This is a genomic window from Ligilactobacillus salitolerans (genome assembly GCF_003864415.1).
Taxonomy (GTDB): Bacteria; Bacillota; Bacilli; order Lactobacillales; family Lactobacillaceae; genus Ligilactobacillus; species Ligilactobacillus salitolerans.
Genome location: NZ_BFFP01000015.1, coordinates 1 through 49709, shown reverse-complemented (window position 1 = coordinate 49709; position 49709 = coordinate 1). Strand labels below are relative to the sequence as shown.

General features: G+C 41.7%; 68 protein-coding genes. 5 read left to right on the top strand and 63 right to left on the bottom strand.

The window, feature by feature from the left end; all coding sequences use genetic code 11:
• Window positions 1-485: 485 nt before the first annotated feature.
• A complete protein-coding gene (locus LFYK43_RS05700) occupies window positions 486-878 on the bottom strand; it encodes a CvfD/Ygs/GSP13 family RNA-binding post-transcriptional regulator (RefSeq protein ID WP_124976297.1) in 393 nt (130 codons plus the stop codon).
• Between the two features lie 36 nt (window positions 879-914).
• Entirely contained in the window at window positions 915-1496 is a 582-nt protein-coding gene (locus tag LFYK43_RS05695) for a peptidylprolyl isomerase (RefSeq protein WP_124976295.1), read from the bottom strand.
• 277 nt (window positions 1497-1773) lie between these two features.
• On the opposite strand from LFYK43_RS05695, the gene LFYK43_RS05690 reads away from it, so the two are divergent.
• Window positions 1774-2778, top strand: a complete 1005-nt coding sequence (locus tag LFYK43_RS05690; protein WP_124976293.1) for an NAD(P)/FAD-dependent oxidoreductase — start codon at window positions 1774-1776, stop codon at window positions 2776-2778.
• Window positions 2779-2866: 88 nt separating this feature from the next.
• Window positions 2867-3520 (top strand): VTT domain-containing protein, encoded by a 654-nt coding sequence (locus LFYK43_RS05685; protein WP_124976291.1) that lies wholly within the window; start codon window positions 2867-2869, stop codon window positions 3518-3520.
• Between the two features lie 50 nt (window positions 3521-3570).
• Here LFYK43_RS05685 and LFYK43_RS05680 read toward each other — a convergent pair whose 3' ends face one another.
• From LFYK43_RS05680 to LFYK43_RS05405, 59 genes are all read right to left on the bottom strand, one after another.
• A complete protein-coding gene (locus LFYK43_RS05680; protein ID WP_124976289.1) occupies window positions 3571-4200 on the bottom strand; it encodes a TIGR01906 family membrane protein in 630 nt (209 codons plus the stop codon).
• 2 nt (window positions 4201-4202) lie between these two features.
• On the bottom strand, window positions 4203-4973 hold the full coding sequence (locus LFYK43_RS05675; RefSeq protein ID WP_124976287.1) for a TIGR01457 family HAD-type hydrolase: 771 nt from the start codon (window positions 4971-4973) through the stop codon (window positions 4203-4205).
• A 55-nt stretch (window positions 4974-5028) separates the two neighbouring features.
• On the bottom strand, window positions 5029-5649 hold the full coding sequence (locus LFYK43_RS05670; protein WP_124976285.1) for a YutD family protein: 621 nt from the start codon (window positions 5647-5649) through the stop codon (window positions 5029-5031).
• Window positions 5650-5685: 36 nt separating this feature from the next.
• Window positions 5686-7068, bottom strand: a complete 1383-nt coding sequence (locus LFYK43_RS05665; RefSeq protein ID WP_124976283.1) for a bifunctional metallophosphatase/5'-nucleotidase — start codon at window positions 7066-7068, stop codon at window positions 5686-5688.
• Window positions 7069-7075: 7 nt separating this feature from the next.
• Complete coding sequence (locus LFYK43_RS05660; RefSeq protein WP_124976281.1) at window positions 7076-7684, bottom strand: metallophosphoesterase; 609 nt, start codon at window positions 7682-7684, stop codon at window positions 7076-7078.
• Between the two features lie 140 nt (window positions 7685-7824).
• The gene (locus LFYK43_RS05655) at window positions 7825-8850 is read right to left on the bottom strand and encodes a class I SAM-dependent methyltransferase (RefSeq protein ID WP_174713968.1); all 1026 of its coding nucleotides are present in this window, start codon (window positions 8848-8850) and stop codon (window positions 7825-7827) included.
• 85 nt (window positions 8851-8935) lie between these two features.
• Window positions 8936-9229, bottom strand: a complete 294-nt coding sequence (locus LFYK43_RS05650) for a hypothetical protein (RefSeq protein WP_124976277.1) — start codon at window positions 9227-9229, stop codon at window positions 8936-8938.
• On the bottom strand, window positions 9219-9674 hold the full coding sequence (locus tag LFYK43_RS05645; protein WP_124976275.1) for a prepilin-type N-terminal cleavage/methylation domain-containing protein: 456 nt from the start codon (window positions 9672-9674) through the stop codon (window positions 9219-9221). The genes LFYK43_RS05650 and LFYK43_RS05645 overlap by 11 nt, the downstream gene beginning before the upstream one ends.
• Complete coding sequence (locus LFYK43_RS05640; RefSeq protein ID WP_124976273.1) at window positions 9658-9930, bottom strand: hypothetical protein; 273 nt, start codon at window positions 9928-9930, stop codon at window positions 9658-9660. Before LFYK43_RS05640 ends, LFYK43_RS05645 begins: the two co-directional genes overlap by 17 nt.
• Window positions 9911-10363, bottom strand: coding sequence for a hypothetical protein (locus LFYK43_RS05635; RefSeq protein ID WP_124976271.1), 453 nt, complete (start codon window positions 10361-10363; stop codon window positions 9911-9913). Before LFYK43_RS05635 ends, LFYK43_RS05640 begins: the two co-directional genes overlap by 20 nt.
• A complete protein-coding gene (locus LFYK43_RS05630; RefSeq protein ID WP_124976269.1) occupies window positions 10353-10622 on the bottom strand; it encodes a competence protein ComGC in 270 nt (89 codons plus the stop codon). Before LFYK43_RS05630 ends, LFYK43_RS05635 begins: the two co-directional genes overlap by 11 nt.
• A 76-nt stretch (window positions 10623-10698) precedes the next feature.
• A complete protein-coding gene (locus LFYK43_RS05625; RefSeq protein WP_229717975.1) occupies window positions 10699-11946 on the bottom strand; it encodes a DNA/RNA non-specific endonuclease in 1248 nt (415 codons plus the stop codon).
• Between the two features lie 217 nt (window positions 11947-12163).
• Window positions 12164-12637 (bottom strand): hypothetical protein, encoded by a 474-nt coding sequence (locus tag LFYK43_RS05620; RefSeq protein ID WP_124976267.1) that lies wholly within the window; start codon window positions 12635-12637, stop codon window positions 12164-12166.
• A 47-nt stretch (window positions 12638-12684) separates the two neighbouring features.
• The gene (locus tag LFYK43_RS05615; protein WP_124976265.1) at window positions 12685-13014 is read right to left on the bottom strand and encodes a hypothetical protein; all 330 of its coding nucleotides are present in this window, start codon (window positions 13012-13014) and stop codon (window positions 12685-12687) included.
• 149 nt (window positions 13015-13163) lie between these two features.
• Complete coding sequence (locus LFYK43_RS13040) at window positions 13164-14204, bottom strand: GH25 family lysozyme (protein ID WP_124976263.1); 1041 nt, start codon at window positions 14202-14204, stop codon at window positions 13164-13166.
• A complete protein-coding gene (locus tag LFYK43_RS05605; RefSeq protein WP_124976261.1) occupies window positions 14194-14424 on the bottom strand; it encodes a phage holin family protein in 231 nt (76 codons plus the stop codon). Before LFYK43_RS05605 ends, LFYK43_RS13040 begins: the two co-directional genes overlap by 11 nt.
• Window positions 14421-14645 (bottom strand): hypothetical protein, encoded by a 225-nt coding sequence (locus tag LFYK43_RS05600; RefSeq protein WP_124976259.1) that lies wholly within the window; start codon window positions 14643-14645, stop codon window positions 14421-14423. The genes LFYK43_RS05605 and LFYK43_RS05600 overlap by 4 nt, the downstream gene beginning before the upstream one ends.
• Window positions 14645-14818, bottom strand: a complete 174-nt coding sequence (locus LFYK43_RS05595; RefSeq protein ID WP_229717973.1) for a hypothetical protein — start codon at window positions 14816-14818, stop codon at window positions 14645-14647. Before LFYK43_RS05595 ends, LFYK43_RS05600 begins: the two co-directional genes overlap by 1 nt.
• A gap of 315 nt (window positions 14819-15133) precedes the next feature.
• Window positions 15134-15376, bottom strand: a complete 243-nt coding sequence (locus LFYK43_RS05590; protein ID WP_124976255.1) for a hypothetical protein — start codon at window positions 15374-15376, stop codon at window positions 15134-15136.
• The gene (locus tag LFYK43_RS12960; RefSeq protein ID WP_268226921.1) at window positions 15376-15504 is read right to left on the bottom strand and encodes a hypothetical protein; all 129 of its coding nucleotides are present in this window, start codon (window positions 15502-15504) and stop codon (window positions 15376-15378) included. The genes LFYK43_RS05590 and LFYK43_RS12960 overlap by 1 nt, the downstream gene beginning before the upstream one ends.
• Before the next feature lie 2 nt (window positions 15505-15506).
• Window positions 15507-19760, bottom strand: a complete 4254-nt coding sequence (locus LFYK43_RS05585) for a phage tail spike protein (RefSeq protein ID WP_229717977.1) — start codon at window positions 19758-19760, stop codon at window positions 15507-15509.
• Between the two features lie 2 nt (window positions 19761-19762).
• Window positions 19763-20542, bottom strand: a complete 780-nt coding sequence (locus tag LFYK43_RS05580) for a distal tail protein Dit (RefSeq protein ID WP_124976251.1) — start codon at window positions 20540-20542, stop codon at window positions 19763-19765.
• Window positions 20543-20554: 12 nt separating this feature from the next.
• The gene (locus LFYK43_RS05575) at window positions 20555-23167 is read right to left on the bottom strand and encodes a phage tail protein (RefSeq protein ID WP_124976249.1); all 2613 of its coding nucleotides are present in this window, start codon (window positions 23165-23167) and stop codon (window positions 20555-20557) included.
• On the bottom strand, window positions 23167-23535 hold the full coding sequence (locus LFYK43_RS05570) for a hypothetical protein (protein ID WP_229717972.1): 369 nt from the start codon (window positions 23533-23535) through the stop codon (window positions 23167-23169). Before LFYK43_RS05570 ends, LFYK43_RS05575 begins: the two co-directional genes overlap by 1 nt.
• A gap of 47 nt (window positions 23536-23582) precedes the next feature.
• Complete coding sequence (locus LFYK43_RS05565) at window positions 23583-23921, bottom strand: tail assembly chaperone (protein WP_124976247.1); 339 nt, start codon at window positions 23919-23921, stop codon at window positions 23583-23585.
• Between the two features lie 116 nt (window positions 23922-24037).
• Window positions 24038-24613: a phage major tail protein, TP901-1 family gene (locus tag LFYK43_RS05560; RefSeq protein WP_124976245.1), complete on the bottom strand. Its 576-nt coding sequence runs from the start codon at window positions 24611-24613 to the stop codon at window positions 24038-24040.
• Window positions 24614-24629: 16 nt separating this feature from the next.
• The gene (locus LFYK43_RS05555) at window positions 24630-25025 is read right to left on the bottom strand and encodes a gp17 family tail completion protein (RefSeq protein WP_124976243.1); all 396 of its coding nucleotides are present in this window, start codon (window positions 25023-25025) and stop codon (window positions 24630-24632) included.
• On the bottom strand, window positions 25022-25381 hold the full coding sequence (locus tag LFYK43_RS05550; RefSeq protein WP_124976241.1) for an HK97-gp10 family putative phage morphogenesis protein: 360 nt from the start codon (window positions 25379-25381) through the stop codon (window positions 25022-25024). The genes LFYK43_RS05555 and LFYK43_RS05550 overlap by 4 nt, the downstream gene beginning before the upstream one ends.
• Window positions 25381-25689: a hypothetical protein gene (locus LFYK43_RS05545; protein WP_124976302.1), complete on the bottom strand. Its 309-nt coding sequence runs from the start codon at window positions 25687-25689 to the stop codon at window positions 25381-25383. Before LFYK43_RS05545 ends, LFYK43_RS05550 begins: the two co-directional genes overlap by 1 nt.
• Window positions 25690-25699: 10 nt before the next feature.
• On the bottom strand, window positions 25700-26029 hold the full coding sequence (locus tag LFYK43_RS05540) for a phage head-tail connector protein (RefSeq protein WP_124976239.1): 330 nt from the start codon (window positions 26027-26029) through the stop codon (window positions 25700-25702).
• Window positions 26030-26077: 48 nt separating this feature from the next.
• Window positions 26078-26548 carry an Ig-like domain-containing protein gene (locus LFYK43_RS05535; RefSeq protein WP_124976237.1) on the bottom strand — a complete coding sequence of 157 codons (471 nt, stop codon included), beginning with the start codon at window positions 26546-26548 and terminating at the stop codon, window positions 26078-26080.
• Window positions 26549-26624: 76 nt separating this feature from the next.
• The gene (locus tag LFYK43_RS05530) at window positions 26625-27491 is read right to left on the bottom strand and encodes a phage capsid protein (RefSeq protein ID WP_124976229.1); all 867 of its coding nucleotides are present in this window, start codon (window positions 27489-27491) and stop codon (window positions 26625-26627) included.
• Window positions 27492-27505: 14 nt separating this feature from the next.
• Window positions 27506-28045: a capsid assembly scaffolding protein Gp46 family protein gene (locus LFYK43_RS05525; protein ID WP_124976227.1), complete on the bottom strand. Its 540-nt coding sequence runs from the start codon at window positions 28043-28045 to the stop codon at window positions 27506-27508.
• A 170-nt stretch (window positions 28046-28215) separates the two neighbouring features.
• Entirely contained in the window at window positions 28216-29151 is a 936-nt protein-coding gene (locus tag LFYK43_RS05520) for a minor capsid protein (protein WP_229717971.1), read from the bottom strand.
• Window positions 29135-30550: a phage portal protein gene (locus LFYK43_RS05515; protein ID WP_124976299.1), complete on the bottom strand. Its 1416-nt coding sequence runs from the start codon at window positions 30548-30550 to the stop codon at window positions 29135-29137. Before LFYK43_RS05515 ends, LFYK43_RS05520 begins: the two co-directional genes overlap by 17 nt.
• 98 nt (window positions 30551-30648) lie before the next feature.
• The gene (locus LFYK43_RS05510; protein ID WP_124976225.1) at window positions 30649-31938 is read right to left on the bottom strand and encodes a PBSX family phage terminase large subunit; all 1290 of its coding nucleotides are present in this window, start codon (window positions 31936-31938) and stop codon (window positions 30649-30651) included.
• On the bottom strand, window positions 31925-32401 hold the full coding sequence (locus tag LFYK43_RS05505) for a phBC6A51 family helix-turn-helix protein (protein WP_124976223.1): 477 nt from the start codon (window positions 32399-32401) through the stop codon (window positions 31925-31927). The genes LFYK43_RS05510 and LFYK43_RS05505 overlap by 14 nt, the downstream gene beginning before the upstream one ends.
• 50 nt (window positions 32402-32451) lie before the next feature.
• A complete protein-coding gene (locus LFYK43_RS05500; RefSeq protein WP_124976221.1) occupies window positions 32452-33381 on the bottom strand; it encodes a DNA-methyltransferase in 930 nt (309 codons plus the stop codon).
• Window positions 33382-33736: 355 nt separating this feature from the next.
• Window positions 33737-34153 (bottom strand): DUF722 domain-containing protein, encoded by a 417-nt coding sequence (locus LFYK43_RS05495; RefSeq protein WP_124976219.1) that lies wholly within the window; start codon window positions 34151-34153, stop codon window positions 33737-33739.
• 16 nt (window positions 34154-34169) lie between these two features.
• Window positions 34170-34895, bottom strand: a complete 726-nt coding sequence (pnuC, locus tag LFYK43_RS05490) for a nicotinamide riboside transporter PnuC (protein ID WP_124976217.1) — start codon at window positions 34893-34895, stop codon at window positions 34170-34172.
• A 1-nt stretch (window position 34896) separates the two neighbouring features.
• Window positions 34897-35082 carry a hypothetical protein gene (locus LFYK43_RS05485; protein ID WP_124976215.1) on the bottom strand — a complete coding sequence of 62 codons (186 nt, stop codon included), beginning with the start codon at window positions 35080-35082 and terminating at the stop codon, window positions 34897-34899.
• A complete protein-coding gene (locus LFYK43_RS05480) occupies window positions 35079-35300 on the bottom strand; it encodes a hypothetical protein (RefSeq protein WP_124976213.1) in 222 nt (73 codons plus the stop codon). The genes LFYK43_RS05485 and LFYK43_RS05480 overlap by 4 nt, the downstream gene beginning before the upstream one ends.
• Complete coding sequence (locus tag LFYK43_RS05475; RefSeq protein WP_124976211.1) at window positions 35293-35682, bottom strand: hypothetical protein; 390 nt, start codon at window positions 35680-35682, stop codon at window positions 35293-35295. The genes LFYK43_RS05480 and LFYK43_RS05475 overlap by 8 nt, the downstream gene beginning before the upstream one ends.
• Window positions 35679-36101 (bottom strand): hypothetical protein, encoded by a 423-nt coding sequence (locus LFYK43_RS13085; RefSeq protein WP_174713967.1) that lies wholly within the window; start codon window positions 36099-36101, stop codon window positions 35679-35681. Before LFYK43_RS13085 ends, LFYK43_RS05475 begins: the two co-directional genes overlap by 4 nt.
• A gap of 11 nt (window positions 36102-36112) precedes the next feature.
• A complete protein-coding gene (locus tag LFYK43_RS05465) occupies window positions 36113-36436 on the bottom strand; it encodes a hypothetical protein (RefSeq protein ID WP_124976209.1) in 324 nt (107 codons plus the stop codon).
• A gap of 94 nt (window positions 36437-36530) precedes the next feature.
• A complete protein-coding gene (locus tag LFYK43_RS05460) occupies window positions 36531-37283 on the bottom strand; it encodes a DNA cytosine methyltransferase (protein ID WP_124976207.1) in 753 nt (250 codons plus the stop codon).
• Between the two features lie 13 nt (window positions 37284-37296).
• A complete protein-coding gene (locus tag LFYK43_RS05455; RefSeq protein ID WP_124976205.1) occupies window positions 37297-37536 on the bottom strand; it encodes a hypothetical protein in 240 nt (79 codons plus the stop codon).
• A gap of 88 nt (window positions 37537-37624) precedes the next feature.
• Complete coding sequence (locus tag LFYK43_RS05450) at window positions 37625-38563, bottom strand: P-loop NTPase family protein (protein WP_148095605.1); 939 nt, start codon at window positions 38561-38563, stop codon at window positions 37625-37627.
• Between the two features lie 8 nt (window positions 38564-38571).
• The gene (locus LFYK43_RS05445) at window positions 38572-39468 is read right to left on the bottom strand and encodes a DnaD domain-containing protein (protein WP_124976201.1); all 897 of its coding nucleotides are present in this window, start codon (window positions 39466-39468) and stop codon (window positions 38572-38574) included.
• Entirely contained in the window at window positions 39437-40162 is a 726-nt protein-coding gene (locus tag LFYK43_RS05440; RefSeq protein ID WP_124976199.1) for a putative HNHc nuclease, read from the bottom strand. The genes LFYK43_RS05445 and LFYK43_RS05440 overlap by 32 nt, the downstream gene beginning before the upstream one ends.
• Window positions 40163-40164: 2 nt before the next feature.
• Window positions 40165-40983 (bottom strand): PD-(D/E)XK nuclease-like domain-containing protein, encoded by an 819-nt coding sequence (locus LFYK43_RS05435; protein WP_124976197.1) that lies wholly within the window; start codon window positions 40981-40983, stop codon window positions 40165-40167.
• Window positions 40983-41849, bottom strand: a complete 867-nt coding sequence (gene bet, locus LFYK43_RS05430; RefSeq protein ID WP_124976195.1) for a phage recombination protein Bet — start codon at window positions 41847-41849, stop codon at window positions 40983-40985. The genes LFYK43_RS05435 and bet overlap by 1 nt, the downstream gene beginning before the upstream one ends.
• A complete protein-coding gene (locus tag LFYK43_RS05425; protein WP_124976193.1) occupies window positions 41836-42129 on the bottom strand; it encodes a hypothetical protein in 294 nt (97 codons plus the stop codon). The genes bet and LFYK43_RS05425 overlap by 14 nt, the downstream gene beginning before the upstream one ends.
• Window positions 42126-42428 carry a hypothetical protein gene (locus tag LFYK43_RS05420; protein WP_124976191.1) on the bottom strand — a complete coding sequence of 101 codons (303 nt, stop codon included), beginning with the start codon at window positions 42426-42428 and terminating at the stop codon, window positions 42126-42128. Before LFYK43_RS05420 ends, LFYK43_RS05425 begins: the two co-directional genes overlap by 4 nt.
• A gap of 130 nt (window positions 42429-42558) precedes the next feature.
• Entirely contained in the window at window positions 42559-42717 is a 159-nt protein-coding gene (locus tag LFYK43_RS12525) for a hypothetical protein (protein ID WP_158609193.1), read from the bottom strand.
• A gap of 107 nt (window positions 42718-42824) precedes the next feature.
• Entirely contained in the window at window positions 42825-43070 is a 246-nt protein-coding gene (locus tag LFYK43_RS05415) for a hypothetical protein (RefSeq protein ID WP_124976189.1), read from the bottom strand.
• 85 nt (window positions 43071-43155) lie between these two features.
• Window positions 43156-43308 (bottom strand): hypothetical protein, encoded by a 153-nt coding sequence (locus LFYK43_RS12520; protein WP_158609192.1) that lies wholly within the window; start codon window positions 43306-43308, stop codon window positions 43156-43158.
• Between the two features lie 5 nt (window positions 43309-43313).
• Window positions 43314-44069: a phage regulatory protein/antirepressor Ant gene (locus LFYK43_RS05410; protein WP_124976187.1), complete on the bottom strand. Its 756-nt coding sequence runs from the start codon at window positions 44067-44069 to the stop codon at window positions 43314-43316.
• Window positions 44070-44083: 14 nt separating this feature from the next.
• Window positions 44084-44308 (bottom strand): helix-turn-helix transcriptional regulator, encoded by a 225-nt coding sequence (locus LFYK43_RS05405; protein WP_124976185.1) that lies wholly within the window; start codon window positions 44306-44308, stop codon window positions 44084-44086.
• Between the two features lie 153 nt (window positions 44309-44461).
• Between LFYK43_RS05405 and LFYK43_RS05400 the strand changes: the two genes are divergently transcribed.
• The 3 genes from LFYK43_RS05400 to LFYK43_RS05390 all read left to right on the top strand — a co-directional run bounded on the left by LFYK43_RS05400 (window position 44462) and on the right by LFYK43_RS05390 (window position 47482).
• Window positions 44462-45088 carry a LexA family protein gene (locus tag LFYK43_RS05400; protein ID WP_124976183.1) on the top strand — a complete coding sequence of 209 codons (627 nt, stop codon included), beginning with the start codon at window positions 44462-44464 and terminating at the stop codon, window positions 45086-45088.
• Window positions 45089-45265: 177 nt separating this feature from the next.
• Window positions 45266-45952, top strand: coding sequence for a hypothetical protein (locus LFYK43_RS05395; protein ID WP_124976181.1), 687 nt, complete (start codon window positions 45266-45268; stop codon window positions 45950-45952).
• Window positions 45953-46066: 114 nt separating this feature from the next.
• A complete protein-coding gene (locus LFYK43_RS05390; protein WP_439957207.1) occupies window positions 46067-47482 on the top strand; it encodes a recombinase family protein in 1416 nt (471 codons plus the stop codon).
• A 55-nt stretch (window positions 47483-47537) separates the two neighbouring features.
• Here the strand turns inward: LFYK43_RS05390 and LFYK43_RS05385 are convergent, their stop codons facing one another.
• On the bottom strand, window positions 47538-48548 hold the full coding sequence (locus LFYK43_RS05385; RefSeq protein WP_229717967.1) for a type II secretion system F family protein: 1011 nt from the start codon (window positions 48546-48548) through the stop codon (window positions 47538-47540).
• Window positions 48549-48555: 7 nt separating this feature from the next.
• A complete protein-coding gene (comGA, locus tag LFYK43_RS05380) occupies window positions 48556-49533 on the bottom strand; it encodes a competence type IV pilus ATPase ComGA (protein ID WP_124976175.1) in 978 nt (325 codons plus the stop codon).
• Window positions 49534-49709 lie beyond the last annotated feature (176 nt).

The following is a 49709-nucleotide window of genomic DNA, read 5'->3' as shown; positions in this document are numbered from 1 at the left end:
ATCGCTGAGTGCAAGCACTCATTGTTAACAGATTGCGTTCGACTTGCATGTATTAGGAACGCCGCCAGCGTTCGTCCTGAGCCAGGATCAAACTCTCATTTTAAAAGTTTGTGACTCATAAATTTTACTAGCGAATTGACTTCGCAAATGTTGTTTGCACTTACCATTCGGTAAGCGACCTCACACATTTGATTTATCGAAACTTTGTTCAGTTTTCAAAGATCTACTATGCAAGCAAAGTTGAAGATCAGCTTTGTCGCAACAACGATTATTATATCAATAACATCATTGCTTGTAAAGAACTTTTTTATAATCAGCGAAAATATTTAAAAACAAGTTTTAAAAAACGCCAACTACAAAAGTATATCATTGAAATAATTGAATGTCAAAACAATTTTAAAATTTATTTATTCAAAATTTCGTGACCGTCGTTGACGGCAAGAACTATCATACCAGCTTTAAGCCAGTACGGTCAAGCACTTTTTTTATTTTCCGTGCTCGATGTCATTTAATGCTGCCAAAACCCAGCCGTCTAAGCGTTCTCTGATCGGTTTGAATCCCGTGGTGACGTTCCGATCTGTCCAATACCTCTTATGCTGAAACCGAGCACGTTTGCGCGGTTGCGAGAAATCGAACGGTTTTTCTAGGCAGCGGATGGAAAGTGAGATTTTCTGTGTATAAAGATCGATATCGATCACCATCACATTAACTTCCTGTCCCAGATGCAAAATGCTGTTAACATCGTCGACATAGCCATTATGGCACTCTGAGATATGAACTAGCCCTTGGTTGTGCTCGTCTAGAGAAACGAACGCTCCATAAGGCTGGATCCCTGTTACCTTGCCTTGGACAACTTGTCCAATTCGATAATCGCTCATCAAATCCACCTTTCTATTAAAAAAATAATAAGTAAGCTATTTGATAACAATGCTTTCAATCTTAATTTCTTTGACCGGCTTGTCCTGTGCACCCGTTTGAACTGCAGCGATCGCATCGACCACATCTAAGCCATCCAGCACCTGGCCAAAAACAGTATGCCGATGATCTAACCACGGAGTACCGCCGTTTTGATACATATCAATAACTTGATCAGGATATTGGGCTGCCTTCATTTGGTTTAACATATCTGCTGGTACCGTTGAACTTTGGACAATGAAAAACTGACTGCCATTTGTATTCGGACCAGCATTCGCCATAGATAATGCTCCGCGAACGTTAAAGAGTTCTACTGAAAATTCATCTTCAAAAGGTGCACCATAAAGGCTCTGACCGCCCATTCCTGTCCTAGTCGGGTCACCGCCCTGAATCATAAATTCTGGGATCACGCGGTGAAAAATCGTCCCATCGTAATAGTGTTTTTCAGCGAGGCCAACAAAATTTTCAACTGTTTTAGGAGTTTGTTCAGGAAATAACTGCACTGTGATCTGTCCTAAGGTTGTTTCAATTACTGCTTGTGGTCCATCTACATTTGCTAAATCTGCTTGTGGGTATGTCATAACTAATCTCCTTAATGTTTTTCCTTACTTATGATACAAGAAAACACCTGCTTTTGCCAATTTATTTAGTGCTCTTTACAAGATCTTGCTACCTAAGCTGATTTTCATCCTGCCCTTTCTGTCTATTCCTGCCGATTCACTCTTTTTATCAGGTAATTATTCAATTTAGTTTTCATTAATGCTAGTCTATTAGTTGGATGTTTTTAGAGGCAAACCACAAATCCTGGATGACAGCGATCTGCTTTGCCTCAATTTTGAAAGGAGCTCGTTTTAAGCGATGCAAGACGAACAAAAATACTATGATCTAACTATTATTGGCGGTGGACCGGTGGGTCTTTTTGCGGCGACTTATGCTCGAATGCATATGGCCAAGACTCAAGTCATCGAGAGTTTAGCTACGGTGGGAGGTCAAGTTGCTGCCCTCTTTCCTGCTAAAACACTTTATGACATTCCTGCCTATGCAAAAGTAACCGGCCAAAAATTAATTGAAAACCTAACGGAACAAACACAAGCTTTTAAACCAGAGATCCACACTAATGAAACCGTCAATTCGTTTACTAAAGAAGAGGACGGTTTTCGGATCGAAACTACCAAACGCACAACCTTTAGTAAAGCAATTATCATCGCTGCAGGGATCGGTTCGTTTACCCCTCGCAAGTTGCGCGTTGAAAATGCGAGCCGGTTTGAAGACAAGCAGCTGCATTATTTTGTCTCGGATCCCTCAGTTTTCAAAGGGCACGATGTTGCTATTGCTGGCGGAGGAGATTCTGCGATCGACTGGGCCTTAGAATTAGCTCCTATTGCTAAATCATTGACCATCGTTCACCGACGAGACCAATTTCGAGCCTTAGAAAGCAGTCTGGCTAAACTTCACAATTACGAAAATACAACTTTCAAGACCCCGTATACGATCAAGGATCTCACGGAAACAGCAACCCGCCAATTAACGATTGCGTTGCAAAAAGCGCGAACCAGCGAGCAAACGCAGTTAACTGTCGACGATTTGATCGTCAACTACGGTTTCACTTCCAGCAACCGTCTGATCGAATCTTGGGGGCTTGAAATGCAACGGCATGAGATCAAAGTCAATGACCAGCAGGAAACTTCCATGCCTGGTGTCTACGCAATTGGCGACGTCGCCTACAAAGCAGGCCGCCCTGCTTTAATTGCTGCTGGCGCTGGTGAAGCACCTATTGCTGTCAATAATGCCTTACTGGCAATTTATCCGGAACGGCGGCAACCCGCTCACAGCACCGAGCTGATGCTGAAGTACAAGGAATAAGATTTGCTTAAATCACCAGTCACCGCCTTTACAGCACTGCAGCATGAAGTATAATACTGACAATACATTTCTAAAGGAGAAAAACCTCTTGGCCAATCTAATCGATTTCGTTTTGCACGTTGACGAACACTTAGTTAATATCGTTAATACATTTGGAACTTCAACTTACTGGATCTTATTTCTGATCATCTTTATAGAAACAGGAGCAGTCATTTTACCTTTCTTACCTGGGGATTCTCTCCTCTTCGCTGCAGCGGCACTTGCAGCTAATCCTGACTATGGTTTAAATATCTGGGTCTTTGGCGCACTATTCTTATTGGCTCCAGTCCTAGGAGATACCTGCAACTTCTTTATTGGCCATTTTCTTGGCAACAAATTAAGGTCAGCGGCTTGGTTCCAAAAAGCCGTCAAGCCGGAATATCTTGCTCGAACCGAATCGTTTTTTGAAAAACACGGTTCCATGTCGATCACATTGGCACGTTTCATGCCGATCATTAGAACCTTTGCACCTTTCATTGCAGCCGGCAGCGGCCTCAAATACAGCAATTTCATCAAACATAACTTAATTGGTGCAATTGCTTGGGTCACTTTATGCTGCGGGTCTGGTTTCTTCTTTGGCAACACTGCCTTCGTCAAAGCTCATTTCTCAATGATCGTGCTCGCTATCATCGTGGTTTCCTTGATCCCAGCGATCGTCGGCTTGATCAAAGGCAGCAAGGCCGAAACAAGTTCCAAAGACTGAAAAATAAATATAGTACGTAAAAACCTCAGGGCGAGCTTGCCCTGAGGTTTTTATTTTTTCAAACTGCGTTTACCGATCCAGATCATACCTAGCAGCCCACCGACAAATAAGACGAAAAACAGCCCAAAACAGGCGAAAAAGAATTCATCTGGCAAGGCATTAATGATGGGGTCTTTTAACGGATCAAAGAGCCAGTCATTGTTGCGAAACAAGAGTTTATGGAAGTAAACAAAAAACTGTTGGAAAGACAAAGTCATCATGACTGCTAAGACAGCTGTGCCGGCTAAAATGATCTGTGCTGGCACGATCAAAGTCCACAGCAGCCCTTGCTTGACTAATTTTCTCAGATACCAAATACTGATCGGCATTCCACACAACAGGACTGCATAATCAAGTAAAAATAGTTTTTTTACATCTGCGAAATGCTGTAATCCGCTTGGGGAACTCGGCAAGGTCAACTGCAGTTCCTTGATCCAAGGAAAATTCAGGTAATTCAGCAAATGCTGATAATTGGACCGTAATCCCTCTTTGGTCAAACTAACACTTTGCGCGAGGTGCTGATGGTCAGCAAAATAATAATAAAGCGGCTGAAAGTTGATCACGAATGCAATGCAGAAAGCAAGCACGGTCAAAAAAAGGACGACTTGGTAAAGTGCTTGAAAACGCAGAGTTTTTGGCATGGCTAAATCTCCCATTCATCAAGGGAACTAATTTCATGTGTCGGTTTAATTGCTTGTTTTGCCACTAGTTCAGGAGTTGAAACACCAGTATAAACTAAAATCGTGTCGATCCCAAAGTTGATCCCAGCCTTAATGTCAGTCATATAGTTATCCCCGACCATCGCCACGTCACTTTTTTGCAAGCCCATCTGAGCTAAAGCTTTTTCCATAATGATCGTTGCCGGCTTGCCGATCATGACAGCATTTTGCTGAGTTGCGCGTTCAACCAAAGCGATCAACGAGCCGGCACCCGGTACTAATCCACGTTCATTTGGGAGATTCGTATCAGCATTGGTCCCAATAAATTTAGCACCGCGTTTAATAGCCAACGTAGCTAATTCAAATTTATGGTACGTTGCGTCATAGTCCAGTCCGACAACGGCATAATCTGGACGCTGTTCTTCAAACACAAAGCCGCGACTAAGCAGCGCTTTTTTTAAGCCAATTTCTCCGATCGCATACACTGTCCGTTTTTCCGGATCCAAGTCTGCCAGATAGTCAGCCGTTGCTAAAGCCGATGTAAAAACATTCTCCACCGTGACGTGGATATCAAAATTCTGGGCTAGATTAGCCACAACTTTTTCCGGTTCCTGCGTGCTGTTATTGGTCACAAATAAAAAAGGCAGTCCTTGCGCTTGCAAGCGTTCAATAAAGCCCTTTGCCGCTGGGATCTTTTCCTTGCCCCGATACATTGTGCCATCCAGATCTATCATATAACCTCGGTAACTTTTCATCAAAACTCTCTCTTTCTCTTCAAATCCGCCTTAAACTACTCTCTGGTTGTAACGTTTATTTCTGCCGGATGACAAAACGCCGTTTCTTCGTACGCTTTTCTGCCGGCGTCGTTTGCCGAGGCTCATTTTTAGTACGCCGTTTGTGAACCGAATAGTTATTATTAGTTGACTGACTGCTGTTACGTTGCGGCTTGTTGCGTCGCTGCCGCTTACGCCCTCGCGGCTTATTGCCCGCATGATTTTTTTGACCCGATTCTTTTCCGTATAATTCCTTGTCCATAGCCGAACTAGACTTCGGGTGGGTCACTGCCAGGTTTTTCAAAACAAAATACGGACAGCCAAAATTACAATACTCATTTAGATAATCTTGCAAGCGATCAATACTTTGAGCAGGTAAGCCCTTCTTACTGCCGCTCTCATAAAAACCGTGCAGCCGCAGCTGATCAAAGCCAATATCTCCGACAATATAATCATATTTAGTCAAAATGTCGCTAAAGCGTTCCTCTAGCTTCTCAACGTCAAAGCCGGAATGAAAATTGACCAGCAATTCATATGGTCTGCCGTCAACAGTCAAATGCTGTTCATCGGTCAGTTTGACTTCACTCGCAGCTGCTTTAATTGCTTCCGCTTTTTTAGCCAATTGAGCTTCTCTGCGCTCTTTTTTCTCACTATTCACTACTTACTTCCTCCAAAATTAATTCCACTCATTATACTATACTGGAAATTTCTGCGCAAAATACGTCCCCAGCGCATCACGCAGAAAACGATCACCAATGTAGGAAATCTCCCCTGCAATTTCCAGCGTTGGGAAAAATGGCCCATAGATAAAATTATCTACTGTGCCGATAGTGTAGATTTTCTCTGGGTCAAGGGCATGTCCATGCAACAGAACTGTTTTTTCTGTTTGATCATAACTGATCCCATCGTAGACTAGTTCCCCGAAGACCGTGCCGCGAAAACCATTTCCTTTCACAATCGAACGACGCAGGTGCCGCCGATTTTTTTCCATCTCCCGAATCAAGCGCCATAAATTGTAGCCAGTTAGTCGCACCTTGACCATCCGCATTGGGTGCGGCAACAATTGATGCAGCTCATTTTTCGTGAGGATCCCCTTTTTTAAATCGCCTAAAAATAAGCCGGCGTTCAAAATAGCCGTTTTTGTCTGAGTGGCTTCTTCCACCGCTGCCAAGCTTTCCTGCATTAAAGGATAATCTTGCACCAACGAGCTGGAATAATCTTCCGGCAAGCAGGCGACTTTTTGGCTGCGCAAGATCTGTTGGCCCTGTTTAACGTAACTTTCGATCTCATTTTGGTCTCCCACGACTTCAGGCAGCTCCAAGGTGGATATGGTTTGGGCAATCTTTTCACTGATTTTTTTATCTTCACCCAGCGTCAAATCAACTCGGCCAACATACTGCCCCCATTTGCCCGCTGCACACACTAAAGTTTTGCCATCCAGCTCCCCATTTTCCAGGAGATGATGCGTATGGCTTCCCAAAATTATATCAAATTGCGGATATTTGCGCGCAATATACCGGTCCATATCAATACCTAAGTGTGACATTAAAACCAACACATCGACACGCGGTCGCAGCCTTTGAACCAAATCAGGCAAAACGGAGTCAATATCTAAAGCCTGCCAGTCATTCATAGCATAGGTCGGTCCAAAAGGAGCGGTACATGCTAATAACCCAACTCTTGTATTGTTGGCTGTTTGAATTATCTTTGCTCTTTGGGTCCAAGAAGGCCGCTCATCAGTCCTTAAATCAATGAAATTATCCAAGATCACTGGGGCATTACTGTTTGTATAGAGATCTTCCAGCTCCTCATGGGAATTCCCGATCCCTTCATTATTGCCAATAGTTAAAGCATCATACTCCACAGTATTCAGCAGATCTATGTTTGCTTTGCCATTGGTAGCTTCCGTTAACGGATGAACACGATCCATCGCATCCCCAAGATCAACCGTGACCACTGTTTGCCCTTGACTTTCCAGCCGTCTTTTAGTTTTTTGCAGATAGCGCCTGATTTTAGGCCAATTTTCAAAGTGGGAGTGAATATCATTAGTATGCAGGATCGTAATTTTTTCGTTCATTATCTACCTATTTCCTTTTCTGAAAATCAATTTTCTTGCTTTGCACCATTGCAACTACTTCTTTTTGAGAGAAAGGTTGTCCGAACGGCCGCTTCGCTAAACCAAGATAGTCCGCTTCCGGGCTATCGACTCCAACATTCAGGTTGGAAACTGAATTGATCGCATAATGATGAATGTGTCCATGCAAGTTAATACTGTTAACTGAGATCCCCAACATCAAAGGATAATGTGTCAGGAAAAATTGATAATGGTCGAATTTTAAAATTAGGCCAACGTCATGAAAGATAAATTTATCCTGCCCACTTTCTGTTTTCACCTGGTGTTTGGCGAGATGTTTTAATAATGCACGCGGATCATGGTTTCCCTTTACAAAAACGATCTGACCGTTGAGCTGGACTAATAAGTCTAAAACGGCCGAATATCCCTTTCGATTAGAATCGATCTTGGCGATATCCCCAAGATGGTAAACTGTATCCTGCGGGGTGACAACACGATTCCAATTTTCGATAATTGTTTGATCCATTTCTGCTGTCGTCAAGAAATCACGATGTGCAAAATGCAGATCATGCTTCAAGTGCGCATCTAAAAAATGCGTATCCGCTGTAAAATAAATCATCTTCTCGCCCCTCAGTCCTAATATACTTTAATTTTACACTGGTTTGGGATACAAAAAAAGAATCTGATTCAAAAGAAAACTCTGCGTTAAAAGCAAATCACGGTTAAACTCGGCAAAAAACGCCTGCTTAACCGTGATCCTTATTCTTTATTGAATGTGATCTGTTCGTTTTTGATCCAAGTATCAATTTCATTCAGGAAGCTGCCAAACTCGGCTTGCTGCTTAAAAGATGGGAAATCACCAAGCAAAACCTGTTTTGCTTGGTGAACTGATCTTCCCTTCTTCTGAATGATCAGCAATGACTTGCGTGCTGCTTTATTCGCAAATAACTCTGCCGGTAAATTTAACAAGCCTTGCAGATAACCCTTGTCTTGAATGACCTGTAATAATTTTTGACTCTCTTTAGTCTCAAATAAACCGCCAGGCACAACGAATAAACCGAACCCACCAGGATTCAAAACATTTAATGACTGTTCGATCAAGATATGATGGACATATGAATGACCTTCTTTGGCATGAGTCTTAAATTCTTGCACTCGTTCATCAAGCGGGTAATAACCCACCGGCAAGTCACTGATGATCAGGTCAGCAGCACTTACGGCCAGGTCTTCAATGGCATCCTGGTGATAAAGATCAATGTTTAGCCCCTCAAATTGGGCCCCGATACTAGCGATTGCAAGCAATGTATCGTCATTATCGATCCCCAAGCCGTGTAAATCTTTCCAGCCATTCGCCTGCAACCGCAACATCAGTGCGGTCAGCAAATTACCTGTCCCAACGGTTAGGTCCAGTATTTTCAACTTCTGGGTTGGTTGAGTCAGCTTTTCTACCAGATATTCAAGCAAAAAGCCAATCGAATCCGGGGTCATTTGGTGATTGGCCTGGATTTTTTCTTGGCGGTAAGCTTGCAATAAAACCAATTGAATTACCTGTCTAATTTCTTCCGGTTCAAGAACAGATAAATCGATTTGCTGATAAATCTCCTCTAGTTTTGTTACGGTCTGCTTCTTCAAGGCTCCAGCAGGATCCTCGATCTGCCCGCCGCTCAACAAGTCATCAGCCAGCGCAATAAATGCATCCAGGTATGCTAGGTCAGCGTCATCTTGCAGTAATTTGATCCCCTGCTCAAACTGTTCATAAACTTTTTTGATTTTCTCTAAATTCAACTGTTTCACCTCAATTACTCTCTAACAAACTAGTGTACCGAGAGCCAGCGTGAATTTCAAGCAGCTTTTCGCTTAAGTTAGGGTCTCATTCTTCAAATTCAACGGTATACTCAAAGCTTTTATGATTGTGCAAAACCACCTGACACTTGGTATTGCTGCGAGTCACACTCCCCAAATTATACTTTTGCCGTTCCCCATCTTTAATATTATTAGCAAGCGCTAAATTTTTTAAAGCTTGGGCTTCATCTTGCTGGATCAGTTCTTGGTAGGACACGGCTCGAACATGGTAATAAGTGATCTGCCCTGCAAGCATGACTCCCGCCCACAAGAGCAGCAAAACTGCAGACACAAATAAAGAGCCTTCCGCTTTATTCTTCATTTCTGTCACCCTTTTTGACTTTAGTCCTAAAACAGATCTTTTCGTGAAAAACTACATCATGCAATGAAAATTTCAAGTCGAGATATGGAGCATGATAAGTTAACTTGCCCTCTTGCAAATCATAAAGAAGCGGCATGTACCCCTGGTTTTTGCCCTGCATTACCAATTTATGGTCTGTAATTTTTAATGTGTACTCCATCTTTTTGGTTGGGCTATAAAGCAGCAGCTGTTTTTGGTTTTCTCCAGCATATTCTAAACTTAGCTGATCACCTTGCAGAGTCGCCAGGGCGGTGGCAACTTGAAACTGGTCTGAAAATCGTAGTGAGTGGGCCTCTGTCTGCCGGTCAGAGTAGAAATTAGCCAATAAAATAATCACCAAAATATCGATCATCAGAGCAATTAGAGTCTCGACCAATGTAAAACCGGCGCTATTTTTGCAATTCAACTCGAATCTCCTCTGTTCCATCATTGACTTCGATCATCTTTGCTGCCTGCGGGTCTTTTCTTTCATGCATTAATAGCTCATTACTTTTACTCAGCAATTGACTGGCAAGTTCAGTCCGTACAAAAAGGACATGTTCTTGCTGTAAAGCGCGAGTTCGGATCGAACAAAAAATCAGGATAAAACCTGAGACGATCCAAAGGGTTGCCAAAGCTTCTGCTAAAGCAAAGCCGTTGCTTTTATTTAGCTTTCTCCACACGATACTGTCCTCCATAACCCAGTTGAAAAATGATACTATATTTTAGCTGATCCACATCCGAATAAAAACTGATCGTTTGCGGCTGTGTTCCACCCTGCACATAAACTTCTTCTTCTTTACTTCCGCCTAGCAAATGCAGCGTTTCAGGTACCGGAAGTACTACCACTCGTAATGGTTTCGGCCCGATAATAAAACGTACCTCTTGGTCTGTCAGCCGCAGATGGGCCGCAACTTTTTGCTGATGAGCCGATAAAACTAAACTTGACCAGTCTTGGCGAAAGTTGTGCCAAAACTCATCTTCTTTCATGCTTTTGATCGCATTCAAACTAGGAGCAAACTCTAACAACTCAATTGAAACAGTTAACAGCAAAACGATCACGACCTCGGTCAAAGTAAAGGCCGCAACGGCTTTTTTTGGCTGCCTAATCGTCAATGTTTCCACCTACTTTTAAGTGCTCTTTTTGAATCTGGCGAATCTGCGAATTACTTAAATACCCATCCTTTTTTAATTCGTCGAGTGTGACAGAACTGTCTTCACCCAGATTATGTTCATTTCGATAAAGTTCAACTTGCGAGTTGAGTTCTGTCTGCAATGCCTGATCATTGATACTGAGTGCTCGCCCCCGTTGCTTGCTGACGTTCGGGATCACAATTAGGATCAAAAGACTGATAATAAATAAAACGACGGCCATTTCAATGGAGATAACTAAATATATTTGTATAATAAAAAGCCCGCCGGATGTTAGTCTAGCGGGCTTTGTGTTGCTTTTATGAAGGCGGATTGCAGACGTTACATGGAGTTAATCCTGCTGCCTTGGCTTCCTTTAATGTAGTCGGCGTAAAGTGTCCACGTCCATGCGGATGCGTGTGGTACTTGCTACCGGTCGGAGTTACGTAGACAGTCATATTGTCGTTGGCCCCGGCTTGAGCAGTTGACTGACTGCTTTGTTTTGCTGGCTGGCTCTGAGCGCTGTTGGAGTAGCTAGATCGTGAACTAGACCCTTGACTTGTGGATGCGGTCGTAGTGGCTCCAGACACGTTACTAGATCCGTCTGCATAGTTGAGCTTTACCCCACTCTGTACGTTGAATATGTAGACGTTGAACGAGATCGCGTTGCTTCCTACAGATTTAGCCATCATGTGGACGCCCCGAGCTAGAAGCTCATTGCTGCGAAAAACAGGAGTGACTGAATAGCGAACGTAATTACTTGAGCTCTGTTCTAGATAGGTCTTAGTGTCCATTTCGAACCGTAACATTTCCGGGCTGTTCAGCGAGCGGGTACCAGTGATTAAGTTCTTCCAGTTCGCGTTTTCGTCCGACAAAGCCCAACCGATCAGATGAGATCTGTTAAACAGATAGCCACCGCCGATGCGTTTGTTCTTCCACCCGGTCGGTGTAACTTCCGAGATACTGCTACGCTCTTCGCCGTCTTTTGGCATTGTAGACTGATTGAGCATAGCTTCTGCGGATGTGGCACGGTTCAAGCCGTCTAGATTGCCGTACTTTTCCCAAGCCCCATTAGCGGTCGACATATCGGCATTGCTGAACGTCGGTACGCCGTTATTGACGTTGATTGTCTGCGTTCCTTGGTACTCCAAGTTAGCAAGACTGGCGCTTGACTTCTTAGCAGCGGCGAGCTTAGCTTGTGAAGCCTGTTCTGCTGCTTTCTTTGAAGAAGCTTCTTTTGATTCTTGCTCTTTCTTTAAGCTCTCTTGCTTAGCAGATTCTTTCTTCTTCGATTCCTTTATAGCTAGTAACTTAGCCTGGTTTTTCTTCTTATCAGACTTAACCTTACTCTTCTTAGATTTAACCGCGACTTTCTCAGTTTTCTCAAGCTGTCCCTTATCGGCTTTCTCCGAGGTGTCGGGCGTTAGTGCGGCAAATATGACAAGTGACAACAACGAAACGGCTAGTGTGATCCACTTTTTCTTACCTTTTCGCCTTTTCTTGGTGAAAAGGCAGACAAAAAAATAGATCATTGAAGCAAACCAAATCAATGCAAATACGGTGTCCAATGTAATTCCCCCTATGTTTTCCTTTTGTGACTATTAAATAATACCATTAATATAATTTGATAAGATAATCAATTTAAATAAAAATAGCCCTGCTCTGGCTGTATAGAGTAGGGCTAATCGAGGTATGGCTTCATCTTATCGCTTTTTCTGTGGATCTAAAACAAACCAGTTTATTTCAGCGTAAAAAAATAGCCCCGATCACTCGGGACTGTGGAAATTATTCTTCGATTTCAAAGCCGTTGATTTCTGGCTCTTGGTATTCGTGCTTTAGGTTTTCTAAGAACCAAGCTTTGACATGCTCTGCGTCAGCAATGTCCTCATCGGTATAGTACCACTCTAGGCTTGCATCCATGTCCTTGTCAATATCGGGACCGCTGAAGATGTCAACGGCGGCCGTTGCGACGTACCGCCCGCCGATGTAATTCGTGTTGTTGTCATTGAGCTGTTCAAATTGGATAGTAGTCTGGTATGCGGTACCTTCTGATGTGAATTCGATGTTTGCGATCATTGTGTTTTCCTCCTGTAATCTGTCTTCGATAATTGACTGTAGATCTTTGATGTCAGCATACGTGCCGTACTTGCGAACAAAAGTAGCTGCGGCTGATTTCCTGTTGCGATACTGTTTTTCAGCTCGGTGCTCAGCATCGTACTTCTGAACTGCCTTGAGCTGAGCTTTGCTTGTTTTTGGCATTTTCTCTCTCCTTTTAAAACAAAAACCCCAATTAAGGGGGCTGGGCTCTATTCTTCTACTTCTTCTAACTGGTCATCCCAATCATTGTTGTTGATGAACTCAACTTTGAGATACTCTGCTGGGTCGCTGTCGTAGTCTGATAAGCTGCGCACACTGTCTGGATCATATGTGCCGTAGTAGTCGCTTGCTTGACGATCGTCATCAATCATCAAAGCAACGAACTTGTCTTTAGGGTCAACGTTTAAGCCGTCGTAGCTTGTCCAACCATCGTCAAGGAACTCTTGACCTGTCATCTGGTAAAAATTAACTGTGATGTGTTCGTTGACGAAGCTGTAGCCTTTTTCCAATAACTCTTTTGCGATTTCTTTTTTGTCCATGTTGATTATCTCCTTTTTGTTTTCCTTTACTTGATTACATATATAGTATAAGCCTAGGCTTAGATAATTACAACCACTTTTTACAACTTTTTTTAATTTTTTTGCAAAAAAAATAAAGCTCCAGCATTTCTGCCAGAGCTTCAATAATTCTAGTATTTAATTTTCTGTCCCACACGAATCAAGTTAGCGTTCTTGATACCGTTCTTAGCGACCAGAACATTAACGCTAGTCCCCAGCCGTTTAGCGATTGCACTCAGCGTGTCGCCGCTCTTGACCGTGTAATAACGAACGGCGGACGCATTAACTTTAGTCACGTACTCCAGCGTATTATTAGCTGGACCCGTAGCTAGATAAGCATACCCGCCAGACCTTGGCTGACGCACCCAGCGGTAGCCACCTTGGATGATTGCTTGGTCGGTGACGACAGTGCTGCCAGCGGGTAGTGTGGCGATCACTTTGGAGCTGGTCGATGCACCAGAACGTAATTTTACGGCTGTTTTAAGTTTGTAGGTCGCTTTTTCAACAACCCACTTAGCTGACGGTTTAGGAGCTGGTTTGCTAACAGTGGGAGTTGGCTTCGATACCGTCTTATTGCTTGGATTAGCGTACTTCTTCCACTGGTCAGCGGTCAGATAGAACACACTGTGGTCTATACCAGTTGAGCTAAACTGCCAACCGATAACATTAAAGCCATGCGCATTATACGGCATATCGCCAGGCTCTTTGAAACTTGGCCAGTTCTTGTATGGATAGCCCGCAATCCAGCCTGCACAGGTACTTTTGATGTTTTGACACTGAGCAAAACCGTCAGAGCCTGTATACAGGACACACCAGACGCCTGTTAGCTCGTGGACCCGATCAACAAACAACTTTGCCCATGTTGTGGACCCGTATGCGGTATTTGAGCCGTTTTCCCAATCCAAGAACAGAACGGCCTTACCGACATAGTTCTTAATATTATTGATAAAATAGTTGGCTTCTGCTACCGCTGAACCGCCACGTGCATAGTGATAGAGCCCAAGCAACTTTCCAGCCTTGCTTGCGTTATCCCACATAGCATTACAACGCGGATTAACATAGCCAGTTCCTTCTGTCGCTTTAATAATTGTGATCGCAGCGTTCTGATTGACCGCCTGCGCTACTGTCTGGTACGGATCCGCCACATCAACCGCATATAACTTACTTCCCATTCTGATTGTCCTCCTTCTTATCCGTCGGTGCCGTCAAGATACCCGCCGCAACTAGTACGTTCAGAATAGCTGTATAAGCCAGCGTGACGTCTTTAGTTTGGTCGGGTGTGATCTCGATACCAAACAACTTTAGAATAGCAATACCAGCACTCAAGCCAGCGCCACCTAGCGTTAGCCAAGCAGCTAAACTTTTATGATTAAAATTAAGAATCTTCTTCATTCTCCCAACTCCTCCATTAAATCGTTGACTGTATCCTGTAATTTCTTTATTTGTTCCATGAGTTCTAGGTTCTCTTTCTGCAATTTTTCTATTTTGTCGTTAGCTTGCATAAGTTTATCAATAATATCGACATTGGTATTTCTGAAGGTCCCTTTCACCGTATACAAAGTGCCAACAAGTCCAAAAAAACCGACTATCAATGCAACTGTGCTTCCATCCATCAATAGTCACCTGCCAATGCGTCCAGCCAAAACGAAATTGCGATAGCTGAAATTAAAATCGTTTGTAATGTCGGCGGATGAGGGAACAATAGATCTCGGTACAAAAATAAGCCTGCGTAACCAAACCACAGACCTGCACCAATTACTATGAATGTCGCTTTACCATGCTCCATATGTTTGTTTGCAAATGACACGTATAAACCAAACACCCCCAATAATGCGATTAGAAAAAGTAGCCCATTATCAAACGAATGCCTAACTGCGTAGTATCCATGAACACTGGGGACATCCTTTAGCTGTTGGACTTTCCCATACCACATGAAAAGTGAAAACAAGATCGTTGTTACTGACTTGCTGACTATGTTTCGATTACGAATAAACTTCTGTCTAAATGTCACATAAATTCACTTCCTTCTTATTTTCTGCACAAAAATAGCCGCCCTTGCGTACTGTGAATTTCTTGGCGACTAGATTAATTTAATTAAATATTATTCCGCTGGCTCAGCCTTTTCTACTTTAACCAACTCACTCAAGCGATCCCGACTTAACGACTCAATCTCTTTACGTGTCAAGTCGTCCAGTGTCTTGCCTTCTGGCATCATGTCAGCTTGCAACTCAACGTTAGCATTAACCGACTCACTATTAGCATAACCGCTAAATGTGGATGCAATAGCTGACGTGTTTCCGTCCCCGTCAATACGATAGTTGATGTTAGTAATTTTAATATCCATTATTCTTCACTTTCCTTTTCTTGTTTCTGATAGGCTTTAATTTGTGCTGCTAAGATTGAGTTCTTAGCTTCAAGTGTCCCAATCTTATTGGCTAAATCATTGATTACTTCCTGTGCGTCAACATCCATTGTTAGGCTCCCTTCAATTCACTTATTTCATCTTTTAATTCAATTAATTTTGCTTCCAGTTCCTGTATAGCTTTCCACGCAACTGTGGTCATACGATATTGGTTAACACCGTCACCGTCCACAACGATATTAGAGATGTCATAGCCGCCACCAATGACCAGCCCAACTTCATCTTTGTCTGGGGTATTTTTCAGCTGATAGTTATAGATAGTAGACTTGTTGATCTCATCTAACGCTGAAAAGTCAGCCTCACAGATATTCTGTTTGTACTCTGCTAATGATCCGTTGTTAAAGCCAGAGGCACGTACAGGCATATACCCAGAGTTGGCGGTATCCATGTTAGTTGTCTTAACGGCAACTTCTCCATGTGTCATAAGATACAGGTTTACTGAATCAGTCTGACTGTTATTGTTAGCGATTCTATCAGCAAAGACATATCTAGCCCGAAGATTAGCATAGCTATCAGTGCCACCAGAAGCGGTGATTCTAACTTCATCTTCAGCCTTTAAAGGTCTGATATAGACATTTCTTGCACCGTCAATACCTGTATTGACTTCCATAAAACTAGAATAGACACCATGCGCCCTGTGATCTACATAGGTGTAATCATCAACACTGCCATGGCCTTTCATAGCTGTGGCAAAAGTAACTGACCTAGTTTCATTATTAGACGCCAGATATACATTATATTCTGACGTACCAAAGATATCAGAAGTCGTGACCTTGTTTGATACCTCAAATAACGTATCACCGCTGCCGTTCTTCCAGAAGATACCATTAGTATTGAACACAAGATTATCACCATTATTTTTTTGCATACGCAAATCATTGCCTTGGACAGAAAAAATACCATTGCCGTCAGCAGATTTAATCTTAATACCGCTCAATGTACCTGTGACAATGTTATTGGCATTCATGTTGATAACATTCACATTAGCAGCGTTCAGCGTCCCAGCTGTTATTTTACTTGCGTCCAAAGTATCTATCATGCTTGACTTGATGACAGCATTCTTGATCGTTGCGTCCCCGTCAATCATGATTTTCTTGCCTTGGATTAAAACTCCGCTTTCATCGATGTTAATTTGTGAGACCAAATTTGCTTTATCAGCTTTGTCATCAGGCGAATCAGTATAGTCAGTTGCTTTAGTGCCTTTTTCAATTTTTACTCTACCTAACTTGTTTCTATAAAGTGTATTTGAGTCATAAACAAATCTAACATTTACAGTGGAAAAATCTGTTGGCGCCTTAATTGTAAATGAATACCTTTGAACTGAGCTAGTCATGTCTATTGAATTTTTCGACTGACTTACAATAGTTCCAGAATTGTCATTATAATGTACAATTATATTGATATATTTAGCATAATTACTTGGATTGTCCCCAAAGTAACAAGCGTCAAACGAAACTGTAGTATTATCACCTTTAGAGCCAGAAATTGGAATGTTGTTCTGCCCAGCACCAGTATATCCATTTATTGCTTTGGTCGAAGAATATACTAATCTTCCATCGCCCCAAATTTGATAAGTATCTATATTACCAAATTTAGTCCAACCATTTGTGCCATCTGCAAAATTACCATTGGTGACATAATTCCGTCCACCAACTTGCATGTTATCAAAGTCAGTCTGACTAACTTTCAAATTTATCTGATTACTCAACTGAGTAATTTGACTGGCATCAGCCTTACTTGCAACTGTCGATTGAATACCTGAAATAGTTTGATTGATGTTAGTAAACTTGTTATCGGCGTCTGACTTATTATTAGTAACGGTTGAGCTAATACTATCCGCTTTCTGGTCTACTTTAGATAAAGCTGTAACAGTGGCTAGGTCTTCTGGTGCTGGTGTCCAGTCAGTTGCTTTGGTGCCCGTTTCTAGCTTAACTTTACGTATTCTAATAATATCCGTATTAGAGCCTGTTTGTGACTCAATAATAAGTCTAGCTTGAGTCCACTTGCTGGTATCATATACCCAAGCATCTTCTGCTTTAATAACCATAGAAACTCGATACCATGTGTTAGCAACTTTAATAATATCCTTTAAGTTCCAGATTCCAGCTTGAACAACATATTGACTACCAGCATTTAATCTAAGTGAACCATAGAATAAAGAATCTACTGTTGGAACTGATGTCATTGAAACGTCAAGGCTTATGGTAAATACATCACCTGGTCTAATGTCTGCGAACCAGCCTGTTCCGTCTATTGGATAACTACGATTAATCTGGTGATAGCTTCCACCAGTCCTAGTTATTTCTAGGTATTGCCCATCAACAACTCTATGGTCTGCTGTACCACCTGAAGTAAAGTTCCAGCCGTCTGAGTTAGTAGGTAGTGAGTTCTCAATATAGTTACGTGCTCCAATATTGAGATTATCCACTTTATTAGATACGTCTGTTACAGTGTGAGTAATCTCGTCTGCTTTCTGGTCAATTTGTGAGCCTGTCCATTTTTGAGTAGCATATCCACCCTTATCAAGTAAGCCTTGCACATCTGAGCTAGATACTTTCTGCTTAATCTCACCAGCCAACTGTTCATTAGAACTCTCAACTGTTCCGACTCTTCCAGTAAGAGTATCAACATCTGACTGTTTAGCCGTTTTCTTAATAGCTTCAGCGTTCTGCTCTACTAAAGTACCTTGTTGCTTAACAGTCTGGTTAATACTATCAACAGTAGTTTTATCAGCTTTATCAACTAACTTACCCTCTACCTCATCAACTTTAGAAGAGACACTGGTAGCTGTTGTTTTAGCATCTTTAGCATTATCTAGAGCGTCCTTAGCATTAGTTAAAGCTGTAGCACTATCCTCTTTAGCTTGAGTAACATCACCTTTGACACTGTTAGCAACTTGTTTAGCTGTAGTAGCAGTATCAGTGGCAAAGCCGGCGTCTGTAATAGCTTGATTGGCCTTAGCGGCAGCATCATCGATGTCTTGCATGGCTTGATCGACCGCATCATCAATTTCTTTTTGATGCTCAGTCGAGGTGACTAATTGCCAACCATCATTAAAGATATATAGCTCAGTTTCTCCGTTGCCTAAGTCTTTGTACCACAGATCGCCATTTTTAGCGGTTTTAGGTTGATTAGGCGAATAAGCCGCTTTATGTTGCCCATCCGCAGCAGTCATCACATAACTAATTTGTTGATTAGTTTGATTGATTGAATTAGAAATATCATTAACTTTAGAAGTTAAATCGTTACCACTTAGATCATCACCAAGTTCGACCGTATTATTATGCTCGTCAAGTAAGTCATGATTGATCTTAAAGACACGTGTCATATACTCCAGATGAAAATCATGGCGAATAATTGCCACGGTGTCGCCCAGAGTACAATCTCCCACATCAATAACAGATGCTTTGAATTGAACTTTAGGGCGCTTTAATTCTTGCAACTTTTGATAGGTATGTTGGATTAGCACATCCTTGTCTTCGTCATCTTCAAACTCAACTAAACCAATTCGGGGCTTACCATCGTCGAAACCATAAGCTTTTGTTGCGTCAGGATCTTCAAGGTATTCTTGCCCTTTTGGTTTGTCTAGTGGATCGCCATTTGATTTTTTCCACTCAATATCTGCAAACGTGATTCTTCTACCGTAGCCATCGGGCGTATCTGAGTTATCATCCCCGTCTACTTCTTCACCTTTACCACGCCCCACCAGAGCCGTATACAACTCCTCTGTGGACGTTTCACGCTCAACATCTAGAGCATTAGAGCCATACTCAAAACGTTTGCCAGTACGTTTTCCTTGCTGATAATACATATTGACCCGTCTTGTAGTTATCTTGTTGCCTTCAATTGAGACAGTAAATGTCAATTCTAATCCAAATAAACTTACTATGTCTTGAATACAATTAAGAATCGGTTCGTAATAGAAATTAGTTGTTGCATTACTGGTGTTATAAATTAGTCCTAATTCCCAACGAGTGCCTTGCAGTACCATCTCAAGCATATAGCGTGCTTGTTGAGCGCTTGGTCGTAAGTCCTTAATATATCCATAACTAGCAAGCTCATCATAGGCAGATTCAATACAGGTGTATTCGATCGTTGATTCTTTTATATCCTCAGTCAGAATTTTAAACATCAAAAAACCATCCCCATTTGGAGATGGAATGCATGCCTTTACAATGCTTGAAGGCAATGGCTCCTTTAAACTAAAAGTAAGTTGGCTAGCAGTATTGATTTGCTCGATAAGGTGAGCTTCAATGAAATTGTTGGCAACTTGTACCAGTTCTTCATTTTTATTAAAAAAATACATTTTCAAATTCGCTTCACCTCATATTCAATCGTTAGCGTACCTGTGGGGCTTGTAGTAAATGTTGTACCATTCTTAATAGTAAAGTCCCCTAAGTTGCTTTTTAAATCAAGGTCAATCAGTGCACTTGTTGAATCGTATTTCACAGCAAGATCCTTGAAATCAACTGTAACTTTCTGGTCTGATGACACACCACGATTTACAATAATCTTCATGCCATCGCTAGTAGTTATTTGGACCTTATCAGCGTTCACACTGGGAACAAATGTCAATGAATTTGGTACAGTCGGATATACTATCGTTGTATCATCTATTTTGATATCGGTGACTGTCACGGGTTGAGTTCTTTTATAAGGGTCAGAACATGTTATTTCAATTGTACCTATAATATTCAACTGACCAGCCTTAGCATTTTCAACTTTAGAAACCGTTCCAATATAGTAATAATTAGTCTCATCAGCAAAGAAAAACTTTTTTTGCGGTTGATACAGCCATTTTTTTAAACGATCAAATCTGTCTTGCAATTCAGCGCCTGAAATAGCCAACAACTGAAAATTAACTGTGATAGTTTTAGCCTCAAATCTTGAATCAAGATATAAACTACCATCACCCACCATCTCAGGAGCGTTTATTGTGCGAGAAAAATTTTCTCTGCCATCTACATTAAGTGTAGTAAAGCCCGGTATTTTCTCATCTAAATATTCACCGTTCCAATTTAATGCCTCGATTTGGAGCACATCATCAGAACCAGTGTACTTTTTTAAGTCTCTAAATTTGCTATACATGTGTGCTCCTTTCTATACTCTATAGGTACGTTTCAAACTAGCTGACTGTCCTTGTTTGTGGGAAATATCATCAACAAAAGCAGTATAATTTGAACCGCCTAAATCTAGCGATATATTAGCTGGCTGTTGTTGAACTGACAGCTGGCCAGTAATATTACTGCTAATCGAGCCATTAACTGCACGTGAGTTCAGTGCTTGGATATTGTCGTTTAAAGCATTTGAAGCCATACCAGCAATACTATTAGTCATGCTTCGAATATTGTTTTGTACTGTGCTAAATTGGCTCACTAAGCCTTTGTTAAAACCATTCATGATAGCATTACCAGCAGGAATCAAGAGCCTTCTATCGTACGAAATTGGTCCTTTATGTTTTCTAATCCACGAGCCAATACCAGAAACAAATGACTTTACTTTTCCCCATGCTGCAGTGAGCCCTCTATAAAAGCTGCTCATGATTGCTCGTCCTGCGGCACCTAAATCAATATTAGATAATGACCTAAACGCCGATTTGATGCCCGATACTACAGAACTAGCAACTGATTTCATACCATTCCACGCTGAACTAGCAGCTGATCGCATACCGTTAACTGCTGAGCTGACTGCTGATTTAGCACTGTTTATTCCACGTGATATAACTGACTTAATGCCGTTCCAAATTGAGCTTGCAGCGCTCTTTAAACCGTTCCAAGCGCTTTTGGCAGCATTAGCTAAACCTCTAGCAGCATTAAAAGCAGCTGACTTCATACCATTCCATGCTGACGATAAAGCTGATTTCATACCATTCCAAATAGAACTTGCGGCTGACTTTAAACTATTCCAAATTCCAATAACACCAGATTTTAATCCATTAAAAGCGGCAATGGCTAAATTCTTAACTACCTGAACTATGCCAGAGATGACACTCTTAATACCATTCCAAATGCTTGATGTAGCACTTTGAATTGACGTCCAGATTAATTGAATATCTGATTTGAGTTGCGTAAAGTTGCCAGTAACTAAGTCAATTACTAATAACACTGGGCCCAAAATAACGGCCTTAATCATATTCCAGATGCCACTTGCAATTGAAACAATGCCTTGCCAAATAGACTGTAACCCTGTACTGATTGACGCCCACACTGTAGTAAATGTATTTGATACACCAGCCCATAGTGTTGTAAAGAATGTTTTTATTGCATTCCAAATTGTAGTAGCAACTGTCAAAATATTAGTCCAAGTAGTAGACAAGAATGTTGTAATTGTTGTCCATACAGCTGTTGCTGTCGTTGATACACTATTCCAAACTGTGTTAAATAAAGTAGTAATGGCAGTCCAAATTGTGGTAGCAGTTGTTGAAATTGTAGTCCATGCCGTTGTTAAAAATGTTGTAACAGCTGTCCATACAGTGACTGCTGTTGTCTTTATGGTATTCCAAGCGCCAATTAGCCATGTTGTAAAAGACTGCCAAATAGCACGCCCTGTTTCTGTTTTAGTGAAAAACAAAACCAAAGCAGCAACTACAGCCGCAATTGCGGCAATTATCAGTACAAATGGATTAGCTGACAAAATCGCAAAGAAACCCATTACGGCAGTTTTAACAGCATTGATTATTTGAATTACTTTCATAATTCCGTTAAAAGACGCTACAAAAGCTACAATGCCAACAACTAACGGTTGTAGCCAATTCTTATTCTGATTGACCCAAACAACAACGCTCTTCAATGCACTCACGATTGGCGGAATAGCCTTTTGAATAGCTCCGTTGATTGTCGCAAATGCTGACGTGATGCCATCTTTCATGCCATTTAACATCTGAGCTAAGCCAGGCAAACCAGCGTTCTTGAAGCCGTTGTCGATTGCAGTCAAAGTATTAGCTAAACCTTTAACAACAGAGGTCTTCATATTGGCAAATGATGTCTTGATGCCGACTGAGTTCTTGCGGGCCAAGTTAGCAAAACCATTCTGGCCTTTGTCCAGCTCCACAAACTTCTTATTTAATTGGTCGATTGTGATACTGCCAGACTGTAGAGCCTTGTATAGGTCTTGTTCCGCCGATTTACCAGTAAACCCGAATGCATTAGCGGTCTTACGCAGTGCAATTGGCATAGTTTCCTGCAACGTCCGCCAGCTTTGCATATCAACTTTACCTGTTGCCAGCATCTGTGTGTATTGCTGCATCCCACGTGAAGTATCAGCCACACTAGCTCCAGATGCTAGAAACGCATCATTCAAAGCAATCGCAGCTTTAGCGCCAGAATTGGCACCGCCAGTCAGTGGAGCAAATTGCTGAGCAGATGCAGTGATTTCATCAAGTGTAGTTGGCAAACCGTTGATGCCGTTATCCAATGTTTTCATTGATTTAGCTGTGTCCGTTCCAGAATAGCCCAATGCTTTCATAACTTTGGGGTATTTATTCAATGTGTCGAAACGATCAGCTGCAGAACTAACGGAATTTCCGACAACATTCATTGCTTTACCAACAACAGCCATCGCCGTACCTACAATTGTGCCGAACTTCAACATGCCACCGCCCGACTTACCAACAGAGTTATTAGCCTGCTCAGCACCTTTAGCAGCTTGCTTCATTGCACTACTAAAGCCCTTATCAACTGCTGATAGAACCGCTTGAACCGAATAACTTTCCACTACTTTTCCCCCTTCCTACGTTTAATTTCTTGCAATTTAGCAAATCGCTCATTGATTGCTGCTTGCTCATCTCTTGCTTTAGTCCGCTCAGATACGTAATCATCTTCAAAACTGCTTCTAATCTCATCTTCAAGTTCTTCTGTATTATAGAATTCATCAAACTTACGATACATCGGTTTAGGATGCTTGTCAGAGCCTTTTGTAGCTTGCACCGTTTGATTAAACCACGCTTGCAGAGCAATATCTTCACGGTGTAGTGTACGCTTAATGGCGTACGCTTCCATTGCCAAGTAGTAATCAGACAGTGTCAATTCTTCGATTTGCTGCTTTTGAGAAATAGAAAAACCTAAACGAGTCAGACAATTCAAGACAATTTCATGATACGTTTGTTCGCTTGTCTTCTGTTCTTCATCGTCTAGGCTTGAGCGTTTTTTAGAGCCACCTTGATAGCGTTTGCTTTACCCATTTCAGCAATTACGTCATCAAACAGCTTTTCTAAGTCGCCCTCGTAACCGTCAATGAAGTCATCCACATCATCTTGGCTGGGTCTGAATGAGAGTACTGTGGAAGTAGCTGCATAGATCACATCGGACAGTGCTGCAGGATCGGCAGTGTTTAGTGCTGGGATTGTCTTAGTCAAGCCCATGCCAAACGATGCACCTTGCACGTCTAAACCTGCGATTTTGTCAAGTTCACGAGTAAATTTAACGCCAAATTTCAGTTCGATTTCTTTACCATTGATTTTTACTTGCATGTGTATTCTCCTTTTATCGTTTCACTTTTATCGTCTCTGTTTTTTTGTTATTGACTATTCAGCCGATATTGTTGCGCCGTCAGCTGTCGCTTCAACTGAAACGTTGCTCGGCTGCACTAGGGGGTTGGTGTAGTCGTTTCGTCAGCTGATTTGCCAGCGTCAGTATTCTTATCCCAAGCTGCTCCATCTCCATTAGTCTCTTTTGCATACTTGCCGATGCCACGGAACACGTAGTCAATATCGGCTTGTTGTTCTGCAGAGAAGTCTGTCCAGCCACGCTTAGGTGTCCCGTCAACGGCGAAGGACACATGACGAGTTGAGTTATCATCAGCATCATTGTCGTTTGAATCTTCTGATACAGAAGTTTGCATGTACCAAGCATAAGCTTGTCCGTCGTCATTCAAGCGATCTTTGTGGACGATCCAGAATTCAATCTTGTCACCATCGAACAGAGAATCATAGAACGCGTCTGCAATCGCAGAAGTATTGTTGATAAACTCTGTTTCTAGGTCAGTTTCTACACTCGATTGTGTATTAACTGCTCCATCTTTAGTTGCGGTTGAATCACTGTCACGACTAGGGTCAAAAGACAGTGATGTTTGCCAAGGAATCAAATGTGCTTCTTCTGTCGCAGCTTTGGACAATTTGCGTGCAAAAGCAACCGCATTGATACCTTTTAAGTTTTTAACCATTTATTATCGCTCCTTTTTAATTTACTGTCAGTTCCAAAGTTAGATTTGCTCGCTGGTAAACCGTGTTCGAAACTGATGTATCTATCATCATTTGTAAATTCTGTTGATTCTGCTGACCATAGAACGTATATACGTCCGTTTTGACAACGCCAATAGCAGAATTAAAAAGGCCATCGGCAATCTCGCCAACGACCTTTCTTTGTTTTCTACCTCCCCACACATCAATCGTTAGAAAAATGTGATCGTTACGGGAGTATTTAGTATCATAGTTCACTGTTTGTGTTTGACTAAGCACGACAAACGGATAAGTGACAGGCTCATCTTTCAACGGCAGATAGTCGTAAACAGGAAAGCCCTTTTCTTGAATCAGTTTGAAGTAGTAATCAAACAAACATTTCTGTGGGCTTATCATCGCATCACCCTCTTTAAATCAGAGATGAATACTTGCTTAGTTTGATTGAACAGCGGTTTGAGTAGTGGCTCGGCTGCCATGAAACGAGTACCCAGTTCAACATAGGAATCGTAGCTTTGCCCTAGTCCAGTAACGCCAGTCAAACCACCATTTTCAAAGCCAATGCCAATCGACTTCTTAGTGGCTCCAGTTGAGTAGCCTTTAACATAGGTCGAACTTGCATTAGCCATCGCTTTCTGCTGCAGTTCAGTTGTATGCTTTCTAACGATCTGCTTAATGCCTGCGATTTGAGCCCGTTTCAGTAAGCCTTGCTCCAGTTTATCCAAGCCTTTAACGCTATACGTTACTCTTGCCATTACTTCCGCTCACCTACAATCAATGTGTGAGCTTTTAACGGGTCTCTCACAGTCGTCTGCACGTACTGAGTGGAACTGTCGTCAATCGTGCAATACGACCACACAGCACCTACAGGACAAGCCAAGCGGATAACTTGTGCACGCGTATCGACATTGCCGAATAATTGAGCCGAGCGGTTAGTGCCTAGATCGGTCACATTAGCAATCAGTTCAGCAACTAGCTCTTCACCGCCAACATAATGACCAACTTCGGGATCGTAATGCTCAGCAACCTCCGAGTAGAACTTAACGTTGTTGTTAAATCTCATGCTGACCACCTCACAGAAACAGAAAACGGCCAGCCTTATCATCAACCAAGCCATTATCGTTCTTCCAGTCAGCAATATCATCGGTGAACTCATCAAAATCGTTAGTGCTAAAAGTGATAGATTCGCCTTCTTGTGAGTATGAAGACATGCCTTCATTCGCAATGCGGTTATATCGCTTCACAGCGACTTCTAAAGCAATATAGCTTAACTCATCAGGCACTTTTTTTTCGCCTAGCTTAAAACACAGTGCGCTCTCGGTATTCTTAGAAATTAAATTAAGAATACTGTCACGGCTATTATCTTTGATCTGCAACATTGTTTTTAGATCTGTTAATTCCAATCATTACACCCCCTGATTCGTCTCATTTTTCTCGTCTCTGTCTATGTGTTAGCCTTCAGCAGGTGCTGTAACTGTCAATGCACATACTGCTGTTTTAGCTCCGTCAGCAGTTTTAACTGTGATATTAGCCGTACCTGCTTTAACGGCTGTAACCTTACCAGTATTATCTACAGTAGCGACTGTGGTTTTGTCAGAGCTCCAGCTAACTGTCTTATTAGTTGCATCAGTTGGTGCGACTGTTGCCGTTAATTGTCCAGTTGCTCCTTCTTCAAGCGATAGCGTAGTTTTATTCAAAGTTATGCCAGTTACCGAAATTGGTAATGTAGTGAACTCAGGTACATCAACCAAAGCACTAGCAATAGCACTCAAACTTTTGTCAATTGTTTCATCAAACGCAACCTTATAGGCACCTTTAACAATTTTTGTGTTGGCAGACTCTCCTGTAATAGTGACAGATTTGTCATCGCCAACAGCCACAACCTTACCATCTTTGATAGCTTTTAAATATTTATCAGCCATTATTAACCTCCTTTCTAACCTACAGTAACGTTCGCCCCGCTTTTAGTTGGGGTAGCTTTCACCCCACTAGGCGGGGTTAAGCTTTTTTTGCTGCGGCTTTGAAAATAGCCTTCTTGTTGTCGTCAGAAATAAACTGTCCAGCCTTACCAGCGCCTTGTAATTCTTGACCATCAAAGTCTGTTGACTCGATTGTCCGAGCTGTAGAGATACCTGTGAAGGCACGCCCAACATTATCTGGCGTAAAGATAACTGCTTGTCCAGCCATGTACTGTGAAGGAACTTTTGTCAATGCAATACCACGGAAACTAACCAAACCGTTGGCGTCAATATCTACTGCTGAACCTTTACCCGTTGATACATTAGCCAAATCGATAATTGCGTTGTAAACTGCAGCAGTCACATATGCACGGATAGGAACAACTACTTCCAAGTCAGTGTATTTTTCGACTGCCGTTTCGAACAATTTATTAACGTCTGTTGCATCTAAGCCAATGTCAGTAGCAGCATCTGCTAAGAACTGGCCTTCCTTTTTGTTGAACAAACGTGTTTTAGCCTGTGCTTGCAAATTCAAGCGATCGGCTACTGCTGCATTTAAATCATTGTTGACAGTGAAACGATCTAAGCCCTCATGAATCGACCACGTGAAGTCATAAGGCACATCTACATCTGCGTATTTGATTTCTTTCATTTCACCAAAGCGAGATGAGTTTGCTGTGCCTGTACCAAATGCCACATCTGCGTCTGTGGAATACTCACCCACAACCACAGGCACATCGTTTGTTTTCAACGAGAACGCTGTTGCATTGTCCTGAACGCCATCTAAGGCTTGCAATTGTCCAAATGTGGGAGCAAATACACCTTGTACTCCGTAGACTGTTTGAATTAACTGCGCAAATTGTTTCTGATATGCGCGAATTGGTAAATCGTTATTGTTATTAGCCATATTAGCTAACCTCCTTATTTTGTATATGAGTTAATAATCTGTTTAAACGGATCATTTTCGCTATCGAGTGTAGAGCTACCATTTGCTGGTGGATCTTGTCTCATGCGTTCCTTGACCTGTTCATTAACCTTCTGTTCTGTTGACTTTTGAAGTGTTTCTACAACCTCACTGATTTTGTCAGCATCACCAAGTTCTACTAATGAATCAGCTAAGCCCTTTGGTAAACCTTTTTGTGATAACAAATCAACTGTATTAGCAGTTAATTCCCGCTTATTAAGCTCAGCTTCGCGTTTAGATAAAGCAGCCTCACGTTCTTTCTGTGCCTCGTCCTCTTTTTCTTTAGCGGACATCTTAGCGCGTTTCTGACCTTCAGTTAAACCTTCTTCTCTAGCTTGTTTAAGTTGTTCATCAAACTTGGCCTGCTGCTTTTGCATTCTACGATCATATTCAGAATTGATTTTTGCCTCTAATTCTTCATGAGTAAACTCTAGCTTTTCAGGCTCTTTTGTTGGTTCTGCTGTATCTTCAGCAAAGTATTGTAAATCCATTTCCATTTGTATAACCTCCCACCCTGCAGAAATATAACCACTAAAAAACGCCCCACTAGATTGCTCCAGTAAGACGCGATAATTATTTCCCACAAGATTTAGTTTTATTTGAGCAGTTTAGTGACTTGCTCAGGTCATCTGTTTAACGGACAGTTCCGAGATATAGGATCAGCTCCTTATTCTTCATATGCTGCTAAGCTACACATGCAGTTGGGATGTTGTGGGTACGCTGGAACTTTATCCAGCTTATAAACTCCCTCTCCATCCTTACCACCATGAGCGATATTTTCACAAAAATCACAAGCACTTGATTCGGCTATCCACTTGACAAACTTAATACCATATTTTTTATAACTTTCTTTTTGAGCCTCGCCAATTAAGCGTGTTGATTCAGTTCGCGCTAGCCGTTCAGTAACATATTGAGCTTGATTAGCGAATTGGTCGCTAACTAAATCACGTAGCCTACGAGCAATCACATCAGGGTTATTACCTTGAATCTGGTTATTAGTTAATAGCACATCTAGCCGAGCTTTTAATTCGTCTGTGTTCTTCCATACACGCTCGCTGAACGTTGCACCGTCTGTCTGTGCCAGCACGTGCTTAATTATCCTATCAGCGCCCATGTGTTGAAATGTACGTCCCAATATGCCAGCTTGGCGCTTGAATTCATTAACATATTTGCTGAACAATTGAGCTGTCATTTTGCCGATAACTTTTACGCCAGCTTTAACAAGTGATAGTGCTGAGCGTGACTTGAGATATTCTAACCGGTTGATTCTCATTGTAGCGTTGTATATCGTTAACCTATCATTAACCTCATCAGTGAAGTCTGAACGTCTTGCATTACGCCCCAATTCTTTGCGAATACGGTCAGCTTGTGCAACAGCCTCTTTTGCCTCTTGCTCGTATCTGCGAATGTCAACATTTTTAACATCTTTAGCATTAAAGCCTAGCTTATCCAGCCGAGTATATTCAGCATCAATTTTCTCTTGAATTTCGTCGACTGCCTGCTGATAATATGCTTTGAGTTGTGGAATATTCGTAGCACGTTCCATATACTTTTGTTCTTGCTTGATTCGTTTTTTCCAATAAGCTTTATTCTGTTTGACCATCGTCACTCAGCTCCTTATCGGTAGCAGCACCATAGTCAACGCGAGCTTGCTTGACCTGTTCAGATTGTTGCTTAGCAAGCTGTTCAGTAATTTCACTCGGATCGCTAATGTTTGGTAAGAACTGATATAGATACTTTTGCGGTAACTGTGCGCCAGCTTGAGTAACCTGATTGATCGTTGCTAGGTCGTCAGTTGGCATGTTGTCTCTGAACGTAAATTTTAGCGTTCTAGGGTCGGTTGTCATACCGCCTGATGCTTTATTCTCCAACTTGTAAATAATGCTGTAACGCTTGAATAAGCCTTTCTCAAACTGTTTGCGTTTCGTGCTGGCTAGTTCAATTGTTCCCAAAACTTTATACTTCATCGCCACGCCGCTAGAATTACCGGCAAAATTTTCATCGGTAAGGTCGGGAGTGTGGGAAAACTTATGAATATCGTGCGCCAGCCGTGATTTGTATGATTCAGTGCCATTTACATCATATTCTTTGTGAATATAATTAGCGTCCACAGTTGTTTGTTTTCCACTGATATCAACACCCGACTTGAGAAGCAACATGTTAGCATTCTTCATTTCTTTCAACATGTCCATCTTATCCTGCGCTAGTTTCTTAGCAGCATCTTCATCGGTTGGATCAATACCGCCCATTAGGTTGGATCCTTGCAGTAACGTATCAATATCGCCTTTAACGACCAACATTGCGTCGTTTAGATCAGTCATATAGTTGGCTGTATCGGATTGTGCTGCGTCGTATAGATCAATTAATGGAATAATGTTCTCAAAGTCACCAATTCTAAAACGGTTGTTCGTATACTCAACGACAGGAAAAGCAAAGATTGCTTCCTGCCGCTCGATAGTCATTGAACTGTCTAGATATGTTGGTTGATATAATGTGTATATATCAGCTGTCCATGTTTCTATACGGTATTGTAAGACAGCCTTATTATTATCACCCACAACCTCAATCAAATGATATCTGACTGCCATAACTGGCTGTGGGTCTACTTCTAGCGAATAGATAACAAACGTCTCTAGCGGATCGAATAACACGCTGTGCTCAATATCATCATTACCACGGTAGACATATTCATATGCCCGACCATAACGAGTTGTATCTAGAAACAGCTCACTGTTCAAGCTGTCAAAATCGTTAACATCTTCAATCTCATCTAGTTTCTTATCATCATCATGTTTGACATTAATTGCATTACCGACTGAAAACGACGTCTGAAAGTCCGCAATATATTTGCCAAACGAATGTACTGCGCGGTGGTCAGCTTTCTCTGTATCAGTCCGCCGATTATCCGGCTTTAAGATATTAGTATTGAAACCTTGATAGTAATCATCTAACATCTGCAATCTTGGTCTTTGATAATCATGATGATGTCGAATAAACTGCATAATTCTGGCAGGCGTTAATTTATCTAAGCTTTCCTGATACAAGATATTTGCCTGTCTATGATTTTTTAAATCGTAATTACCGATCTGTCACACCTTCTTTATAATCCAATATTTTTAACGGCTTGTACTCTTTCTTGATAGTTCATATACTGATTACCTTTATAGAACGTATATAGTGCCATACTGTACCTCAAACTGTCAATTGCGTGGTTATTTGCGTCCTCGGGTTGATTCGTCCAATTGCCAAACTTATCTTTAGCATACACATACGTATTCATTTCTTCCCACAAACCTTTGGCTTTAGGATGGATAATAAAGCGATACGACTGCATGAATTGAATGCCTTGGATAATGCTGTCTTTACCCTTGCCTGCTGGCTTAATATTTGGTACACCGTAGACTTGTTGTAATTCAGTAATTAGACGTTGCTCGGCACTATCAGCAATGATTGGTAAGCCAAACGCTTTGTGCTGTGCCAATGCCTGTGCAATCTGTTGTGTCAGCATACCTTGCTGGTATATCTCATCGTAGACGTACACAATACGCTTCTTCTGGTCGATCGCCATAAACTCTGCTGCTGTCGGGTCGTGCTTGAAGCCAAAGTCCAGCCCGATTACTTTAGGTAAGTTAGCGATCTCTTCCATGCCGAAATCTCGCTGTTCGAATAAGCCTTCGAATACAAGCCCTTCTGCAACTCCCCATTCACCCAAAACAGCCACCCTTGCACGATTAGGATTAGACTTGAGCATATCCTCTAAGTCTTCAACATAATCTGCATTAAGGTGGCTGTTATCTTTGTATGTGGTAGTAGCAGAGTAAGTCCGCGCCTTGCGTGTCTTCTCGTCAAAAAAGCGATGCTTTAAGAAGTGTTTGTCGGACCACGGATTAAACGTAAATACCGACTGATAAAAGCCGCCAGCTGGCAGAATACCACGCATAGATTCTTCCACAGTATCAAGTGCTGGTTCGTCCTTGAGCTCGTAGCATTCTTCTGCCCAGATGCGGCAGAGATTGCCGTGTGTCGTTTGGATAGATGTGATCTTTAAAGGGTCATCCATGCCACGAAAAAATATTCGCTGACCCGTATCCTTGCGAGTGATCTCGAGCGGTGACACAGTAAACTTAAACATCTCAGCAACTCCAAGATCATAAGCGACTTTCTTTAGTGTTGCGAATGTACTGTCTTTCTGCGTGCCAAAGAACTGCCGTAATACCAGCCAATTAACATAGTCATACTGCAGCGTGTCGATGATGACTTTGATTGCCGTAGCATACGACTTACCAGAGCCACGTGAGCCTTTATAGGCCAGATAGCGGTCAGCAGATGTAAACATCGGATAATATGCAGGCGATACCAGCTTTTCATAATCAAGATTAACTGTCGGCATCGTCTACACCTCCATGTTTGATGATATTAACTGTTAGGCCGTCTCCGCCGGTCGAGCTTTCCTGCTTAACTTTGAGCTCAGCTAGGTCAGCGTCAGCTTTGAGTTTGCGGACTTCTTGTTTAGTTTTTTCTGGGCTGTCCCCGTTAGCAGAATAACCAGCCATGTTAAGAATCGTCGTGCTTGACTGCAAACGGACCATTTCGGACTTTGCTTTGGTTGAGAGCCTGTGAATTTCTTTGATCGCGTCCGGCACATAACTATCAATAGCTAAAGAACGATATTCTCGCTCTGCTTCTTGAAATTTCTTGTCTTTTTTCCACTTAGCAAGGGTGGTTCTTGAGCGGTTGACTTCTTTAGCAATTTGTTCATCCGTCTTTTCGTCTTCGAATAGCAAAACGACAGCTCTCTTACGGTTAGCGTCCAATTCAGCGAAAGCCCCGTCTCGTAAAGTTTTGTGGCTCACATCAACCACCGCCTCCTTTCCAGATAATAAAAAAGACACCGTTAAGTGTCTTATAAAATATCCAATCTAATTTCTGCCTGTGCTTCCCGTATCCGCTTTTCAGCAATGTGAAAGTATTCTTCGTCCAGCTCCATGCCAATGAAGTCACGCTTAGTATTGACACATGCCACGCCCGTTGAGCCACTGCCCATTGTGTTATCTAAGACTAACTCGCCTTTGTTGGAATATATACGAATCAATTTTTCAAGCAACTTTACAGGTTTTTGTGTTGGGTGATAATGTTCTTTATCCTTTGAGAAAACAAACACATTTTCTAAATGATTCTCACCACACAGATTAAATGTTGGCAATCGCTTATCAAACGAATTTTTCATTTTTTCATAAGTTTGATATTTAGGCATACTCCTCAAATTATATTTGTTAACAAATGCTGAATATGTCTGCTTGGTTGGCAAAGAGAACTGTGGGCTTTTGTAGTGAAAGAAATGCTTCATTCGCTCGTTGCCCATCTCTTTTTCAACATCAACAGCTTTTTTACCAATATAATCTAATACCGCTTTTGAATATTCTCTAAGTCTTCTATTAGTTTCTAGTGAATGGACTTTTCTAAATACATTTATATCTTCAAAAACATTGAGTGGTGCTTTCTTAGCATATAACCCATTTCCCCAGCTATCTTTTAACCAGATCATTGGATAAGAAAAAGATAAATTGAACGGTTTTAAAGTTCGCAGCTCTTGAGTGAATGGTTCTTGGGAGAACAGAACAATCGCGCCTGTGTTTTTAATAAGGCGCTCATATTGCTTGAATAATGCGTCAAGTGGCAACCTGTTGTCCCATTCTGTTGTTTTAGAAGTCCAACTTGATAATTGCATTCCTTTGATTGTTCCATAAGGCAAGTCACAAAGAACCATATCTATTGAGTTATCTGGTATCTCTTTCATCAGTTCCAAGCAATCGCCTTGTTTTAAATCAATCATGTTAGTAATCCTTTCTCGTCGCAATAAAAAAGACAGCAATTAAGCTGCCCTAACTATAGTTTGTCGGTTCAGCGGTACCGATTGGAACCATGAAGTTTTCCGCAAAGGCAGTAGCAGGAATCAAACCTGCTGTGGAAGCGAATAATTTAAGTTAAATAAAAGGAGTTGGTATTAACGACTACTTGTAAAGCTTTGTCTTATGTTCTCCCACGACACCAGTCACTGCCTGCATAGATCGTGCTATGCTCACTTAAATAAGAATTAACCGATAAATTTACTTAAAAGAAGTAATTTATTTTTCTTATGTTACCAGAATAACACTTTATAAAGGCTCAAAAGTCCCATAAAAGCACCATTATAGCAAGCCTAGTTCTTCGGCGACTGCTTCAAAAAAAGCATCTCTTTTTCGCATAACTTGGTTTCTTGAGTAACCAATCTTATCAGCAATGCCGTTGAGCGTGTACAGCCGATTCTCTGCGATATAAAGCTCGTAAATGATTCCTTGAGTATATTCATCTGTGTTCTTCAAACAGTCGTGTACGGCTTCGTAATTACGTTTGAGAGAGTTTAGGCGCTTGTCATCAGACAGAGAGATAACGATGTACTCATTTGATTCGTCACGCACGTTCTGCGCTTTCCCACCGCCAATGTTTTCATCAACAAATTCTTGATGCCGATACATGATCTCATCTTCACGCTGCTTGATGTATTTTTCATAATTCGGATAGTCTTCAATAATCTCACGAATAAAAGCAAATAAGCCACGTTTCACAGAGCCACCCCCAAAGTTATTTGATTTGTTCTAATCCTAAATTTTTCCGCCCCCGATTAAACCAAGGCGACACAGTGAATGCCAGCACATCATTAGCAACGTAGATCAATGAGTTGACCGCCATTGCCAGAGTAGCATCTCCTTGTGCGTACGTAACAGCCCAGAGGACTAACTGCAATACTCCACCACAGACCCACCAGATGTATTGATTGTTGTAGCGCAAAAAACAGATAATTCCAGCAGTCAGATTGATTGCGAATGCTAAGCCGTCAATAATTGGACGCGGATCGTTTGTCAGCGCGCCAATAGCATATGCCGACACTACCCAAACAATCAGAGTGAGAATGATTGAAATAACCCATGCTTTTGGTGTAAATTTCCGTAGATTATTGACCGTATCAGAATTCCAAGACTTAACCGCAAGCAATACAGGCAAGTCAAGCGTTAAGATATAGGCAACCTGCTCGAAAATTGACAGATAATTCTTAGCCGTATACCCAGCATAGATAAAACAAGCTGCAGATAATAGACCCAGCCAACCATTGACTGACTTGGCAGCATTAATCGACAGCACACAGAGAGTGCCAAGCAACGCTCCAGTAAACGTGATAACAGCGACAGTCGTAATCGGTGCGCTAATTAGTAGTGCTAACTGAAAGCCAAACGAGAAAAACCACAACAGATAATTCTGCATCGACCAGCCTTTTAATTGGTTGAATAACCATGATAGATAATTTGTCATTTTAAATTTCCTCCAGTTTATATTTATAAATTAGTTGTGCATCCTTCCCTGCTTGCCACCTGTGCGCATCGGGATAGCTCAGCCAGCGTGCTGAGTTGAATTTGATGTACATGTAGTCTGCCATCTCTTGGATCGTGTCGGTGATCGTAATGAACGTGTCACCTTTGTATAATGCGTAGAACGTCATGATTTAACCTCCAGCGAGTGCCCGCACATAGGACAGAATTTGATTTCTGTTTGGCTTGCCTGTCCGTCATAGCCATCACCATATGAACCGTACTCAAGGCGAAATGGTTTACCATTATAAGGTGGTAAGATGTAGCAAAAGGCCATGTCTCCGTATTCAACTTGTTCATCAGTCAGCCCCGATAGATCAAGGCTTTTTCCATCACAGAATTTACACATTATCGGTCACCTCCTCCACGCACGCCCAGAAGTCGATATGCGGGTATTTGGCGCATAGCTCATCAATTTCTGCAGTGGTAAATTCAGTTTTATAGTTTACATCTGATTCATTGTCAGCAAGATCCCAATCGTAGCGATCATTTGAAATGTTTTTGATAAAATAACCAAATTCACCAGGGACTAAGTGGATATAGTACCGCTTGTCTCTCTGTTTAATATACTGGTCAATCAGCGAATCGGGGATGTTGAGCTCAGAGAGTGGAGTAATCGGCTCATAACTTCTTGCATAGTTGCCTTCCGTATCACAATCGACCACCTCTTCAAATGTGTCGCCCCCAAACTGATTGGTCAACTTCAATAAATCTTCACCTGTAATTTTCATTCGTTATCCTCCCGTAGCTTTCTGCCGCATTTCGGACAGAAGTTAACCGGACAATCAGCAAAGTAACCGTCCTCGTCCATCGAGATTTCCAGCTGCGGATTGCCAGGATCGAGTTTGCTAATGGTAATCACAAAATCTGAGTTAGGTGTTCTATTAAGCGGTGTCTGTGCCCTACAACATCCGCAGCCGTCTTGAACTTCTCCGTAAGTTTCCTTGAAAATACTCTCTTCGATAGCCCAATGTTCTCCTCGAACTCCAGTAGCGATATAATCGCCAAAGTCAAGTGTCATATCACCTTCAAGGGTTGGTATCCGCATATCACCAGCTGCCCCAAATTGAATGTGGTACTTATCCGCCATTACCTTTGATCCAGTCCATTGCTCAGCTTCGATTAACGATTTTTTGCGGTATTTTGTCATTGTTTATCCTCCTACTTGGGAATTACTTCTGTTAAAATTCTGAAATTATTGATTTTGGTATCACAATCAACCTCTACTGGTACGCCTTTCAATTCGCTGACAGAACTAACTTTCGCATCATCTAGCAATGCATAAATCGTCCGCCAATAATCTAGAATAGCCTTATCAACAGCTTCTTTATTTTTGCAATTCTCAGAAGTGTTTACCATATAGTGATTGAAGTTTGCTATGCCGTGCTCTGGGACAGTAATGACTAGCATTAGTCCAAACATAAAGCCCACGTCTGACGCCCGACCAAATTCAGCATTTTCGATATACCCTAAATATTTACTCATTCCTCTACCTCAACTTTCTCGAACAGCTCGCCGTCCAAGCCGTATTGCTTGAGTTCTTCGGCGGTAAATTGGCAATCTGGGTGGTTGCTTGTTGTCATAGCTGCACCTCCAATAATTGCTCTAGAATATCCTTAACTAATTCTTCTGGGATATTTGATCGTTCGTTATAATCTCTTATTTGTTTTCTTCCACAGCCACGATCACCAATTACAATCTTTGCCTTCCTACCTTTTTCCATTTGGGCAAGCGATAGAAATGTATCAGACATAAATGTTGTCGGTTTTTTTGGAAAATTGTCGTTATATGCTGCGTAGTGAGCCACATTACTGAAACCTGTAAAGTTATGGTATTTTTCTAAGTATTGCCATATGTGACTACTTTGCGGATTTTCAATAACCCAATGTTCTGGGTGGTATTTTTCTATAATTCTTATTGTATTGTAGGCACAAAGCTCGCCGTTGATTCTGGTATACATAACCTTCCACGGATAAGACTTATAAGGACCGTCATTTTTAGAAATGATCCTGGTATCGGTCGACATCTTTAGATACCCGTCAGACCATTCGTAAAACTTATTGCCCCCTCTCATAGCACTTGCTACACTCCATGATTCACACGGTGGGCTTGCCAGAATAATATCCGGCTTAGGAAGTTTATCTAACGTGTCAAATAACTTTATGTCTCCAAATATTTCATGAAAATCTGCTAGATCTAAATTTATAAAATTGTGATTTTTGTTGAGCTTGTCAACGCCGATCGAATAATTTTTAATTTCATGAAAATACTTGTCTATAGTTTTCTTGTATGAACTATTTCCACTGTCGAATAACGACCAGACTGTTGTCATGTTAATCTCTCCCTTACTTTAACAGCTCTTTTACCATTGCGTCCATAGCTTCTGAGTGTCCGATTACTTCAAACTTATTCTCAAACTCACGTATGATGCTTTTATAATATTTGCCCTGTTCAATCTTCTTCCCATCAGTCTGAATAGTTTTGATAAATTTTCCTTCCACTCCTAGGTAGATAAAGTTTCTATATGGATTATCATCTCCCATATAATGATTTCGGACGATGTCGCCGATGTGAAACTTAGCCATCAATATCCCGCCCTTTCGATTTCTGCCAGGCATTCGAAAATGTCCATCTCGTGGTATTCTGTTTCTTCGTTGTCTTTATCCTTTTCCATCAACTCGCCACCTCGGTTCGATAATCTTGCACGTGATCGAACTTAATCAATGCACTATGTGCTTGAATGCGTGAAACGGTTCGCTCGTCGTATTTTTCCGTTAGTTCTTTAAAGCTTTCGTTAGTTGTGACAATCAAAGGCATGTCTTCCCTGATTTGCATTAGATTATCGATTTGCTCGAAGTTGAAGTCTGTGTCTCGTTCAGCTCCCAAATCATCAATAACTGCAATGTCTGCGGTCTGTAATGCTGAAACAGTTCGATCGGTTGCCTTTTTTATCTGATCGTCATTGAAACCGTCCTTAATCTGTTTCATTAACAATGGCCACGAGCAAAACACGATTTCAATATTTCGGTAAGCATCCACGGATTCGCTAGTCCCTCTTTGCCGTTTCTGATATTTGATACGGTAGTTAGTTCTGCTGAACACATCTTTAATTGTGGCAAAGGCTAGATGTGTCTTTCCTGAGCCTGTATGTCCCTGCAATATCATGTGAGTGTTATCTCCCTTGCTAAGATGAATCGCACCTTTAGCAACGTATCTCGCAACTTGTAGGCGGTCAGCGTTGTCTTTTGCAAAATTATCAAAGGTACAATTCGTTATATCTTTGGCAAAAATTGACGTTGAAGTCAGATAACCAATTGCTCCATGTTTTAGGCTGTTCTCGGTAGCTATTTGAGCAGTTCGCCGCTCTAACTCGTCTTTAGTAACTGGCTTCGTGCCACCGTCCAAAGTCGAGTATCCACAGACAGGACAGAATGCTGCTTTCTTGACACCTTTATGAACATGCTTAACACCATCGTCATAAGTTATCTTGTCGCCTTGAGGTCTGAACATAGTTGTTTCCTTACCTCTCTCCAAACACTCAGGACAGAACTCTTTTTCTTCGTCTGAGTATTTCTTGACATATGCCAGAACGATCTCATTTATTGAACTCATGCTACTTTCTACCACGGCATATCATCCTCACTAATTCCCAGCTCAGCCATCTCTTTTTCTTCATCAGCCTTGAACATTGGCTTAATATTTGGACGGTCCATTAAAGTATCAAGATTGACAGGAACTTCACCATACTTAGCCAGGTACTCTTGTTTGAGCTTCTCTTTGCGTTCATGCTCCTTATCCCAAGTGTCCTTAATGCTGTGGTGCTTAGGCTTGGCTGGACGTTGGTAGTTCTTGCTCTTGGCCTCGTTTTTCTCTACCCACGCTTTTTCTATCTCTTCTGCTTTTTCAACCGTGGTAACATTCTTAGTTTCATACGCATTGAGAATTTTTCTAAGATAGTTAAAGTTAGGCTTCGTAGCATAATCGTCCATATAGCTGATAGCATGCAAGATAAGCTCATCTCCCAAACGTTGTTCGTAGTCCATCAGAATCAGCATTTGATTATTACTCAATGTCGCACCAGTCAGTTGATATTCGACAAAAATATTTGAGGGCTCTTTACTACTACTACCTTCTCTTTCTGTATTATTAATACTTGTATTATTACCTTCAGCATTTTCTAAATACCCCCCTTTAATATTCTTAATAGGGGTATTTAATTTATTAACTACCCTGAGTGTTCGCTTTTTTATCTGTTTTCCTTCTCTGTCATATTCAACAGACAAGTAACCCTTATCGACTAAACCATTGATAACTTGCGAACATCTCCCAGCAGTTAGACCAAAGAATTCAGAAAAATATTTATTTGAAGCAAAGCAGCCTTGATCATTGTCTAAACTATTTATCTCAGTTAAAAACACAACCTCAACAATCTTCAAGTCTTCATCTAGCCAATACTTGGCTGGTATCCAAACGCCTTGAAATTTTCTATCTTGCTTGGTCACTTTCCGAACTGTCATGTTCTTTCTCCTCTCGATAATTTCCCTTAACGCCTATCTTCTTGAGCGTTTCAACGTCTAACTTGATACCGTTCAGTGGCATGTGGTACTTCTTGCTAAATTGCTTATTGCCTATCTGATGCCGCTCTGAATGGTGAATCCGACATAATGCAATCACATGCCGTTTGGTGTGATCTACATGATTTCGATTTAAACCTGAACCGATTTCGTCAATGTGATCAATATCCGCATGCTTGCCACAAATAACGCACTTTCGATGCTTGCAGCATTGATACAGAAAGTAGTTCTCATCTCTTGGCAGTAACTCATAACCTTTTTTAACAGGCACGCCGTTTTCAAGAATGCAATCAGTAACAATGTTCAATAATTCGTTAGCTTCTGAGGCGGTAGTTCTTGCTTTTTCTTTTAGACTGATTTCTTTGCCATCGTTTTTAACGGCATATTCAAATTTGAAATAATCTTCTAGGTCTTTCTTAGGTTGACCATTCCAAGCCCAAATATCCTCACAGAGCGCCCAGAAGAGCCGTCTTTGGCTTGGACGCATCTTTCTTGGATCAACGATCTCTACCTTTGCATATATCTTGCTCAGATTGCCGTTATACATCGTTTTGAGATGCTCTAAGTTAATCGACTGTTCTAACTTAACAAGTAACTCAGCACCCTTTATTTGCTTAATAAAAGCTGGTAGCCACATCTTTAATCAACTTCAATCTCGCTTGCATGCGTAAAGTTATCAATCACGTTAGTCATGCGGCAGTATTCGCATTTGCCACATCTCTTTGGCTTAACTTCACCATTCATCACGTCCCACACACGCTCTTGATTATCCTTAATAAATTCAAGAGCATCGTCTAGTTCATAACCATCGTCAACAGAGTTAAAGTCAATTGCCATCTTATCGGGTGGGTCTTGCTTACTAACTGCAAAGATAAACGGTTGGCACTCAACTCCAAACTGCTGCTTGATGAGCTCCTGATAGACAGCCATTTGCATGTAATATCCGTATGCCTTAACAAACGGAACCTTGCGTCTGATCTCTGGATCATAGATACCCTTATGGATATCAGCGGTTGTCTTTAAATCACAGAAATAATTCTGATCTAAAACAAGACTGTCAATCTTGCCCTTCCACGCAAAACCTTCAATCTCACCAGTCACGATCACTTCTTTTTGACCTGGCTCGTACACATTTCTAAAAGCTTCATCGTGATCCAGCACTGAAATCATGCTGTCAGCTTGCTTGTATTGTGATTTGATGCCTTTCTCTGGATTACCGTACTTGTACAAAAATTTCTTGTTGTCTGACAGAAACTTCTCATGTGCCTCTGGACTTTCAAAGTTTGAATGCAAGTAGTTTCCGACTAGCAGAGCTGTATTATCTCGGTTCGGCTCCCAGTCTTCTTTCAACATTGCTAAGGTTGCAGCTTCGCATTTCATAAAGTCTTTGAAGATTGATACGGACATATATTTGAAGTCCGTATCATGTGAGTAATAATTATCTTGAGTTAGTTTCATTACTGCTCATCTTCCTTTGGTTGTCCTGTGATTTCGTCTAACAATTCAGTCTGTTCTTCCTGATCGTTTGCCTGTGTTTCTTCGTACCCTTGAATGATTTCAGTTATTTCATCGTCAGATTGTTCATCTTCCTGTTTAACATCCTTTTCAACCTGTTCTGGTTCAGTTGATGTGTCTTGAATGTCATTAACTGGTTGAACATTATTATCGTTTGTAGCACCTTTTAGAATCGAATTAGCCTGTTGCTCTCTTTCGGTTGCTTCGACTGACTTCATTCCTTGTGCTGGATCGTTCGGGTTCTTATCGTCCTCGGTGTACATGCCACCTAATGCTTCTGGAAAAGCCTCACGCAAAGCATTAACGATTGCGGTTTTGCGGATCATTGTGGCTGGCATCGTGTTCCAAGTTGATTGCCCTTTGCTGAACTCTTGCATTGAAATCTCAACGCGATGCGGCTCTTTTCGATCTTTGCGAAAAACATCGGCCCAACCACCAACAACCTTGTCAGTTCGTAAAGCAAAAGCACCATTGCTATATACAACTTCGTTGTTCCGTAAGAGAATCGCACCAGCTTTGATACCTGCATATTGGGGATGATTCTCAGCCCGTTTCATGAAGGCTTCTTTTGAAGTAATGAGTTGCGCTGGCTGGCTACCAAACTTGATGATATATGCTTCTTTTAGAAAAGGGTTCAAATGCTGGAACTTGCAAAGGTTGATGAACATCGCAACTTCTTGGTCACTAATTCGACCACCACCATCGACTAAATAATTTCGAACTGTATTAGCTGTTAAAGTTACATCTTCACCATTTACTCCAAACGTTACTGAATGCTCTTGTTTTGTTGCCACTTCATTGTTGTTCATATTCATAACCTCCATCATTTTCGACTAACTTAATTGCTGTTTCTAAGTCGGGAACATCCTCATCTATTGCGTCTTTGCAATATGCAAATATCTGACTGAGTGGAACTAGACCATCGTCGGTCATCCAGACTTCATCCTCAGTGATGCGATCACCGCCAAAATCAATCAGAGGCTCTGGTGGTTCAGGAATATTGCATCTACCAAATTGCCGTTGCCACTCGCTTGAGTATCTGTCTTGCTGCTCTTGCAAGCGGTCAAGATACAGGTCATTAACTGTCATTGCAATGCCTCCCGTATCTCGCCAGCTTCGTTGAAACATCTCATCGCAATATGAAAATCTGCTAAAGTTGTGCCGTACGTGTGATATGCGGTATACATGTCTTCCAGAAATTGAATGTACTCATCGGTGCTGAGAACTCTCCACACGTTATCAATGTATCGATTGATCTTGTCTTCAAGCTCCTGCTCTTGTTGTTTCTGCTCCTCTACTTGTTGCTGGACCAGCTTAATGTTTAATTTCAAACTATTGATCTGACTGTCAGATAGAACATCGCCGTAATCAGCAAGGATTAACTTCATTGCTTTAATTCGCTTCTCTGGTGCATCTTCATACGCAATTCGACGCTTGCATTGCTCATACTCCTCAATAGGTGTCATAATTGGCTCCAATCTGGTATAATAACCGTGTAAAATTTTTTAATAATGTTTGTTAGTCGTGATTGCCGTCACGGCTATTTTTTGGCTCTAAATCATTACAAATCTGATTGATCTCAGGAATCACCTTAATCAATCCGATTATTGAGGCTGTCAGAATCGCCACCAGCAAAATGCTTACCACGATAATCTGAACGATCATTGCTGTACTCATTAGCTTGCCTCCTCTCTTTCCACATGTAATCTAGCTGGTCCGCTCCTACGATCAGAAACATTACCAGCGCTGTTACTAGTACTTCGGTCAACGATGTTCATTCCTTCCTAAATCCCATCCAGAAACAAATCCTCAGCTGCTTCAGCTTGCTCATCCATCAAATCAAATTGAAAATTGTCGATATCGAACTCACTGAAACCAAAACGATCACAAATTTTCTGCCATAATTTTGAACTGATTACTGATACCTTTGCATTAGGATAACGATTGATAAACAATTCAATAGCTCCTTTTCGCGAAGAAAAGAATTCAAGTTGCCCATTTCTAACGTCTAATGCTTGATATAACTTCATTTTTATTTCTTCCTTTCGATTAGCCAGCGGATAGCCGACCATGCTAGATAGATTATGACCGACAACAGGACTGATTCGCCGGCGGTCATGGCGCCACGCTTCTTTCGGTGGAGTTGCCTTGCAACATCTGGCAAACGATCCGATGTGTTTCTGGGGCAACTTCCCAGAGTTTGACCTGGGACATGTCGGGGATCAGCTTGCCGGATGCGTCGTGGTTGATAATTTGCATTTTTGGCATGTGGATCACCCTTTCATACGCTCAACAGCTGGGACAATGCCGACTTCCTTTAACCTGTCGTACAGAAACTTCTGTCCTTCTTGTGTCCACTTCATTGAATACTTAACGTCTTTGGTACCGTCTTTGTGTTTAAATGCAAATGGTTCACTATGTGTGTAGCCTTTGTTTTGGTACTCTGCATAGAGCATCCAGTCATTACCCTGTCTGTATTGGATATGCAATTGATGAAGAAGTTCATTGAATGTCGCCGCGCTCATTCCGTAATTTTTAGCAATTACACTTGTCTTAGTTAAGCCAGGGTTTTTCAAAATGATCTCGGTGTACATTGCTAATGGGCGATCATGCTCAATTTGCTTTTTCTGAGCCTCGATTGTTTCAGCTTCGTCTGCCGCCAGTCTCAATGCTTCTGGCAACGTCTGCGGAATTTGATACTGTTGAACTGGTTGTGACTGTTCCATCTGGTTAAACTTGGTGATATAGCTAGCGGTGAACAAGTTGCCTTTCTTGCCAGTCATCTTATTTGCTACAAATTCGCAGCCCTTCTTGGTGAGCAAGTAGCAAGGGTAAGTTTTATTGTTTCCTTCTGATTTATAGGAACTTTCAATAAAGAAATCCTGAGTCCCCAAATTTGGGTTTTCAGAAATATCATTAATGTATCCTTGGATATCTCTGACCAAGTGATCATGTCGTTTGCTAATCATCTTGGCTACTTCGCGGCTTTCGATAGTCATATCTGTTTTGATTGCTGCTAAATTGTTCATTTGAAACTTCCTTTCTATTCGTTGACTAAATTACGGTTAAACCGTAAATAAGAAGAAAAAATAATATCGTTGTAGTTTACACCGAAATATTTTTCGATCTTATCAAGGACATCTTTATTAGGAAACGTCCTTGCGTTTTCGTAGTTAGCCCATGTATCTGGGTATACGCCAACAACTTTGGCCATTTCTTTTTGAGTTAATCCATAGTTCACTCTCAAAGCCTTTAAAGTAATCTTCATGTTATCGCCTCGCTTTCTATATTCTAATCATATAACGGTTTAACCGTAATGTAAAGGATAAATTACGAAATAACCGTAATTTATTTAATATATCTATTGCGTTATATACGTTTTTGCCGTAATATGATAATTGTAGAAAGGAAGTGAAACGTAATGAACGAATTGGGAAACAAGAAAGTGATGTCTGCTAACATTAAGAAACAGATGAAGCGTTTGGGGATAGATAGAAACAAACTTGTTGGCGATCTTGGCTTGAAATACACAACGGTGTCAGATTGGATCAACGGAAAAACCTATCCAAGAATAGATAAGATCGAAATGATGGCAGATTACTTCCACGTTGAAAAAGCTGACTTAGTGGAGGTAACACCTTCTAATCTAGAACGTCCCACAGGCATTAAACGCATCCCTGTTCTCGGTACTATCGCTTGCGGTAATCCAATAACCGCAGACGAGAACATCGAAGAATACAGGGAGACCGTAGCCGATCACTTGCCAACCGGAAGCCTTTTTTACTTAAAGGCTAAAGGCGAATCAATGGCGCCGACGATCCCTAACGGCTCGTATGTACTAGTTAGAGAACAGCCAAGCGTTGAAGATGGAGAGATCGCCGCAGTGCTGGTCAACGGCGACACAGAGGCTACATTGAAGCGCGTCAAGCGTCAGCAAGACATAGTTATGTTGATGCCGGACAATCCGGGCTTTGATCCGATTATACTGTCAGACGATTACACAGGCAGAATCATCGGAAAGGCAGTCCGATCAGTCGTCGAACTATAAAAATAGCTCTAGCCTGTGGTTAGGGGTTACCCGGCTAGAGCTTAAGAATCATTTGTTCGTCTCAATTATACACCGAGGCGAACTTTTTAAAATCTCAAAGTTTTAAACGATTACATAGTCCACCAGACAAGGACGTTAAAAACTGGGGACAAATTATATTTTATGGGGGATTTCAAAATGAAGAAATCAGTTGTATCTAGTATTGCATTACTAAGTTTAGGCCTGCTGCTGGCGGGATGTGGAAGCAGCTCAGCGGATAAATCGGATAATGCTGGTAAGTCCGCTAAAACCACACAGGCGGGTAAAACTTCATCTAGCAAAAAGGACGACAGAGAGATCACCAACGGTCCATTGCTAAAAGTTGGTCAGTGGTCCAACGATGAGGATATGGGTAAAATTACGCTAACAAAAATCACAGCTCCCGAAAATACGGTTGCCAAAGACGGTCCAGTTGAATTTAAAATCAAGGATGTAAAGTTGTTCAAAGCAGAGCCTAAAACCAAAGCTCAAAGGTCATATGACAATGACTACTTCAGCACGAACGGTGTAACTAATCCATTTTACTATGTTCAGATTCAGTTTAATGCAAAGAATACTTCTGCAAACGAAGTGCAGGTCAACGGTGTAAAATCATTAGTCACCAGTACAGGTCAGCAAATCAGCCAAGGGCAATATTTAAATGATGAATCAGTTGGCGAGACATTAGCTGCTAATGCAAATAGTGATTATGTAGTGCAAGCGCTAATCAAAACCGAAGATCAAAGCAAGATTGATAAATTTACAATTAACTTTGATTCTGTCGCCAATACAGATACGTATGAAGATATTGGCACAGCTCAACCGTTAGAATTGCCGTTTAAATAATACAAAAAAACACATCCCCCACTCGGCAAAGTTAAGGATGTGCCCGCATTGTCATAGGGGTGCAGTGCACCCTTTTGTTATTATACCACGGAGGTTTTATTAATGGAAAAGCAAATTAAACAGGTAGCTGGCTATGTAAGGGTTTCAACAATGGAACAGGCCGAGTCAGGATATTCGATTGATGAGCAAGTTGAAAAGCTGACGGCATACTGTAAAGCACGCGATTGGAACTTAACCAAAGTATATAAGGACCCTGGCTTTTCGGGCTCTAATATCAACCGCCCAGGCATGGAGAAACTAGTTAGTGACGCAAAATCTGGCTACTTTGATACAGTTTTGGTGTATAAATTAGACCGCCTATCACGTTCGCAGAAAGATACACTCTATCTTATCGAAGACATTTTCAACAAGTATAACGTGGCATTTGTGAGCCTCTCTGAAAACTTTGATACTTCAACGGCTTTCGGCAAGGCTATGATCGGCATTCTGTCGGTGTTCGCTCAGCTAGAACGGGAACAGATCAGAGAACGGATGACAATGGGAAAAGTTGGACGGGCGAAGTCTGGCAAAGCCATGAACTGGTCTAATACACCGTTTGGGTACACCTACCGCAACGATCAAATGTTTGTGGACGAGTTCCAGGGATCTATTGTTAAGCGAATCTATTCTGACTATTTGAACGGAGTATCAATCACCAAAATTAGAGATCACTTGAACGAAGAAGGCCACTTGGGAAAAGACATTAATTGGTCGTACAGGACTGTTCGGGGTGTCTTGGATAACGAAACATACACCGGCATAACCAAGTATCGGGGCCAGACATTCCCCGGCACGCATCAAGCGTTGATCAGCTCAGAGATCTATGAGCAGACGCAAGCGGAGCTGAAACGCCGGCAGATTACAGCTGCGGAAATGAGCAACAACCCGAGACCATTCCGCGCTAAGTTCATGCTGTCCGGTCTGCTAAGATGCGGCTATTGCACAGCGTCGTTTTCGGTGCTGAAAAGTCACACGAAGCATGGACCACACCGTTATTATAAGTGTAATTCGCGTTTCTCAAAGAAAGCTTTCACTCTGCGCCAATACGGCTTCTGCCCATCTTGCAACCACGACATGAAAGAGCTAGAGGAGTACATTTTGAGTGAGATCCACAAGCTGCAGCTGAGCCCTGGCTTGATCGTTCCAAGCAATCGCAACAGCGACGTGGGTCCGCTGAAAGACGAACTGAAAAAAATAGAGAGCCAACAAGCCAAGCTAATAGATCTCTACCTTGATTCGCACGACTTGCCGCTAGAGCGACTGAACGAGAGACGGGACAAGTTGGCGGAACAACATACGGCGATCACCGCCAAGCTAAATAATATGGCCAAGCCAGATGTTGAGCCGGCAGAAGCCCAGCAACTGCTCAGCAAATCGGACGATATATTTAGCCTAGAATACGATCAACAAAAGACGCTGGTAAAACAGCTCATCAAGCAGATTACTGTATATAACAACAAACTAGATATACAGTGGAGTTTTGACATTTAGAAATATTTAGGCACAGCGATTTCTATTAAAGTAAATCCCGGTGTTTTTCTCCGTTTCATTGATAAATTCCTCCAATGCTAGAATACATGGGTAATAAAATAATGAGATAGGTCCCAATAATGATCAAAGCGATCACAAAGAAAAGCAATGGCTGCAGCCAGGTCAGCAAATGATCAGCCTGACGCAACAGATGCCGGTATGAATTTTCGGAGAAGATCAGCAACTCGTTAGATTGCTCTATGAGTGTGTCTCCGTTGTTTAAAAAGAAAAGCAGTTCTTGCGGAATAAAGGGGTAACTTTGAATAAAGCTGTTAAGCTCGCGCCCCTTTTCCAAAAAATTGGCCAATTCCAAGCCAAGTTGATGATAGAGTGTTTTGGAAGACAAACTGATCAGAATTTGGCAAATTTCTTGTAAATTCAACCCGCTTTTGAACATCAACGAAAGATTCAATGAGATCAAATAAGCACTGTAAGAGCAATAAAGTTTACCGAAAATCGGCAGTTGCGAATACCACAGGTGCCGGGAAAGCGCCTTTTGTCTGCTCCACCAATAGAGGACCTTAAACAGGTACAAAAACAGCAAGATCCCAATAAACGCTAAACTCCACTGGACCAACCTGGTCCAATCAAAGCCACCCAGGTTAGTGTCTTGCTGGCTGCTCATCTTTGTAAATTCATCCAGCTGCGGTAACAGCCAGATTTTGATCGAAACACAGATCCCTGCCAACAGAACCAGCAGCATGCACGGATAGAACAATAGACCCTTAATTTTTTTTAGTTGTTCGCTTTCGCGCAATAAAAATTTACCCAGCTCACGAATACTGCGCTCGACTTCACCATGCTGTTCAGCCAATCTTAACTGGATACATGTCGTAGCAGAGATCCAGGCAGACAGCGCACTGCTAAGGGTCGCCCCGGCTTCTAACTGCGCTAGAATTTGAGAAATTTTACCACTGGTACTAGTTTCCAACAGTTGCATATTTTCTAGACTTTTCTTTAAGGAAAAGCCGGCTTGAAGCAGATCAGCTAATAAATTAAAAAAATCAGCCTGTTCTTTCAAGCTCATTTTTCCTTTAACCCTGGAGGTACTTCTCCAGAATTGCGGGCGTGATCTCACCGGAGTCTTTGCAAGAAATGAGCCTGTTTTTCCATTCATCAGTCATTCCTCCTTTCTTTTTTGCTTCGATCTGCTGCCAAGACACATCTTGAAGTGTCAATAAATCAAACAGCACCTTTGGCATTGGTCCAGTTGTTTCGATCAGCCGCTGATAAGACACCAGCTGAACCGTCTGTTCCAAGTCAAACTTAGAGATCCCAAGATTAACCAAGCGTGCATAAACGCCATAGACATTTTTAGCATGGACTGTACTTAGGACTAAATGCCCGCTTAAAGCCGCTCTGACAGCCAAAGCAGCCGTCCTTTCATTACGGATCTCACCGATGATAAAAATATCCGGGTGTAAGCGTAAAGCGGCATTTAACAAGCTTTCATACGACATATCGGCTTTATCATTGACTTGCAGCTGGAGAAAATTGGGTTCGTAAATCTCAACTGGATCCTCGATCGTCATAATCAGCTGCTCTTTAAACGACTGCGCAAAACTATACATCGCAGTCGTTTTTCCTGACCCCATCGGCCCGGCAAATAAGACCATGCCTCGTTGCTTACAGGCAGCTTTGATCTGTTCAAATTGCTCTGGGAAAAAATACCCAGTAGCAGTCAAACTAGGATAAATCAGCCTGATCACCAATGATTCAGCACCTAAAAATGCCCCCACACTTGAAAGACGGCAAAAAACTTGTTGTTGAAGATCTTGATAGGTCCACGCCCCTAGCTGTGGCCTGCGCCGCTCACTGAGATTCATATCAGCCTTGAATTTGAGAAAATTGATCAGCCTTTGCGCCTGAACTAGACTTAACTCCTGTTGAATTTGAAAGCGGCCTTCCAGATAAAAGGCAATCTGATATTCTGCTTTTTTGGGCAGCAAATAAATATCACTCGCATGGACTGCGATGGCAGCATTGAGCAATTTCGCGACTTCTTCATCCATTTCGTTTCCTCCTTAATCATATATACGTAAAAAAAGCAGAATATTTTTCTGGAATTTAAATTTGGTAAAAAAAAAAATGGGACTACGTCAAATAGTGTTGATGGTCTCTGAAACTCTATCTTTTAGATGGGGTTTCTTTTTTCTCAATTGTTAAGTCAGTGTCTTTGCTTTTTCTC

Excerpts from the sequence above, each read along its gene's own strand:
- LFYK43_RS05530 (WP_124976229.1), bottom strand. The coding sequence starts at position 27,491 with ATGGCTAATAACAATAACGATTTACCAATTCGCGCATATCAGAAACAA.
- LFYK43_RS05425 (WP_124976193.1), bottom strand. The coding sequence starts at position 42,129 with ATGACAGTTAATGACCTGTATCTTGACCGCTTGCAAGAGCAGCAAGAC.
- LFYK43_RS05555 (WP_124976243.1), bottom strand. The coding sequence starts at position 25,025 with ATGATAAGCCCACAGAAATGTTTGTTTGATTACTACTTCAAACTGATT.
- LFYK43_RS05440 (WP_124976199.1), bottom strand. The coding sequence starts at position 40,162 with ATGTGGCTACCAGCTTTTATTAAGCAAATAAAGGGTGCTGAGTTACTT.
- LFYK43_RS05465 (WP_124976209.1), bottom strand. The coding sequence starts at position 36,436 with ATGAGTAAATATTTAGGGTATATCGAAAATGCTGAATTTGGTCGGGCG.
- LFYK43_RS05650 (WP_124976277.1), bottom strand. The coding sequence starts at position 9,229 with ATGAAGAATAAAGCGGAAGGCTCTTTATTTGTGTCTGCAGTTTTGCTG.
- LFYK43_RS05520 (WP_229717971.1), bottom strand. The coding sequence starts at position 29,151 with ATGGTCAAACAGAATAAAGCTTATTGGAAAAAACGAATCAAGCAAGAA.
- LFYK43_RS05395 (WP_124976181.1), top strand. The coding sequence starts at position 45,266 with ATGAAGAAATCAGTTGTATCTAGTATTGCATTACTAAGTTTAGGCCTG.
- LFYK43_RS05550 (WP_124976241.1), bottom strand. The coding sequence starts at position 25,381 with ATGGCAAGAGTAACGTATAGCGTTAAAGGCTTGGATAAACTGGAGCAA.
- LFYK43_RS05660 (WP_124976281.1), bottom strand. The coding sequence starts at position 7,684 with ATGATTTATTTTACAGCGGATACGCATTTTTTAGATGCGCACTTGAAG.
- LFYK43_RS05680 (WP_124976289.1), bottom strand. The coding sequence starts at position 4,200 with ATGCCAAAAACTCTGCGTTTTCAAGCACTTTACCAAGTCGTCCTTTTT.
- LFYK43_RS05630 (WP_124976269.1), bottom strand. The coding sequence starts at position 10,622 with ATGGCCGTCGTTTTATTTATTATCAGTCTTTTGATCCTAATTGTGATC.
- LFYK43_RS05460 (WP_124976207.1), bottom strand. The coding sequence starts at position 37,283 with ATGACAACAGTCTGGTCGTTATTCGACAGTGGAAATAGTTCATACAAG.
- LFYK43_RS05515 (WP_124976299.1), bottom strand. The coding sequence starts at position 30,550 with ATGCAGTTTATTCGACATCATCATGATTATCAAAGACCAAGATTGCAG.
- LFYK43_RS05590 (WP_124976255.1), bottom strand. The coding sequence starts at position 15,376 with ATGGATATTAAAATTACTAACATCAACTATCGTATTGACGGGGACGGA.
- LFYK43_RS05410 (WP_124976187.1), bottom strand. The coding sequence starts at position 44,069 with ATGAACAATTTAGCAGCAATCAAAACAGATATGACTATCGAAAGCCGC.
- LFYK43_RS05500 (WP_124976221.1), bottom strand. The coding sequence starts at position 33,381 with ATGATTGATTTAAAACAAGGCGATTGCTTGGAACTGATGAAAGAGATA.
- LFYK43_RS05435 (WP_124976197.1), bottom strand. The coding sequence starts at position 40,983 with ATGAAACTAACTCAAGATAATTATTACTCACATGATACGGACTTCAAA.
- LFYK43_RS05510 (WP_124976225.1), bottom strand. The coding sequence starts at position 31,938 with ATGCCGACAGTTAATCTTGATTATGAAAAGCTGGTATCGCCTGCATAT.
- LFYK43_RS05405 (WP_124976185.1), bottom strand. The coding sequence starts at position 44,308 with ATGAAGATTACTTTAAAGGCTTTGAGAGTGAACTATGGATTAACTCAA.
- LFYK43_RS05560 (WP_124976245.1), bottom strand. The coding sequence starts at position 24,613 with ATGGTTAAAAACTTAAAAGGTATCAATGCGGTTGCTTTTGCACGCAAA.
- LFYK43_RS12520 (WP_158609192.1), bottom strand. The coding sequence starts at position 43,308 with ATGCCAAAAATGCAAATTATCAACCACGACGCATCCGGCAAGCTGATC.
- LFYK43_RS05535 (WP_124976237.1), bottom strand. The coding sequence starts at position 26,548 with ATGGCTGATAAATATTTAAAAGCTATCAAAGATGGTAAGGTTGTGGCT.
- LFYK43_RS12525 (WP_158609193.1), bottom strand. The coding sequence starts at position 42,717 with ATGAGTACAGCAATGATCGTTCAGATTATCGTGGTAAGCATTTTGCTG.
- LFYK43_RS05585 (WP_229717977.1), bottom strand. The coding sequence starts at position 19,760 with ATGTATTTTTTTAATAAAAATGAAGAACTGGTACAAGTTGCCAACAAT.
- LFYK43_RS05400 (WP_124976183.1), top strand. The coding sequence starts at position 44,462 with ATGAACGAATTGGGAAACAAGAAAGTGATGTCTGCTAACATTAAGAAA.
- LFYK43_RS05525 (WP_124976227.1), bottom strand. The coding sequence starts at position 28,045 with ATGGAAATGGATTTACAATACTTTGCTGAAGATACAGCAGAACCAACA.
- LFYK43_RS05445 (WP_124976201.1), bottom strand. The coding sequence starts at position 39,468 with ATGACAGTTCGGAAAGTGACCAAGCAAGATAGAAAATTTCAAGGCGTT.
- LFYK43_RS05595 (WP_229717973.1), bottom strand. The coding sequence starts at position 14,818 with ATGGAGCATGGTAAAGCGACATTCATAGTAATTGGTGCAGGTCTGTGG.
- LFYK43_RS05675 (WP_124976287.1), bottom strand. The coding sequence starts at position 4,973 with ATGAAAAGTTACCGAGGTTATATGATAGATCTGGATGGCACAATGTAT.
- LFYK43_RS05615 (WP_124976265.1), bottom strand. The coding sequence starts at position 13,014 with ATGGACAAAAAAGAAATCGCAAAAGAGTTATTGGAAAAAGGCTACAGC.
- LFYK43_RS05385 (WP_229717967.1), bottom strand. The coding sequence starts at position 48,548 with ATGAGCTTGAAAGAACAGGCTGATTTTTTTAATTTATTAGCTGATCTG.
- LFYK43_RS05620 (WP_124976267.1), bottom strand. The coding sequence starts at position 12,637 with ATGCCAAAAACAAGCAAAGCTCAGCTCAAGGCAGTTCAGAAGTACGAT.
- comGA (WP_124976175.1), bottom strand. The coding sequence starts at position 49,533 with ATGGATGAAGAAGTCGCGAAATTGCTCAATGCTGCCATCGCAGTCCAT.
- LFYK43_RS05695 (WP_124976295.1), bottom strand. The coding sequence starts at position 1,496 with ATGACATACCCACAAGCAGATTTAGCAAATGTAGATGGACCACAAGCA.
- LFYK43_RS05475 (WP_124976211.1), bottom strand. The coding sequence starts at position 35,682 with ATGAAAATTACAGGTGAAGATTTATTGAAGTTGACCAATCAGTTTGGG.
- LFYK43_RS05420 (WP_124976191.1), bottom strand. The coding sequence starts at position 42,428 with ATGAAGTTAATCCTTGCTGATTACGGCGATGTTCTATCTGACAGTCAG.
- LFYK43_RS05480 (WP_124976213.1), bottom strand. The coding sequence starts at position 35,300 with ATGTGTAAATTCTGTGATGGAAAAAGCCTTGATCTATCGGGGCTGACT.
- pnuC (WP_124976217.1), bottom strand. The coding sequence starts at position 34,895 with ATGACAAATTATCTATCATGGTTATTCAACCAATTAAAAGGCTGGTCG.
- bet (WP_124976195.1), bottom strand. The coding sequence starts at position 41,849 with ATGAACAACAATGAAGTGGCAACAAAACAAGAGCATTCAGTAACGTTT.
- LFYK43_RS05565 (WP_124976247.1), bottom strand. The coding sequence starts at position 23,921 with ATGCAAGTAAAAATCAATGGTAAAGAAATCGAACTGAAATTTGGCGTT.
- LFYK43_RS05690 (WP_124976293.1), top strand. The coding sequence starts at position 1,774 with ATGCAAGACGAACAAAAATACTATGATCTAACTATTATTGGCGGTGGA.
- LFYK43_RS05665 (WP_124976283.1), bottom strand. The coding sequence starts at position 7,068 with ATGAACGAAAAAATTACGATCCTGCATACTAATGATATTCACTCCCAC.
- LFYK43_RS05600 (WP_124976259.1), bottom strand. The coding sequence starts at position 14,645 with ATGGATGGAAGCACAGTTGCATTGATAGTCGGTTTTTTTGGACTTGTT.
- LFYK43_RS12960 (WP_268226921.1), bottom strand. The coding sequence starts at position 15,504 with ATGGATGTTGACGCACAGGAAGTAATCAATGATTTAGCCAATAAGATT.
- LFYK43_RS05580 (WP_124976251.1), bottom strand. The coding sequence starts at position 20,542 with ATGTATAGCAAATTTAGAGACTTAAAAAAGTACACTGGTTCTGATGAT.
- LFYK43_RS05450 (WP_148095605.1), bottom strand. The coding sequence starts at position 38,563 with ATGAGTTCAATAAATGAGATCGTTCTGGCATATGTCAAGAAATACTCA.
- LFYK43_RS13085 (WP_174713967.1), bottom strand. The coding sequence starts at position 36,101 with ATGACAAAATACCGCAAAAAATCGTTAATCGAAGCTGAGCAATGGACT.
- LFYK43_RS05485 (WP_124976215.1), bottom strand. The coding sequence starts at position 35,082 with ATGACGTTCTACGCATTATACAAAGGTGACACGTTCATTACGATCACC.
- LFYK43_RS05545 (WP_124976302.1), bottom strand. The coding sequence starts at position 25,689 with ATGAGATTTAACAACAACGTTAAGTTCTACTCGGAGGTTGCTGAGCAT.
- LFYK43_RS05700 (WP_124976297.1), bottom strand. The coding sequence starts at position 878 with ATGAGCGATTATCGAATTGGACAAGTTGTCCAAGGCAAGGTAACAGGG.
- LFYK43_RS05605 (WP_124976261.1), bottom strand. The coding sequence starts at position 14,424 with ATGAAGAAGATTCTTAATTTTAATCATAAAAGTTTAGCTGCTTGGCTA.
- LFYK43_RS13040 (WP_124976263.1), bottom strand. The coding sequence starts at position 14,204 with ATGGGAAGTAAGTTATATGCGGTTGATGTGGCGGATCCGTACCAGACA.
- LFYK43_RS05415 (WP_124976189.1), bottom strand. The coding sequence starts at position 43,070 with ATGAAGTTATATCAAGCATTAGACGTTAGAAATGGGCAACTTGAATTC.
- LFYK43_RS05455 (WP_124976205.1), bottom strand. The coding sequence starts at position 37,536 with ATGGCTAAGTTTCACATCGGCGACATCGTCCGAAATCATTATATGGGA.